The organism is Coleofasciculus sp. B1-GNL1-01, from assembly GCF_040220235.1.
Lineage (GTDB): Bacteria > Cyanobacteriota > Cyanobacteriia > Cyanobacteriales > Coleofasciculaceae > Coleofasciculus.
The window spans coordinates 1-45,744 of record NZ_JAVJTO010000091.1 but is presented as its reverse complement, the minus strand read 5'-3'; the positions used below and the strand labels follow the sequence as shown (position 1 = coordinate 45,744).

At 43.8% G+C, this 45,744-nt stretch carries 48 protein-coding genes; 21 read left to right on the top strand and 27 right to left on the bottom strand.

The features are described from left to right. Window positions 1-423: 423 nt before the first annotated feature. The 3 genes from RID53_RS22510 to RID53_RS22500 all read right to left on the bottom strand — a co-directional run bounded on the left by RID53_RS22510 (window position 424) and on the right by RID53_RS22500 (window position 2,571). Entirely contained in the window at window positions 424-1,365 is a 942-nt protein-coding gene (locus tag RID53_RS22510; RefSeq protein ID WP_446390226.1) for an SPFH domain-containing protein, read from the bottom strand. A gap of 101 nt (window positions 1,366-1,466) precedes the next feature. After that, entirely contained in the window at window positions 1,467-2,042 is a 576-nt protein-coding gene (locus RID53_RS22505) for an NfeD family protein (protein WP_446390225.1), read from the bottom strand. A 16-nt stretch (window positions 2,043-2,058) separates the two neighbouring features. Continuing rightward, window positions 2,059-2,571, bottom strand: a complete 513-nt coding sequence (locus RID53_RS22500) for an NfeD family protein (protein WP_446390224.1) — start codon at window positions 2,569-2,571, stop codon at window positions 2,059-2,061. A gap of 351 nt (window positions 2,572-2,922) precedes the next feature. Between RID53_RS22500 and RID53_RS22495 the strand changes: the two genes are divergently transcribed. Further along, on the top strand, window positions 2,923-3,507 hold the full coding sequence (locus RID53_RS22495) for a Uma2 family endonuclease (protein WP_446390228.1): 585 nt from the start codon (window positions 2,923-2,925) through the stop codon (window positions 3,505-3,507). 258 nt (window positions 3,508-3,765) lie between these two features. On the opposite strand, the gene bioF is transcribed toward RID53_RS22495, so the two are convergent. The 7 genes from bioF to sufB form a co-directional block, all read right to left on the bottom strand. Beyond that, entirely contained in the window at window positions 3,766-4,935 is a 1,170-nt protein-coding gene (gene bioF / locus RID53_RS22490) for an 8-amino-7-oxononanoate synthase (RefSeq protein ID WP_446390223.1), read from the bottom strand. A gap of 170 nt (window positions 4,936-5,105) precedes the next feature. After that, on the bottom strand, window positions 5,106-5,321 hold the full coding sequence (locus RID53_RS22485; RefSeq protein WP_446390222.1) for a hypothetical protein: 216 nt from the start codon (window positions 5,319-5,321) through the stop codon (window positions 5,106-5,108). A 160-nt stretch (window positions 5,322-5,481) separates the two neighbouring features. Next, a complete protein-coding gene (locus RID53_RS22480) occupies window positions 5,482-6,111 on the bottom strand; it encodes a Uma2 family endonuclease (protein WP_446390221.1) in 630 nt (209 codons plus the stop codon). Between the two features lie 208 nt (window positions 6,112-6,319). Then, a complete protein-coding gene (locus tag RID53_RS22475) occupies window positions 6,320-7,582 on the bottom strand; it encodes a SufS family cysteine desulfurase (protein ID WP_446390220.1) in 1,263 nt (420 codons plus the stop codon). 120 nt (window positions 7,583-7,702) lie between these two features. Next, window positions 7,703-9,061, bottom strand: a complete 1,359-nt coding sequence (gene sufD / locus RID53_RS22470) for a Fe-S cluster assembly protein SufD (protein WP_446390219.1) — start codon at window positions 9,059-9,061, stop codon at window positions 7,703-7,705. Beyond that, window positions 9,061-9,849, bottom strand: a complete 789-nt coding sequence (sufC, locus tag RID53_RS22465; protein WP_446390218.1) for a Fe-S cluster assembly ATPase SufC — start codon at window positions 9,847-9,849, stop codon at window positions 9,061-9,063. Before sufC ends, sufD begins: the two co-directional genes overlap by 1 nt. Before the next feature lie 216 nt (window positions 9,850-10,065). After that, a complete protein-coding gene (sufB, locus tag RID53_RS22460; protein WP_446390217.1) occupies window positions 10,066-11,505 on the bottom strand; it encodes a Fe-S cluster assembly protein SufB in 1,440 nt (479 codons plus the stop codon). A 226-nt stretch (window positions 11,506-11,731) separates the two neighbouring features. Here sufB and sufR point away from each other — a divergent pair, with 226 nt between their 5' ends. The 3 genes from sufR to RID53_RS22445 all read left to right on the top strand — a co-directional run bounded on the left by sufR (window position 11,732) and on the right by RID53_RS22445 (window position 14,007). Further along, window positions 11,732-12,388 (top strand): iron-sulfur cluster biosynthesis transcriptional regulator SufR, encoded by a 657-nt coding sequence (gene sufR, locus RID53_RS22455; RefSeq protein WP_446390216.1) that lies wholly within the window; start codon window positions 11,732-11,734, stop codon window positions 12,386-12,388. Window positions 12,389-12,557: 169 nt separating this feature from the next. Beyond that, on the top strand, window positions 12,558-12,809 hold the full coding sequence (locus tag RID53_RS22450) for a hypothetical protein (RefSeq protein ID WP_446390215.1): 252 nt from the start codon (window positions 12,558-12,560) through the stop codon (window positions 12,807-12,809). Window positions 12,810-13,158: 349 nt separating this feature from the next. Then, window positions 13,159-14,007 carry a hypothetical protein gene (locus tag RID53_RS22445; RefSeq protein WP_446390214.1) on the top strand — a complete coding sequence of 283 codons (849 nt, stop codon included), beginning with the start codon at window positions 13,159-13,161 and terminating at the stop codon, window positions 14,005-14,007. A 97-nt stretch (window positions 14,008-14,104) separates the two neighbouring features. Here RID53_RS22445 and RID53_RS22440 read toward each other — a convergent pair whose 3' ends face one another. Then, entirely contained in the window at window positions 14,105-14,896 is a 792-nt protein-coding gene (locus RID53_RS22440) for a DUF4058 family protein (RefSeq protein WP_446390213.1), read from the bottom strand. Between the two features lie 747 nt (window positions 14,897-15,643). Between RID53_RS22440 and RID53_RS22435 the strand changes: the two genes are divergently transcribed. The 4 genes from RID53_RS22435 to RID53_RS22420 all read left to right on the top strand — a co-directional run bounded on the left by RID53_RS22435 (window position 15,644) and on the right by RID53_RS22420 (window position 17,847). Beyond that, window positions 15,644-15,853 (top strand): hypothetical protein, encoded by a 210-nt coding sequence (locus RID53_RS22435; RefSeq protein ID WP_446390212.1) that lies wholly within the window; start codon window positions 15,644-15,646, stop codon window positions 15,851-15,853. After that, window positions 15,850-16,122 (top strand): hypothetical protein, encoded by a 273-nt coding sequence (locus tag RID53_RS22430; RefSeq protein WP_446390211.1) that lies wholly within the window; start codon window positions 15,850-15,852, stop codon window positions 16,120-16,122. Before RID53_RS22435 ends, RID53_RS22430 begins: the two co-directional genes overlap by 4 nt. A gap of 141 nt (window positions 16,123-16,263) precedes the next feature. Continuing rightward, the gene (locus tag RID53_RS22425) at window positions 16,264-16,506 is read left to right on the top strand and encodes a hypothetical protein (RefSeq protein WP_446390210.1); all 243 of its coding nucleotides are present in this window, start codon (window positions 16,264-16,266) and stop codon (window positions 16,504-16,506) included. Window positions 16,507-16,599: 93 nt separating this feature from the next. Continuing rightward, window positions 16,600-17,847, top strand: coding sequence for a hypothetical protein (locus tag RID53_RS22420; protein WP_446390209.1), 1,248 nt, complete (start codon window positions 16,600-16,602; stop codon window positions 17,845-17,847). Between the two features lie 725 nt (window positions 17,848-18,572). Here RID53_RS22420 and asnS read toward each other — a convergent pair. Next, window positions 18,573-19,964, bottom strand: a complete 1,392-nt coding sequence (gene asnS / locus RID53_RS22415; RefSeq protein ID WP_446390208.1) for an asparagine--tRNA ligase — start codon at window positions 19,962-19,964, stop codon at window positions 18,573-18,575. A gap of 864 nt (window positions 19,965-20,828) precedes the next feature. Beyond that, complete coding sequence (locus RID53_RS22410; protein WP_446390207.1) at window positions 20,829-21,197, bottom strand: DUF2203 domain-containing protein; 369 nt, start codon at window positions 21,195-21,197, stop codon at window positions 20,829-20,831. Between the two features lie 105 nt (window positions 21,198-21,302). On the opposite strand from RID53_RS22410, the gene RID53_RS22405 reads away from it, so the two are divergent. Next, on the top strand, window positions 21,303-21,575 hold the full coding sequence (locus RID53_RS22405) for a DUF6439 family protein (protein ID WP_446390206.1): 273 nt from the start codon (window positions 21,303-21,305) through the stop codon (window positions 21,573-21,575). Here RID53_RS22405 and RID53_RS22400 read toward each other — a convergent pair. Beyond that, window positions 21,572-22,018, bottom strand: a complete 447-nt coding sequence (locus RID53_RS22400) for an ATP-binding protein (protein ID WP_157453202.1) — start codon at window positions 22,016-22,018, stop codon at window positions 21,572-21,574. The genes RID53_RS22405 and RID53_RS22400 overlap by 4 nt on opposite strands. A gap of 609 nt (window positions 22,019-22,627) precedes the next feature. Next, window positions 22,628-24,034 (bottom strand): 23S rRNA (uracil(1939)-C(5))-methyltransferase RlmD, encoded by a 1,407-nt coding sequence (gene rlmD, locus RID53_RS22395; RefSeq protein WP_446390205.1) that lies wholly within the window; start codon window positions 24,032-24,034, stop codon window positions 22,628-22,630. A 311-nt stretch (window positions 24,035-24,345) separates the two neighbouring features. Between rlmD and RID53_RS22390 the strand changes: the two genes are divergently transcribed. Then, on the top strand, window positions 24,346-24,831 hold the full coding sequence (locus RID53_RS22390) for an allophycocyanin subunit alpha-B (RefSeq protein ID WP_044207711.1): 486 nt from the start codon (window positions 24,346-24,348) through the stop codon (window positions 24,829-24,831). Between the two features lie 369 nt (window positions 24,832-25,200). Next, complete coding sequence (locus RID53_RS22385; RefSeq protein WP_446390204.1) at window positions 25,201-25,656, top strand: hypothetical protein; 456 nt, start codon at window positions 25,201-25,203, stop codon at window positions 25,654-25,656. On the opposite strand, the gene RID53_RS22380 is transcribed toward RID53_RS22385, so the two are convergent. Then, window positions 25,653-26,453, bottom strand: a complete 801-nt coding sequence (locus RID53_RS22380; protein WP_446390203.1) for a hypothetical protein — start codon at window positions 26,451-26,453, stop codon at window positions 25,653-25,655. The two genes, RID53_RS22385 and RID53_RS22380, sit on opposite strands and share 4 nt — an antisense overlap. Before the next feature lie 184 nt (window positions 26,454-26,637). Between RID53_RS22380 and RID53_RS22375 the strand changes: the two genes are divergently transcribed. Then, window positions 26,638-26,916 carry a hypothetical protein gene (locus RID53_RS22375; RefSeq protein ID WP_446390202.1) on the top strand — a complete coding sequence of 93 codons (279 nt, stop codon included), beginning with the start codon at window positions 26,638-26,640 and terminating at the stop codon, window positions 26,914-26,916. On the opposite strand, the gene RID53_RS22370 is transcribed toward RID53_RS22375, so the two are convergent. The 3 genes from RID53_RS22370 to RID53_RS22360 form a co-directional block, all read right to left on the bottom strand. Then, complete coding sequence (locus tag RID53_RS22370; RefSeq protein WP_446390201.1) at window positions 26,910-27,344, bottom strand: HNH endonuclease; 435 nt, start codon at window positions 27,342-27,344, stop codon at window positions 26,910-26,912. The genes RID53_RS22375 and RID53_RS22370 overlap by 7 nt on opposite strands. Continuing rightward, a complete protein-coding gene (locus RID53_RS22365) occupies window positions 27,334-27,729 on the bottom strand; it encodes a hypothetical protein (RefSeq protein WP_446390200.1) in 396 nt (131 codons plus the stop codon). Before RID53_RS22365 ends, RID53_RS22370 begins: the two co-directional genes overlap by 11 nt. Before the next feature lie 289 nt (window positions 27,730-28,018). Then, complete coding sequence (locus RID53_RS22360) at window positions 28,019-29,026, bottom strand: flagellar assembly protein H (RefSeq protein WP_446390199.1); 1,008 nt, start codon at window positions 29,024-29,026, stop codon at window positions 28,019-28,021. 10 nt (window positions 29,027-29,036) lie between these two features. On the opposite strand from RID53_RS22360, the gene RID53_RS22355 reads away from it, so the two are divergent. The 6 genes from RID53_RS22355 to RID53_RS22330 all read left to right on the top strand — a co-directional run bounded on the left by RID53_RS22355 (window position 29,037) and on the right by RID53_RS22330 (window position 36,463). Beyond that, the gene (locus tag RID53_RS22355) at window positions 29,037-29,348 is read left to right on the top strand and encodes a hypothetical protein (protein WP_446390198.1); all 312 of its coding nucleotides are present in this window, start codon (window positions 29,037-29,039) and stop codon (window positions 29,346-29,348) included. Window positions 29,349-29,653: 305 nt separating this feature from the next. Further along, on the top strand, window positions 29,654-29,884 hold the full coding sequence (locus RID53_RS22350; protein WP_446390197.1) for an antitoxin: 231 nt from the start codon (window positions 29,654-29,656) through the stop codon (window positions 29,882-29,884). Then, the gene (vapC, locus tag RID53_RS22345) at window positions 29,881-30,282 is read left to right on the top strand and encodes a type II toxin-antitoxin system tRNA(fMet)-specific endonuclease VapC (RefSeq protein WP_446390227.1); all 402 of its coding nucleotides are present in this window, start codon (window positions 29,881-29,883) and stop codon (window positions 30,280-30,282) included. Before RID53_RS22350 ends, vapC begins: the two co-directional genes overlap by 4 nt. Window positions 30,283-30,784: 502 nt before the next feature. After that, window positions 30,785-31,189: a tetratricopeptide repeat protein gene (locus tag RID53_RS22340; RefSeq protein ID WP_446390196.1), complete on the top strand. Its 405-nt coding sequence runs from the start codon at window positions 30,785-30,787 to the stop codon at window positions 31,187-31,189. Between the two features lie 57 nt (window positions 31,190-31,246). Then, window positions 31,247-34,507, top strand: coding sequence for an FkbM family methyltransferase (locus RID53_RS22335; protein ID WP_446390195.1), 3,261 nt, complete (start codon window positions 31,247-31,249; stop codon window positions 34,505-34,507). Window positions 34,508-34,528: 21 nt separating this feature from the next. Further along, on the top strand, window positions 34,529-36,463 hold the full coding sequence (locus RID53_RS22330; protein WP_446390194.1) for a glycosyltransferase family protein: 1,935 nt from the start codon (window positions 34,529-34,531) through the stop codon (window positions 36,461-36,463). A gap of 73 nt (window positions 36,464-36,536) precedes the next feature. Here RID53_RS22330 and RID53_RS22325 read toward each other — a convergent pair whose 3' ends face one another. The 5 genes from RID53_RS22325 to RID53_RS22305 form a co-directional block, all read right to left on the bottom strand. Then, entirely contained in the window at window positions 36,537-38,774 is a 2,238-nt protein-coding gene (locus RID53_RS22325; protein WP_446390193.1) for an O-linked N-acetylglucosamine transferase, SPINDLY family protein, read from the bottom strand. A gap of 360 nt (window positions 38,775-39,134) precedes the next feature. Then, window positions 39,135-39,731 carry a type IV pilin-like G/H family protein gene (locus tag RID53_RS22320; RefSeq protein ID WP_446390192.1) on the bottom strand — a complete coding sequence of 199 codons (597 nt, stop codon included), beginning with the start codon at window positions 39,729-39,731 and terminating at the stop codon, window positions 39,135-39,137. A gap of 119 nt (window positions 39,732-39,850) precedes the next feature. Next, a complete protein-coding gene (locus RID53_RS22315) occupies window positions 39,851-41,182 on the bottom strand; it encodes a methyltransferase domain-containing protein (RefSeq protein WP_446390191.1) in 1,332 nt (443 codons plus the stop codon). A gap of 578 nt (window positions 41,183-41,760) precedes the next feature. After that, window positions 41,761-42,021, bottom strand: a complete 261-nt coding sequence (locus RID53_RS22310) for a ParE family toxin-like protein (protein WP_446390190.1) — start codon at window positions 42,019-42,021, stop codon at window positions 41,761-41,763. Continuing rightward, window positions 42,022-42,222, bottom strand: coding sequence for a hypothetical protein (locus tag RID53_RS22305; protein WP_446390189.1), 201 nt, complete (start codon window positions 42,220-42,222; stop codon window positions 42,022-42,024). It lies immediately after the preceding gene. A gap of 12 nt (window positions 42,223-42,234) precedes the next feature. Here RID53_RS22305 and RID53_RS22300 point away from each other — a divergent pair, with 12 nt between their 5' ends. Further along, on the top strand, window positions 42,235-42,387 hold the full coding sequence (locus RID53_RS22300) for a hypothetical protein (RefSeq protein WP_446390188.1): 153 nt from the start codon (window positions 42,235-42,237) through the stop codon (window positions 42,385-42,387). Between the two features lie 286 nt (window positions 42,388-42,673). On the opposite strand, the gene RID53_RS22295 is transcribed toward RID53_RS22300, so the two are convergent. Together RID53_RS22295 and RID53_RS22290 are read right to left on the bottom strand one after the other, a co-directional pair. After that, window positions 42,674-43,093: a PIN domain-containing protein gene (locus tag RID53_RS22295; protein ID WP_446390187.1), complete on the bottom strand. Its 420-nt coding sequence runs from the start codon at window positions 43,091-43,093 to the stop codon at window positions 42,674-42,676. Beyond that, window positions 43,090-43,332 (bottom strand): hypothetical protein, encoded by a 243-nt coding sequence (locus RID53_RS22290; protein ID WP_446390186.1) that lies wholly within the window; start codon window positions 43,330-43,332, stop codon window positions 43,090-43,092. Before RID53_RS22290 ends, RID53_RS22295 begins: the two co-directional genes overlap by 4 nt. Window positions 43,333-43,957: 625 nt before the next feature. Between RID53_RS22290 and RID53_RS22285 the strand changes: the two genes are divergently transcribed. Both RID53_RS22285 and RID53_RS22280 read left to right on the top strand, forming a co-directional pair. Further along, window positions 43,958-44,176: a hypothetical protein gene (locus RID53_RS22285; RefSeq protein WP_446390185.1), complete on the top strand. Its 219-nt coding sequence runs from the start codon at window positions 43,958-43,960 to the stop codon at window positions 44,174-44,176. Continuing rightward, the gene (locus tag RID53_RS22280; RefSeq protein ID WP_446390184.1) at window positions 44,163-44,597 is read left to right on the top strand and encodes a PIN domain-containing protein; all 435 of its coding nucleotides are present in this window, start codon (window positions 44,163-44,165) and stop codon (window positions 44,595-44,597) included. The genes RID53_RS22285 and RID53_RS22280 overlap by 14 nt, the downstream gene beginning before the upstream one ends. Before the next feature lie 414 nt (window positions 44,598-45,011). On the opposite strand, the gene RID53_RS22275 is transcribed toward RID53_RS22280, so the two are convergent. After that, a partial coding sequence (locus RID53_RS22275) for an Rpn family recombination-promoting nuclease/putative transposase (RefSeq protein ID WP_446390183.1) occupies window positions 45,012-45,744 on the bottom strand: 733 nt, incomplete at its 5' end.

Sequence of the window (45,744 nt, the reverse complement as noted above, 5' to 3'; positions counted from 1 at the left end):
CAAAGCCCTCTTAATTTCTTTGGACTCTTTTGTCTGATTGATAAAATTAGCTAATTCATCTATAATGTTCATTTTGTGTCCTTTTCCTAGGGATGTATTATTACTATTATATCTGTTGCGACCTATTTAGGGCTGCTATAGTTCCTCATCTTAATAGCGCGTAGTTTAATTCAAAAAAATTATATCTGTAAAAGCCATGAAGATAGAATCTCTTAAACTTAGCCGACACAAGCGACAAGCAACAAACAGAAAATTTGAGTGGCTTTCTACATCCAGCAATACGCGATCGCATACATTGAAAACTGACTAAACTCCGTACTTTACACCGATCAGATTCCCAGAACCCCGGTTTCTGGTAAGGACGACAACAAATCAGCATTTTAGGTGCGTTACGCTTCGCTAACGCACCCGATGAAATTAATTCTAAGCCAACTTACTTAACTCTCCATTACTCTCCTCTGTGATTATCGAACCAATCCCATCTAACGTCGCTGGAATCGTGCGCGGGTCCATAAACATGATCTTGCTGCTGTTACTACTACCAATTTTTATTCCCATATCCAAATAGTTTTGTGCCAATAAAAACTGTAGTGCTTGGGCTGATGAGGGAGCAGCGTTTAACTTTTTGCCAAGAATATCCATCGCGGCGGCTGTCCCTTGCGCCTTGAGAACTTGCTGCTTTTGTTGCGCTTCCGCCTCTAAAATAGCGGCTCGTTGACGGGCTTCTGCCTCAATGATTTGTGCCTCTGCTTCCCCTCTGGCACTATTAACGACGGCTTCTCGTTCTCCTTCTGATGTCAGAATTGCCGCCTGTTTTTTCCGTTCCGCTGACATCTGTAATTCCATCGCCCCTTGCACGGTTTTAGATGGAACAATATCCCGCAATTCTACCCGCGTTACCTTGACTCCCCACGGTGCTGTGGCAATATCTAATTCCCGCAATAGCATTTCATTCACTTCAGTGCGGGCGGTAAAGGTTTGGTTCAATTCAAGTTTCCCCATTTCTGAGCGAATTTGGGTTAATACTAAATTCACCATGGCGGCTTGCAGATTCTGAACTTTGTAATAGGATTTTTCCAAATTAATGACCCGCCAATAGACAACAGCATCTACACTAATTGATACATTGTCACGAGTAATGCAATTTTGAGGCGGAATCTCTAAAACTTGTTCCCGAATCGTTTCCATACAAGCAATCTGATCTAAAAACGGAATGACGAAGTTTAAACCAGGTTCTAATTTTTTACCATCATATCGACCCAGAGTTTCAACTAACGCCTCTTCCCCTTGCTTAATAATTTTGACACTCCCGGCTAAAGTCGTCCCGGTTAATGCGATAAATGCCATAAACAACCACTGATACATTTTAATTCTCCTCTTGAGATTCAATTTGCTTGAATGTGAACCGATTAGCCATTAAATGGTACAGGCTTGATGGTTTGTGAATACCACGGACAAGGAACCCATTACGCTCGAAATAAATGTTCCGGCAAAACAATTAATGTGTTATCATCTTGTCCGACAACATAAACGGTTTGATTTGCAGGAATACTCATTTGCCGTTCTTGACAACGCCCTGCCCAAGAACTGCCTTCATAGAGAACTCGTCCGGTTTCTCCTGGTGAAATTTCCGTTAATGTTTTGGCTTCCGTTGCTTCTGGAACTTTAAATTTTTTCCGCTTGAGCAACATCGGACGTATCCAGATAACCGAGGCTGTAGACAGTACCATCCAGTAAGTTACCTGCCAGCGAAATGCGATAAATCTTGTCATTCTAAACAAGCTAAACGCTATGATTAGGGAAATAATTCCCATCGACAGAGGCACAAGTCTGAACTTTTTGCTGAAGGCGTTTGGCAGAAACAACTCCAGTAGGCAAAGTACAACACCACTACCTAACCAGAACAAGGATGGATGAGGAATAAATGCTGACTTCGTAGTCGCTTGTGCCAGAATTGTTTGGGCATCAATGCGATTCACTTCTGTCTGCATTAACAGCAATGTGAACATCTGACTATTTTCAAATAGAAGGACGAATGACATAAGACGAAGGACTAACTCATGGCATGACAATCAAGGTATTATCCTCTCGCCGCACCACATAAACCGTTTGGTTAGGTGCGATCGCAAGCTGGGGATCGGCACAACAGGCTTGCCAAGAGGAACCCTCATACATCACTCGTCCCGTTTCTCCGGGTAATATCTCGGTTAACACCTGGGCTTGAGTCGCCTCTGGGATAGTATATTTAGGACGCCGAATCAATATAGGGCGCAACCAGATGGCAAACGCAAAGGATAATCCCATCCAATACATCACCTGTAAGCTAAACCCGTCATACATTAGGAATTGCCACTCAAACCCCAGTGCGATCGCGCCCTGCCATACAATAAATGAGACAAGTAGCGCACCTACACCCATCATCAGGGCAATAAACCGGAATCGCTTCGCCCAAGATTTGGGAATAAGGAATTCAACTAGGCAAAGTAGAACACCTACAATCAGCCAAAATATAGGTGGAGTAATCCGAAACGTTGATTGAGTTGTCGCCTGTGCCAAAACTTGGGATAACACATGAATGTCCTCGTGAACTCGGTTAATAGCAAGGGTTTTCTCTTGCTAATTGCTATTAAACCTGGTGGTGATTTGAGTTCGCGATGGAGTTCTTTGAGTTCTTATCGAGTTCTCATCGACTTTCCAGTAAGTCTGTCATTCGTCATTCGTCATTTGTCATTTGTCATTTGTCATTCGTCATTATTTAACCGTTAAGGAGGTAAAGACTCGTAGGGTGCGTTAGCGTAGCGTAACGCACCTTTACCCCCTGAACAGCGATACTATAGCACTACGCATTAAGGTTAGGACAATACAATTGGGTGAAAAGGCAACAGGCAACAGGCAATAGGCAACAGGGGAATGTCCTAACGTATCCCCGTAGGGCTATACACTCCAGAGGAATACCTAATCCTGGAGGAAGCAGCCGACTATAAAAGCGAGTACATTGACGGTCAAATTTATGCCATGGCAGGTGGATCTACCAATCACAATCGGATAGCTGGCAATCTTTATGCGGCACGGAATTTTGCGTTTAAAACCCAAGAGTATGACGTTTTCATGAGTGATGTGCGTCTGTGGATACCGAAAAGACGGATCTACACCTATCCCGATGTCATGGTTATTTCAGGAGAACCCGACTATTATAATAACCGCACCGACACAATCACGAATCCTCAGGTTATTATCGAGATTTTATCAAAATCAACCCAAGGGTATGACTGTAGTGACAACTTTCAGGCTTACCGCACAATTCCCAGTTTTCAGGAATATTTACTCCTGGATCAAACTCAACGATATGTAGAACATTTTTCTAAGATAGACGCTAAACAATGGTCATTGCGCGAATATGACGAATCCGATCAGGCGATCGCGTTCTCCTCAATCGATTTTGAAATTTCCTTAACTGATGCGTACAACAAGGTTAAATTTGAACCAGAAAATGCTGAGTCTGAGTAATATAGCACTACACATTAAGGTTAAGATAATAAAATTCTGTAGGGGAGGATGCGAGAGCTTTTGTTGCACGGGAGAAGGGGGCTCTGATTCTCTTACTCCCCTCTTACTCCCCTCTCCCAAACTTGGGAGAGGGGCTGGGGGTGAGGGGTTGAGCTTAAATTGACACGGATGTTTCACGACCATCTTTTGGGTTACACCCAGATGTGACTAAACCCGCCCCGAATCAGGGTTCTAGACTTCCCGTGAAATGTTATATCATTAAACCAACCCCCGCAGCAGTGATGTCACCAATAACTGCAAGTGAGTCGGTTCATGAGTTGCCATGACAGAAATGCGAATTCGACTTGTGGGGACAGTAGGCGGACGAATAGCTGGGGCAAAAATACCTGCCGTTTTTAGCTGTTGTGCCATATTCAAAACATCTTCGACATTAGGACATTGAAGGCACAGAATTGGAGATTCAGATGGTAATATATTCAGCCCAGATAACGTTTGCTGAATCAAAGACTTGAGCATTTCGACATTCTGCCAAAGTCTAGCGCGACGTTGCGGTTCTTTTTGGATAATTTCAATCGCCGTTAACGCCGCCGCCGTATCAGCCGGAGATAATCCAGTAGTATAAATCCAGCTAGGGGCGCGATTTCTCAAGAAATCAATTAGAGTCGCTGAACCTGCAATATATCCCCCCAAACTCCCCAATGCTTTACTCAATGTTCCCATTTGAATTAAGGGGTATTCCGTACAGCCAAAATGTTCCAAACAACCTGCACCAGTGACGCCTAAAACCCCCGTCGCATGGGCTTCATCAACGAGTACCATGCTGTTAAATTGATCCGCTAGTGAGAGAATATCTGGCAACGGACATAAATCCCCATCCATACTAAAAACGCTATCAGTCGCAATGAGACAACGGCGGTAATTGTGGCGATGGTGAACCAATTGATGCTTTAAATCTTCCATATCCCTGTGGCTATAGTTGATTACCGTCGCACCACTTAAAATTGCCCCATTCTTGAGGCTAGAGTGATTATACTGATCTGCCAGAATCAAATCTCGCTTTCCCACTAAAGCCACGATCGCACCTAAATTCGCCAGGTAGCCCGAACTAAACACTAATGCATCTTCGGTTTGTTTCAGGGATGCGATCGCACATTCTAATTCTCGATGCAATTCCCGATGTCCACTGAGTAACCGAGAACCGGTGCTACCTGTACCATAATGCTGAGTTGCTTTAATCGCCGCTTCAATTAAACGTTCATCTCCCGCCAATCCTAAATAATCATTACTGGCAAAATTAATCACTTCTTGCCCTTCCAGTTTTACCATCGCACCGGGGCGATTTTGCAGCGTTTGCACTGAACGATACCAGTTGGCTTTGTGGATAGTAGAAAGAGAGTCTTCTAACCAAGCATAAGGATTGGTTGTCATAAGTAGAAAGTTAATAGTTTAGATTAAGGAACAAATAACAGAAAATAAGCTGTTCGGTATTTCAACCTTAATGTCAAGACTTGGGAAATCCTTGTAGTACGTTTAGCGAAGCCATGCCGCAGGCTTTGCATCTTGCTCGTTACCCCTTCCCAATTTAAATGCGTCTTAGCTTACTCGTTTTCAGCCGCCGGATCAACTTTATCCTGTTCAGTTTCCCCATTTTTCACACTCTCAACTAAACCCATTTCAAAGGCAATTTCCGGTAAATCTTCAGCCTTATATTTTCCCGGTTGAAACATCTGTCCGGGGGTTAGACACATCTGTTTGAGTTCAACAACTTCAGTGGGAGCAAATAATCCTTTCCATCTTCTATTCTCAATGCCCATCGCTGATGACTCCTAAGGTGATAAGGACGAAATCCTTGTAGTGCGTTTAGCGAAGCCATGCCGCAGGCTTTGTATCTTGCTCGCTACTCATACCCAATTTAAATGCGTGAAAGCTTCTTCCACTATTTTAGCGGTACCACACCAGGAATTCAGGCTTGATTTATAAATTTTCTCTCACCCAAGCGCGAAACGCTTTCAACAGCGCAATTTCTCCCATTGTCTTACTCTGCTGAATAAATCGGCTCATTGCACTCACGGATACTAAAGGAAAAGCTAAACTAGATTCACACTCAACATAGTATCCTTCTACCCATTGATAAAATCGCAAAACTTGCCCATTATACCGCCACAGTTCAGGGACACCTAGCGCCGAGTAAATCCCCAACTTATCTACAGAACTGCTGGTAATATCAATTTCAATCGCTAAGTCAGGCGGCGGATCAATTTCTAAATCAATATCTTGCCGACCTCGAACAGCAGGTTCATTTTGGATATAATAACAATTATCTGGTTCTATCCCTCGCTTAACTATTTCTCGTTTCAGCGTTGTCGAACCAGCGCTTTTAATCTCAATGTCTAACTCTTCAGCTAATGCAACAATAAAATTACCCAAATTAGCCTTAGGATTCTCATGGTCAAAACGAGGCGTCATAATTTCCAACGTGCCGCCATCATAAGCAAACCGATACCCCCTGTCTTCACCCGTTTCTGCTAATAATGTTTCAAAGGTTTGCCAGCTAATATTTTGCAGGACAGTTCGTTGTTCAGCTAGAGTTGAGATTGTCAGCATATCTATAATCTCAGTTGAATGGCACGCTCCTTAATGTTACTGACTCATATAGCTAGGAAATAAATTTATTATTTTTAACCTCAATTAAGCTTTAGCCTACGGGGTAAGTTTTTGAACCCGTTTTAACGGGTTTAAGCTTTTAGCCCCAACTTTAGTTGAGGGCTGATTGGAGCATGACTTTAGGGTAGGCATTGCCCACCCCACAACTCTACTCCATGACACTCTTAAAAAAGTCAATCGTCTCTTTCAACACCTGAACAAACACGTCAATCTCTTCCCGCGTATTGTAGAAATACAAACTCGCCCGCGCTGAACCCGCTACCTCTAAAATGCGGTGCAACGGTTGAGTACAGTGATGACCTGAACGAATCGCTACTCCTTCATGGTCTAATAAGGTAGACACATCACTCGATGCCAATCCCTTGACATTAAACGATGCCAAAGCCGCCCGTCCTTTCCCCTCTGCTGTGGGTTGGGGACCATACAGGGTCAAATCAGGAACATCCCGTAACTGCTGGAATAGATACGCCGTCAATTCCTCCTCATAGGCATGGATTTTATCCATACCAATCCCCATTAAATAGTCTACCGCCGCACCCAGCGCGATCGCTTCCCCAATTGCAGGGGTTCCGGCTTCAAATTTGTGGGGCAATTCGGCGTAGGTGGAATAGTCGAGAAAGACTTCCGAAATCATCTCACCCCCACCCATAAATGGCGGCATTTCCAGCAACAAATCTAACTTGCCATACAAAAAACCAATCCCTGTAGGCGCACACATCTTGTGACCCGACGCCACTAACCAGTCACAATCCATCCCCTGAACATCAATGGGTGTATGGGGGACAGATTGGCAAGCATCAATCAATACCTTAGCGCCATACTCATGTGCGATCGCACAAATCTCTTCAACCGGGTTAATACATCCCAACGTATTCGAGACATGCACCACACTAACTAACTTCGTCTTCTCAGAAATCAGAGACTTAAACTGCTCTAAATCAAACTCCTGAGTTTCCGTCAGTTCCACATACTTCAACACCGCCCCCGTCTTCTGGGCAATGATTTGCCAAGGAACCATGTTGCTGTGATGTTCCATCACCGAGAGAATAATCTCATCCCCTGGCTGCAACGTATTTAATCCCCAGCTATACGCCACCAAGTTAATCGCTTCTGAGGCATTCCGGGTAAACACAATCTCATTCCGCGACGCCGCATTCACAAACGCCGCCACCTTATCCCGCGCTGACTCATACGCTTCTGTGGCGCGGACACTTAGCGCATGGGCGCCTCGGTGGACATTGGCGTTATCCCTTTCATAGTAATTTTGCAGCGCATTAATCACCGCCAATGGCTTCTGAGAGGTGGCAGCACTATCCAGATAAATTAACGGTTTATCGTGAACTTTCTCCTGCAAAATGGGAAAGTCAGAACGGACGATAGCAGCTAGGGTTTTTTCTTGGGTGATGGTCATTGGTTATTGGTCGAGGGAACAGGGAACAGGGAACAGGGAACAGAGGGAAAGGAATACAGCCTTTTTTCTGTGTTGAAAAAACATCTACCCTTTTTCACGACTCATTTCCGTTCCCTATCACTAAATTGTTCTACACATCGCACATTGGGCAAGTCTTTGCCGCAGGGAGTCCACCGGGATTCGCTGGAGAATCTCCGCGACAAAGGCATCAATTAACAGATTCCGGGCATTGGTTTCATTTAGTCCCCGACTTTGTAAATAGAACACATCCTCTGGGTCTAACTGACTCACCGTAGCACCGTGAGAACATTTTACTTGGTCAGCCGTAATTTCCAGTTGGGGTTTGGTATTCACACGGGCTTTAGCTGAAAGCAATAAATTGCGATTCAACTGAGCCGCATTGGTAAATTGAGCCGCTTGCGGCACGAAAACCTTACCATTGAATACTCCGTGCGCCCGGTCATCTATGATACATTTGTGCAACTGGTCAGTCATGCCATGAGGATGATTTAACAGTAAAGCACTGTGGGTATCGGCTACCTGTTCCCCACCAATCATGGTTAAACCATTCAGGGTGGTTTCTGTCGCCTCCCCCGTTTGTACGATTTCTAGATTATGTCGGGAGAGTCTCGCCCCTAAACTAATCGCATTACAGGTATAACGGCTATTTCGGGCTTGGGTGACGGCTGTTTTGCCAATATGGAACCCATCCATCGCTTCTCGCTGATTCCGGGTATGGATAACTTGGGCGTCGTCCTCAATCCAAATCTCCGTCACTTGGTTATTAAAATAAGGACGATTGACCGGAATATCGGGACATCCTTCCACATTCGCCGCGTAATGTTCAATCAGATTCACCACCGAACCCGCTTCAGCAACCACCAGACAGCGCGGTTGGCAAATGACAGGTACATCATCAGTGGTGGAAATAAACAGTAGATGAATCGGTGTCTCAACTATTTTAGCTTTAGGTATCCACACCACCGCCGCATCCGTGAGTCCCGATGTATTCAGGGCGGTGAAAACATCAGACGCAGCTTGTTGCTTGCCTAAATAATTGGGGATTCGTCCCTGATACGCATTGGGTAAACCTGCCAAATTCCCCACATATACGCCTTCGGGTAATCCCCTCACCGACGATAAATCCGGCGCATACACCCCATTGACAAAAACTAACCGACTATCCGGGGTTTCGGGTAGGGTGAGGGAGGTTAAGTCTAGGTGTTGCAGGAATTGTTCAAAAAACGCCTCAACTCCTTGAAAATTCACCGCCAATAACGGCGACAAATCTGTAAACCGCCATTCTTCATCCCGACGGGTAGGAATGGCTAATTCTTCCACAATCGCCGCCGCTTGATCCCGTAGTTGCTGGAGAGTGGCATTTAATTCTCCCCCGATGATGGGTTCATCTTGGCGACATTGGTCTAATAACGCCTTTAAATAGGAAAGTTCCGGTTTTGCAGATAGTTGTATACTCATTAGGCAATTACCTCAGCCGCTGCTTCTTCTATTACCCAGTCATAACCACGGGATTCTAATTCTAATGCCAATTCCTTGCCACCCGTTTTGAGGATGCGTCCTCCCGCCATGACATGAACATAATCGGGTTCAATATAATTGAGCATCCGTTGGTAGTGGGTAATCAAAATCATGGCATTGTCGGGAGTTGCCAACTGATTCACCCCATTGGCGACAATCTTTAGCGCGTCAATATCCAAACCGGAATCCGTCTCATCCAGAATCGCCATTTTTGGTTCTAACAGCGCCATCTGTAGAATCTCATTTCGCTTCTTCTCACCGCCAGAGAAGCCTTCATTTAAACTCCGTTCAAGGAAGCTGGGATTCATCTTGACAATTTCCAGCTTTTCTTCTATGAGATCCTCAAAGTCAAACGTATCAATTTCCTCTAATCCCTGATGTTTGCGGCGGGAATTATAGGCGACGCGCAAGAAGTCTAAATTACTGACACCCGGAATTTCTAAGGGATACTGAAACGCTAGAAATATGCCAGCCAATGCCCGTTCTTCGGGTTCGAGTTCCAGCAGATTTTGCCCCAGAAAGGTGATCTCGCCACCTGTAACTTCGTAGGCGGGGTGTCCCGCTAAAAGCTTAGAAAAGGTGCTTTTACCGGAGCCATTTTGCCCCATGATGGCGTGAATTTCTCCCGCCTTCACCTCCAGGTTTAATCCCTTGAGAATTTGTTGTCCTTCAACGTTTGCCGTCAAATTGCGGACGGATAAAATTACGTCGCTATTTTCTCTAATCATTGCTCGTTACTACAAGGTTTTGCTAATTCTGATAGATGGGATGGGATGTTCCAGACGTAGCATACTACGTCTCTACAATCGGGGCGGGTGTAGGGTGCGTAGGGTGCGTAGGGTGCGTTAGCGAAGCGTAACGCACCATTTCAAGCGTAACGCACCATTTCAAACGATAGTCGTGCCACCCGCCCCTACAGACGCGCCATGGTAATTTCCCAATCCCTAACCCACAGTTCCTTCTAATTTCAGACTCAACAATTTATCGGCTTCAGCGGCAAATTCCATCGGTAGTTCGTTGAAAACATCCTGACAGAACCCACTGACTATCATAGAAACCGCATCTTCTTCTGAGATTCCCCGCTGGGTAAAGTAGAAAAGCTGATCCTCGCCAATTTTCGAGGTTGAGGCTTCGTGTTCCACCTTCGCCGTATTGTTTTCGACTTGAATATAAGGGAACGTATTTGCCTCAGCGGTATCGCCAATCAACATGGAATCGCACTGGGAATAATTCCGCGATCCTTTTGCTTTCGGACTAACTTTCACTAAACCCCGATAGCTATTCTTAGAATTGCCAGCGGAAATCCCTTTAGAAATAATCGTGCTACGGGTATTTTTGCCAATATGCACCATTTTGGTTCCGGTGTCGGCTTGCTGCATATTATTGGTTAACGCCACGGAGTAAAACTCACCCACAGAGTTATCTCCAACCAGAACACAACTGGGATATTTCCAGGTAATCGCTGAACCCGTTTCTACCTGTGTCCAGGAAATCTTGGAGTTAACCCCTTTGCACAAACCGCGCTTGGTGACAAAGTTATAGATTCCACCTTTACCTTTTTCGTCACCTGCAAACCAATTTTGCACGGTGGAGTATTTAATTTCGGCGTTATCTAGGGTGACGAGTTCGACAACAGCGGCGTGGAGTTGGTTGGTGTCGTACATCGGTGCGGTACACCCTTCTAAGTAACTCACCGAACTCCCTTCTTCGGCGACAATCAAGGTGCGTTCAAACTGTCCCGTTTCCCCGGTATTAATCCGGAAATAGGTGGACAATTCCATGGGACATTCCACGCCTTTGGGGATAAACACAAAGGAACCGTCACTAAATACCGCCGAGTTCAAAGCAGCAAAGTAATTATCACCGACAGGAACCACACTCCCCAGATATTTCTGCACCAATTCTGGGTGTTCTTGTAGCGCTTCGGAGATGGAACAGAAGATAACCCCAGCTTCGGCTAACTTTTCTTTAAATGTGGTGGCGACGGAAACGCTATCGAAAATCGCATCTACAGCCACGTTAGACAGTCGCTTCTGTTCAGATAGGGGAATCCCCAGTTTTTCAAAGGTTTCCAGGAGGGCGGGATCAACGTCCTCTAGGCTGTTCAGCTTTTCCGTCTTCTTCTTCGGGGCGGAGTAGTAAATGATATCCTGATAGTTGATCGGCGGATAGTGAACGTGGGGCCACGTCGGTTCCTCCATCTTCAACCATTGGCGATAGGCTTTGAGACGAAACTCCAGCATGAACTCCGGTTCGTTCTTCTTAGCGGAGATCAGGCGGACTACGTCTTCACTCAAGCCACGGGGAATGGTATCGGCTTCGATGTCGGTGACAAAGCCGTACTTGTAGGGCTGGTTAACTAATTTTTTAACGGTAGCAGTCATTCGCTTCAGTGTTCTCTCTTCGATTAAGGATGGGAAGTGGTTCGTCTGTGGTTACCAGTTTGACAGGGTTCGGGCTGATTGCGGTAACGTTGCACTAGCTCTAGACTAAAACAACACCTTTGTTGTTTAACTCTATTGTAGGTTATATTAACAACTAAGATGTTGTCAAAGTCAACTAAATTTCTTCTCTTGCCCTAACACAAGTGTGATTTCACCCCAAAAGCCGATGACCACCACTCAGCAATCTTCTACCAAGCAAGACATTTTGCAGTATTTACTCAAACAGGAGCAAGCGATCGCCCATGCATTAGCGGAAGCTCTGGATATTAGTCCCCAAGCCATTCGGCGTCACCTGAAGGATTTAGAAGCCGAGGGACTGATTGAGTATGAGTCAGTATCGATGGGAATGGGGCGTCCTCAACATGTTTACCGCCTGAGCAAAAAAGGACGCGATCGCTTCCCTAACCATTATGGCGAGTTTGCCGTGTCCTTGCTAGACACCCTGGAAGAAACCGTGGGTCGGGATCAGGTGAGTACCATCCTCCAGAAACAGTGGGAACGCAAAGCCATGGAATACCGCCAGCTTTTGGGTCAAGGTTCATTAGCCGAACGAGTCGCCAAATTGGTAGAACTGCGCCAAAGTGAAGGATACATGGCGGAATGGTATCCGGTCGAATCCAGCGATGCTAGCGAGCAGACCCATAACCAGTTTATTTTCAGAGAACACAACTGTGCAATTTCCAACGTCGCTGAATCCTTTCCCAGCGTCTGTGGACATGAGTTAGAAATGTTTGCCGCCATTCTACCCGATTGTCAAGTCGAGCGCACCCACTGGATTAATCAAGGAGAACATCAGTGTGGCTATTTGATTCAGGCGAAATAGTTTGTTATTGGACATTGGTCATTGGTCATTCGTCATTTGTCAGGGAATAGGGAATGGGGAATAGGCAATAGGTAAGGTAGATTTTTGTGTTAACTTCCTCATCTCCCTAATCTCCCCCATCTTCCTCATCTTCCTCATCTCTCTCATCTTCCCACACCCCTGCTTTTCTATGTCCCAACAACCGACAACACAATTTTTAAGTCCAGAGGAATCTGCTGCGGTAGATAAAGCGTTACTCGCATCCCATGAGAAGTTTTTAACCCGATTAACCATTTCATCCCTGCGCCTTTTAACCCATATTGCCCAAGATACAGGAGTGGCTGTTGAAGAGTTAACGCCTCAGCAGGTGATTGATTGGTTTGAACAAGACAGCAAGATTCGCCGCGAACAAGGATCGGATGCCGCATTTTTGAAGTGGTGATTGGGTACTGCCACGCTGCTAATACCAAGTTGCAGTCAAGGAGGTAATCTGTCATGCATCGGTACACAGACAGATCCCCGACTTCTTGGAGAAGTCGGGGATCTTGCTTAGATTAACCTAAACGACTAACTGATTAAAATTTGTTCAGAAAAAAATAGAACATTTCATCGTGAAGATCACGCTTCAAAAATTTACATAAATTAATAAAAATAAAATTATTCAAATAAATAAAATAAGTTTGCCAAGAATTTATAGATTGAGCAGGTAATTTTATGCGGATTTTACCTATTCGCTAGTGAAGATTAATTATGATGGCGAGTATACAAAACTCGTGCGTAGAGGTAATTCCGTGAAACTTAAATTAACATTTTTACTATCAGTCGCCTTCGTCGCTGGTGTAGCAGCAAAAGCGCAAGCGGCGAATTTTTTTACCTATAATCCGAATGAACAAGAAATTTATCACACTACATTTGATAACGCCGAAGATTGGCAGCTAAACAATACTACGGTTGATCAGGGTGAACTTCAGGCTAATCCTGAAACCAACTGGGCATCAGCCTACTACGATCTCTCATCGTTGAATCAATTAGATTTAGATGAGGGTGATGTCGCTCTTTACTGGAGCGCTCGCACAGATCGAAGTAAGCCAGAACTGGGTAAGTTCTTTATGGAACTGAATGTTGTAGCAACAGATACTCAGGAACCGCGCCAAATTAACTGGAATATCCGTCCTATTTCTCCCCGTGATGGCAATTTCCGCAATTTACCCTATTTACTTTACGTTGATCCCGGCTTTCAGATTCCCCATGAAGTCGAGCAAGAATTGGTTGTTCCGGATCAATTTCCTGATACTGAAACTTACGAGAGTTTCCGGCTCACTCTCAGTAAAACGGGAGTGGATACGGTTGAAGTCACGCCCTATTATTGGCTGAATGATAATTGGCAAGCCTTTTCAGCTAAAGATGGTTCAACCCTACCCATGAGCGTCAGTATTCAAGATAATTTGGAAGGTCAAGACTATTTTGAATCCCTCAGTTTTCGGTTCCGCCAAAATCGATCCTATCTTGATGCGGTTGCTATTACTCGGATTCCCACCGATTCAGAACCCGTTGATATTCCAGAAGCCTCTACAGCATTAGGTTTATTCGCTATGGGTGCTTGGGGAATCCGTAAATTGATTCAAAAGCTGAATCGATAGAAGGATTACATGTAGGGGCAATTCATGAATTGCCCTCATTAGTCCAGCAACCACAGTTAGTCATAAAAATAAGTCAGAATTGCGACAGCTTTCCCTGCTAGTGCGATCGCAGTTGTTGCTCGGTTAACAATGTATTAACCCAAACCCGATCATCTGCCAACAATGGCGGTACGGGTTCTTGAGTATAATCGATTGCCAAATCATAACTTGCCTGGTCGTACACATTACTCAACAATACCTGTAAATCGACTAAAGGTTCCTGATCTCCAGACTTCAAGGGTAAGGGAAATGAGGGAATCGTATCTGGTAGATTAAAGGCATACAAATCAGCTTGAGGACGGCGATCTCCTCGACTGACTAAAATTCGATAATGAGTTTGACCATTGCTATGATAAACTGGCATAGGTTGACCCTTCCGCAGTAAATCAATTTCTACTAAATGAGTTGAACTGCCGAAGATTTTATTTCGTTTAGTTTCATATTTATCGCGACCTTCTCCCGAACGTTTATTAATCAGAGAGAGTATCTCAATGACGGTGACAACTTCACCCGTTGCGACTTCTCGGACTTCTAAATACCCTTGTTTAATTGTTTCCGGTAAAGGAACTTGTACCGTCTGAGGTTGAGTTGGAGATGGGGCGACAGCAACATTACTCATCGGCTGTTTCGTTGTCGCCTGTGAACGTTTGACCGTTAAATCAGGAATACCCACGAGTAGGGATTTTTCGCCAGCAGTTTCATACAGACGCACCTCAACCGCCACTCTGTATTTAGGACGCAATTGAGGAGACAGGCACTTAGTCAGTTCGCTAATCAGTAACAAATGTATTCCGGGCCAGATTTCAGGATGTTCTAGGTAAGGGTTCATCCCCGGAAACGGGTTTGGCATAAATTTCCCTCCTTGGCATTCGATTCTCATTCCTTAAATTTTATCGTCGTTTTGCCCTAGCGTTGGGAATTGGCGGCATCAGACAGATTAATTAAATCCGTCTTCGCTTAATACGGATGAGTTTGCAACCAAGTGGTAATTTGAACAGGTAGAGATATCTGAGTCATTAGGTATCCCTCCCCAGAAAAAGGATAGTGTGTATCAGGCATTAGGACGATTGTTCAAACGGGGACTGATTACCAAGCGTCCATCAGCTACAGAAAAACGAAATAAGGTCTATGGCATATCTAATCCTTATGATTATGCACCAACAGAATCCTGTGACAACAAGCCGGAAATTGAGTCTATCAAGATAGAGGGAAGTCCCCCCCTATACCTGATAAAGTGTCAGTTAGAAAGTCTGAAATCATTGAAATAACTGAATCACAAGAAACTGACAGTTTAGCTGAGAGCAAAATTAATAAGCTGTCATGCATTTAAATTGGGTATTAGTAGCGAGCAAGATGCAAAGCCTGCGGCATGGCTTCGCTTAACGCACTACAAGGATTTCACCATTATTGACATTAAGGTTTAAATGCCGAACAGCTTACTTTACTGACAACCTCAAACGAACAAGAAAAGGTAAATACTCCAATCCCTTGTGTAGAGGAGATTTCGGTAAAACTGACAGACTCAGACAATCAGGAGGATGAGTCCCAAGCTGATGCTTCACAACTGGTACAAGAGGAAATCACCAGCGGGGCAGAATTGGCACAGTCAGATGATGAAGATCAAAAGGATATGGGGGAAATTGGTAAAACTTACTTGGTCTATCGAGAAACAGGTTGGGTGGAAGCGGTATTAATTGATGCTCCCGATCCGCCTTTATCGACGGGCTGGCTCTTTATGCGTGATGATACCGGAGTACAATTCCCAGTTTTCGATCGCGATAGTTTTAGGGAGGTAAGCAGCGATTGAATCAACCAATCGACACCACTCACCAAATAGCTGAAACTCTATATTTCTCGTTGAGTGGTGTCGATGCCATACAGGGAAAGGGTTTTAGGCGTGTGTTTGGCGCAATTTTTGGGAGGACAGGTTATAATTTCAGCAGTGGTGTCGATTTGGCGGCTGAATCCCAGTCTGGGCAAGGCGTCCTGAAGGAACAGTCCCCACTCGCTGGGGAAATGAAATTTAACATGATTTTCACTGAATCAAGCACGGATAAGAGCGTGAAACTCTTGTGAAATCATAGTTTAGTATACCAATTTATTCCTTATGTCAGTGCCATTCAAATTGACACTGTTAACTCAATTCATGTTCAACTACTTACAGCCTAGCTGACAAGACAACGAAATACTCTCAAAATTTCTCTCTCAAATAAAATCATGACTCAAAAAGAGCCTAACAAACAAATTACAACACAAAAGGCAGAAGCTGGTAGAAATGCTACGCAAATTGCTGGAGATTATAGGAGCCATAATAGTTACAATATTTTGCTTCCCCTCATTGGGATTTTAGCTCTTGGAGGGATAGCCGGAGCTGTAGTTTTTGGAATGAATCATGGTGGACAAACTCCCCAGTTGGAGCCGCCACAGTCATCTCCCCAGTTGGAGTCGCCGCAGCCATAACAAACTCCCTGACTTGAATTTCAGTAGCTCCCACAGTATTGGAGAATTTAGGGAATATGAAAGCTTGATCTATCGATAGGTTAACTAATAAAAATGTCTCATCAAGAAGATAGAGAAACTAACAATATTTCTCAAACTGGAAGCGCTGGTAAAGACTTATTCCAAATTGGTCGTGACTACATTAAATATATAAGGGTACATATTGCTGCTGGTGATTGGGGGATTGTAATCTTCAATTTAATCTTAATTTCTATATTTATTTATGGTCTAGGGCATGGTACTAAGTTGATTAGTGAAAAAGTCATAAGTAAAATCAACTCGGCAACACAAAAGTATTCTGAGCCTGATATCAAACCATCAAGTAAAGATTCTTCGATGTCTACCACCGATCCGGCTGCTGTGCCAGCATCCCCCTCAGTGTCTTCAAACCCCTTTGAAAGTGCTTTATTTCCGCAGGATTCTTGCGGTGATCAGCAACCGGATAACCCAAACGATTATCCTGTCAGTTTTTACCCTGTATATGTTGATTATAGTGAAAATCTACTTAATACAGTGAGGAGTAATTTTTGTGAAGATTCTCGAAAAGTGTTTCGAGAAAAAGTTAATAAAGACATGATCATAGTGGCATCATTCACTGATCTTAAACGCGCCCAGCAGTTTAAAAATTTTATGATTAGTAAATTGGGGAGTGGCGACATTGGTGAACCATCTCTAATTAGGGAGCTGTTGAACTCTTCTTCTAAATCTGGAAGTAATTCAGATAGTACAACAAGCTCAGAAAAATCAATTTCGGGTTTTGACGAAGTTTCGTTTGATTGTTCAAATTATTCAAAAGATTTGGTGGTTAACTATGTTGATTTGGAGTTAACTTTAAGATGTATTAGTCATATTTTAGGTCATAAACATAATATTTCGGGTGTTAGTCTTGGTATTTTGGCGAATAATTATAGTAATGATTGGTATGAAGTTATATCTGAGAAAGGCTCTATAGAGCTGATTAATCCTGGTGGTTCAATTGAAATTTCTGGTGCTAAGCAAGAAGATAAAAAAATTTTTGCAAAAAAATATTCAACTTCCCCGACTAGGAAGGTGACGATAAATTGTAATGATCAGCCCTTAAATATTTGGAAATTAGAGATGACACCAAGATGTACTTCTAGTGGTACTTATGTTGATTTGCAGATTAATAATTCAATTTTGTCCACTCTTCCTTATGAAATAGTTATAGAACTACCTAACGGTAAAAGAGGTTTTTATCGTGATAATATAGGTGGCAATTCTAGTAGTAGTTTAATGTCCAGTAATCGTCAAATTAGTTTTACTATGTGGGTTCGATACTAATGCTATTTATGGGGAGGCGTCACCTGTCAACAAGCTCAACTTTCACTGTGAGCAGTTAGGAACTACTATCAAGTAATTTTTCCGGTGAGGTGGAAAATAGGAGCGGGAAAATTTTCTATTACGATTCCAATATATGACGTAGTGTAATAAAAAAAATTCGCTCTTTGCCGAGCCAATTCCGGCGGAATGACCAGAATTTCACCCAACTGCCGATCGCCTTTTAAAAACTGGTTTTAAAAAACTAAAAAGCAGTAAGTAGACAAAGTATCGGTCTGACTGACACCAGCATAATTGTTGTCACAGTGACATAAGAACTGATTATCGAGAATAACCGCGATCGCGGGAATTACACCCAAGCAAAACTTATAAATCTAAATAATCTCAAAGCGATAAACCAAGGGACGCGGTTCCCTGGTATGAAGCTGGTCTGAAAAGGCTGAAAATGTTGTTATTGCGTTGTTTCGTCGCGTCTAGACTGCTGTCACCGGGGAATATTACTGCAAAGCGATAATCGATGAAAAATCCGAGGGCGATCGCGAATTCAATCACTGAATTGTTTTTCAGTAAAACACCCAACTGGCAAGGATTATAATCGCGCTAGGGCTTTAAACTATCGCTTGTAAGTTATCAAATATCAGGTCAAGTCGCGATCGCGGCTTGACCCTCATCGATGGTCGTTAGGAAGTGTATGTTATCGGCGCAAGATCTAGGAGATGTCACTCAACTTAAAATTCGGCACTCAAGGGTGTGCGGGGGAAGGGAATCACGTCTCGTATATTTCCCATCCCCGTCATAAACTGCACCAATCGCTCAAATCCTAAACCAAACCCTGCATGGGCAACAGTACCATAGCGCCGCAAGTCTAGATACCACCAAAACTCCTCTGGATTCATTCCCTGATTCTGGATGCGCTGCTGGAGAACATCGAGGCGTTCCTCCCGTTGGGAACCGCCGATAATTTCCCCAATCTTCGGCGCTAGTACATCCATGGCGGCAACAGTTTTGCCGTCCTCGTTCAAACGCATATAGAATGCCTTGATCCCTATGGGGTAATCGCTGACTATAACCGGTTTCTGAAATAGTTCCTCTGCCAAATAGCGTTCATGTTCCGACTGTAAATCTGCCCCCCACTCAACGGGATACTCAAATTTTCGATCAGCTTTTTCTAATTGCGCGATCGCATCAGTATAGGTAATCCGCTCAAACTGATTGTTGATAATATTTTCCGCCGTTGCCAGAACGCTATTATCAATCCGCTTATTGAAAAATTCCATGTCTTCAGGACAGTTCTCAAGTACCGAGGAGAATACATACTTGAGAAACTCTTCCGCCAAGTCCATATCGCCCTGTAAATCGCAGAACGCCATTTCCGGTTCCACCATCCAAAACTCGGCTAAATGGCGGGATGTATTGGAATTTTCCGCCCGGAATGTCGGACCAAAGGTATACACATTGCCAAATGTCATCGCCATCACCTCGGCTTGCAGTTGCCCACTGACGGTGAGGTAGGCTTGGCGTCCAAAGAAGTCTTGACTAAAGTCCACCAATTGATCTTCGGTTTTGGGAATCTCGTTGAGGTTGAGATTGGTTACCGTAAACAGTTCTCCCGCCCCTTCACAATCGCTGGCGGTGATAATCGGGCTGTGAATCCACAAAAACCCCCGTTCCTGAAAGAATTGGTGGATAGCATTAGCACAAGCATTACGCACCCGTAACACAGCACCGATTGTATTGGTACGCGATCGCAGATGCCCAATGGTTCGCAAAAACTCAAAGGAATGGCGTTTTTTCTGGAGCGGATAAGTGGCGGGATCGGCTTCCCCATACACCTGCACCGAATTTGCCCTCAACTCAATCCGTTGTCCTTTTCCCGGAGACGGCACCAATACGCCAGCAACTTCTACAGACGCCCCAGTGTTGACCTGTTGGAGAATCGTTTGATAATCGGGTACGTCGGGATTCAGGATGACTTGCAAATTTGCCAAGCAGGAGCCATCATTCACCTCCATAAAGGCAAACTCTTTAAGTTCTCGTTTCGTGCGTACCCAGCCCTGAATGGTTACGGTTTCATCCGGCTGACCCGTGCGTAAAAGTTGTGCGATCGGTTTCTTTTGCATAATTTTGACAGTTTACCCAAATCAGTCCTACCTCATCTGCCCATTTCTGGACAATTGATTCAGCTTTTTTTATTGTCAGTTGAATAGGAAATCAAGTTAGGGATCAATTTAAAACACTATAGAATCAATTATTTTCGCGAATAAGCGGGGAATTTGTCATGAGCTGGAGATAGATGGTTTCACCGCCTTGGCGTGGATCAATCTTTCAGGCTCGGCGACTAGAAATCCGGGTAGAAAAGGGATGGACAGATTCGGCGGTTCATTAACTATTGTGAAGGGTTGGGTCATCACTTGGCAAGGAGCTTACTTTTGGTCGGGATCTGGAAAACCTCTCTCCAAACCTCTCTCCTACAAGGAGAGAGGCTTTGAATTCTCCCCCTGCCGTGCAACAAAAGCTCTCGCATCCCCTGGCTTCCCCCATATAGCGCTACGCGCTAGGCAATAGGCAATAGGCAATAGGCAATAGTGAAGACAAAAGCTTACCTGAAAAGGGATTGAGCGATTTTAATTTTTCTTGATTTTGTCCTAACGTGTGTGCGTAGTGCTATAGAACAAAATGCGAAGCATCCTTTGGTCTCCCCCATGGAACAAAAAGCGAAGCGACATCTGGCTTCCCCCTTTTGAAGGGGGACGGGAGGGGGATCTATAAGGGGGACGGGAGGGGGATCTATAAGGGGGACGGAAGGGGGATCTATAAGGGAAGGGGGCTGGGGGGTTAGGTTTGATATCGATTTTTCTAGATGGCGTGAAAAGTCAGTGCAAGGAGAAGGGAGTGAGAGTTGGAGTGTAGGAGATTATGTAGGGGCGGGTTTGACTACTATCTCTTTGATTGTACCCAGATGAGACTAAACCCGCCCCGACTCCTCACCCAGCACAAGATTTGAGCAACCAGCCGATCGCAATCCCCAGTCCGCCAAAGCGAACGGCTTGCCAAAAGGGTTCTTTAAACGCACTCCAAGAAAAAAGGCGACTCTCTAGATTGAGTTCAATAGTTTCAAGCTGCTCTTTAATTTGCCGGAGTTCAGCTTTTAAAGCGGGTTGGTTACGGATTTGACGTGGGGATTGTCTAATTTGCTCGCGACGGTGCTGAAGCTGGGCTTGTCGCTGCTGATCCCGTTGGACTTGTGCATAGCGCTCTTTGAGAGCCAAAAGCGATCGCTCGACCTCAGATAACGCTTGCTCAAATTCGTCAGCATCTGGATTTTGCTGATTGGGATCAGAATCAGCACTCATAAAGGAATAGGGAACAGTCGATGGGCGAAAAAAGAGATACAATCGAACACGAAACCCCAGGGGCTTCAGCCGTGGGATTAGCTTAGCAAATTTATATCTAGACCGATGCAATTGACAAAAACTGATAGTCTCAAAGAAGCCAGTACCCTGGAACTTGCCCAAGCCTTGGCAGAACGCTTAGCGATTACGCCCCAAGATTGGCATCGATTCAAGTCAAATCGCCCAGCTAGAGCCAAGGAACAAACAGCGGCGGCTTTAGTCTTTCTGCTCAAAGAACAGCCAGATGAAGCGCTAGCTCGGTTACGTCAGGCGTCAGGATGGCTGGATCACTCGATCTCAGCCCCCCCTTGCCCAACCCATGGAAATCGCGATCGCTAGGGAATCAAGGGTAATCTTGATCTACTCTTCATGTGTTTACACACTCGCAGTTCAGTCCCTTGGGGATTCCAGTGAACTTGATCGAAAATTTGGTAGAGGAGGCATAACCCTCTACCATTTTCGGATTCATCATGGGGCAAACCGTCGTCCGAATTGCCTTGACGACAAGGCGGAGAAAAGCCAGGACCTTGATCTGAGATTATCCACCAATATTCGTCATTGATGACACAAAAGTGAACCATTACGGTCTTACTCGGGTCTAAATTATTGCCGTGCTTTGCCGCATTGACCAATGCCTCTTGGAGTCCTAGTCGGATCTCCGGTCGCCACTTGCGCGGAATTTGCTCGACAAGTAGGTCGAGAATTGGGCATAGGTAAAGGGTAGAAGCAAAGCTAATTGTTCCCCAGTTGCGTTCAACTGGGCGCAAAGATGATACAGCAATCACTTAAAAAACCCCTAACTTTTCGTTGGTGGACTGGATGCATGACACGGGCTATTGCCGTGTTTTTTGATCTCATTTTTCTCAAACCAGACTTTCCACACTCAGGTATGAGTTATCATAAAGGTTTGTCCAGATTTTGTATACTAGCACCCTAATCTTTGAATGCGCTGATCGAATTTTGTAGAATCCTCATGTTCAATCTTGAGTTTCTCTGAACATCAGCAGCTTGGTGAGCTTCTTATGGTTGTGGTGAATACTTTCAACTACTGCCCATTGATTGGTAGATTGTGGTATGATAAGTCAAATTTGCCTCTAGGGGGTAGTTTTTCTCTGAATTCGTTAAAGAATGGACTTTATCTACTATTGTATCGAAATTCTCCTTTAAACACCAGAGCTTTGTTTGAAATGAGGTGAGGGTAAATTGGGGATTCGTCATTCGTTAGGGAACAGGGAACAGGGAACAGTGAACAGTGAACAGTGAACAGTGAACAGTGAACAGGTAAGGTAGAATTTCGAGTCAACTTCCCCAGCTTCCCCAGCTCCCCCAGCTCCCCCAGCTCCCCCAGCTCCCCCAGCTCCTGAACTGATAACTGATAACTGATAACTCCCTCATCCCTCCTGTTTTTCCAAGAAAGCCGCGCACTCAACATGGGGTGTTTGGCTAAAGAAGTCTGCTGGCTGAACGTGGGTTAATTGATAGCCACCTGGATGACAAAGGCATTTAAGATCCCGTGCTAGGGTGGCTGGCTTGCAGCTAATGTAGACAAGGCGTTGAGGCATAACTGACAAAAGGGTTTCAATCACTTGGGGGTTGCAGCCCTGGCGTGGCGGGTCAAGTAATACGATATCTGGCGTGATCCCCAGTTGCGGCAGTACGGTTTCCACAGTTCCTGTTTCAAACTTGACATTGGTAATCCCATTAATATAGGCATTGATTTGGGCTTGCTCCACGGCTGTCCCTTGCACTTCGATCCCCAATGCCTGATGTACCTGTTTAGCTAAGGGTAGGGTGAATGTACCAATACCACAATAGGCATCGACGAGATATTCAGTTCCTTGGAGTGCCAGCTTTTGCCGCATGACATTGAACAAGGCTTCTGCGGCTTCGGTGTTGACTTGGAAAAAGGTATCGGGTCTTAATTGAAACTCTAAATCCGCGAATATTTCCCGCAGATAGGGTTGACCCAGGACACAATGGGTTTGATCACCAAAAATAACATTAGTCCGGTTGGGATTCACATTCACACAAACACCCACCAGGTTAGGATAGCGATCAAGCCAGGTCTGGGCTTGCGTTTCCAGATTGGTTAAATTGGCATCCGTTGTGACTAAGGTTAAAAGCATTTCCCCGGTTCGGCGTCCAATCCGCAGTGACAGGTGACGCAATCGCCCTTGATGACGGCGTTCGTTGTAGATTGACCAACCTTGTTGCTGAATATCCTGCTTGATTTGGGCTAACAGGGGATTTAAGCGATCATCTTGAACGGGACATTGATTCAGGTTAATTAGCTGATGCGTCCCTTTCTGGTAATACCCACCTTGAACTTGACCCGTTGCCGATCGCCGCATCGGATAGGTAGCTTTGTTCCGGTAAGCTAGGGGAGACTCAGCGCTTAAAATCGGGGCGATTTCGATTGAAGTGAAGCCGCCGATACGAGTTAAGGCTTGCTTTAGCAGATTTTCTTTGACTGATCGCTGATACTGGGGATCAACGTGCTGCCACTGACAACCGCCACATTTATCTGCCACGATGCAGTGGGGACGAATGCGATGGGGAGAGGATTCGAGAAGTTGATCCAGTTTCGCGATCGCGTAATTGGGTTTGACACGCACCAGCCTGACGCGGACGTGATCCCCGGTTACCGTATTGGGGACAAAAACGACGCGATTCCCCAACCGTCCGACACCATCACCACTATCATTCAGGTCTGCGATTGTCAGTTCCACCAGTTGACCTTGTTGCCACTGATCAGGGAGAACGGTGGGACGAGGGGACGAGGAGACAGAGTGATCCATAAAAATAAAATGTAGATGTGGGAATAGTGACCAAAGGGATTGCCAAATTGTTACAAAAGGGTTATCGACTCTTAAGCCAGGGCGGGTTTTGTTGCTCAGTTATTGGTCTTAATAGCATTAGTCCCTAAACCCGCCCCTACACTTGGCTTTTTACTTCTTGCGACTGCTAACTTTGGTTACTGCACCTGGAGTACCTCCGCACCCCTACACCTCCGCACTGCGTCTCAACCGAAAACTTTTCGCTCGACTGACTTTATTTGTGGGGTCTAGAGTCGCTAAACTACAAATGTTATCTAAGTTAACCCAATAAGATGAGCGTAGTTAGCCAAGTTATCCTCCAAGCCGACGACGAGCTGCGGTATCCCAGCTCCGGTGAACTGATGGGTATTAAAGCCTTTTTGCAGACGGGTGAGCAACGGATGCGTATCGCTTCCACCCTAGCAGAAAATGAAAAGAAGATTGTCCAGGAAGCCAGTAAGCAGCTATGGCAAAAGCGTCCTGACTTTATCTCACCAGGAGGCAATGCTTATGGGGAACGCCAGCGATCGCTATGCCTACGGGACTATGGCTGGTATTTGCGATTGATTACCTATGGTGTTCTGGCTGGAGGCAAGGAACCGATTGAAAAAATTGGTTTGATTGGGGTCAAGGAGATGTATAACTCTCTTGGCGTCCCCGTCGCCGGAATGGTTGAATCGATTCGTTGCCTCAAAAATGCCTCCTTGGAGTTGCTGAGTCAGGAAGATGCCATGGAAGCGGCTCCTTATTTTGATTACATCATTCAATCGATGTCCTGACTTGAGACACCATTACTTGGTCATCAGGTCACCTTTGGATTGGTGATTCGGGATTCGGGATGGGGAAGCATTTTGCTCATAAGAGAGATTCTCAATTTTCCCAATCACCGCCTCATCTCACCAATCCTCAATGAGTTATTGACAAATCCTTGATGATCAAGTATAAAAAACCGACAGTCTCTATGGGGAGAATCTGTCGGCTATTTGTGTGTTCCCTATTGATGACTCGGCTAGAGTTCAGTCATTAGCTAGTATGCAAAATTAATCCGCCTGAGGATTGCGATCTCGATCAGTGATTGGTTGTGAACTTGATCGTAGCCATTTGTGATGTTTGCTTGTGAGGCGAGATGTATTACACCAACCTAGGCTATGTTGTTTGTCAAAAAACTGCCTTGGACTTCCTTATCGATCTTGTTCGCCACCCATTGCGTTTTTGGCTGGTTGATCGCGGCTTCTGAGTTAATCGCAGATGCGGATAGACCTTGGCTGTTGTGGCTGATGGGGGCAATATATATCGTGTTTATCGATCTATCCCTAACTGCCCCGCTGACGCTGATTCAGAGCGTTTATAGCAGTTGGCTCAAGTCAGATACTCGTGCCTTTATTTCCGTAATTGTGGGCGCTTTTTTAGCCGTGCTGATTCTCTGCTGGATACACGTTTTTGTCCGGATTCTGGTGCTGCTATCAGCCGGGGCGTTAGTGCGGTTAGATTTGCAAGTTGCCAACTTCGGCGAATGGAAAGCTTTCAGTGTTTTGGTCGTCTTCTCCCTGATGGGCTATGGGTTAGGCATAATCGCACAACAGATCGTCAGCAGTTTTTTTTAATCGCTCTGTGGGAGTTGAATTTTCACAGCACCTTCTGGGGTGATGACTACTTTGCCGCCGAGTGCTTCAATCTGATTAATGGCACGTTGACGAGTGCGATCGTCCATGGCGTTTTGTAGCACCATTGACCAAGCACTGACTTGGGCTGATTTGCTTGAGGGATTGCGGGCAAGAAACTGGGCGGTTTGGCGGGAAATTGAGGCAATATATTGACTTTCTTCATCTTCATAAGTGCTTGCCCATTCTGCGGCTTTCTCAAAGGATTGGCGGGCGGCTTGGGCGTCACCCAGGAATAACAGTTCGTCAATTGCCTTATAGCGCCAGATGTAATAGGATTTGGAGGGAACTTGGGGGGAAAGCTGCTGGAGTCCCTCTTCCATTAGTTCTACCGACCGATCTGGCATGCCCGCATAGAGGGACGTGCTACCTGAAAGGAAAAAATAGGCGTCTAAAAAGCGGGGGTCACGGGCTAGAATCACTTCAAAATATTCGGGACTCAGTTGATAGCCGGTGACATCACGAGCTTGATCATCACCAAAGTATTGCAGGAAATTGAGAAAAACCCAATCGGCTAGTAGGTTATCAAATCCGAATGTTGGTACTTTCTGGAGGAGATTTAGGCGTACCTTTTCGGCTTCGATTTGGCGTTGCAGTTCTATGGAAGAAGGAGTTTCGCCTTTGCCTTGGAGTTGATTGAGTTGGGGAATTTGCAACCCCCCCACGGCGACGATACAGAGGAGGGCAATTAGGGAAAGAATGAGATATTGGCGTAGGGGTTGAGAAGATTGGGTCAGCATTTTGGGTAAATGTATTGATTATTCGTTAGGACGGTCTGTAGGGGCGACCCGCCTACATCAATTACAGCGTTTTCAAACTCGATGTGATACACCTAAATAAGAACAGAACAGAGCTGTCCTAGAGTTACTGTACTACACCGTGTTAGAAAGTGCTGTAGAAGGGAGCGATCGCCCGATCTGGGTTATGGCGATCACTCCCTTTAAGAACTGGCTTCAGAAAAATAAAGTACCAGTGAGGAAAGCTGTATTCATCAACTCAGCCAAGCTTGATTGGTATATTCTTAAACCGCAAGTCCCTAATTTGCGCCCAATCAAATTGACGGGAATCGGAATAAGAGAGCGATCGCATGATGGAATTGACCAGAAGGGAACAGGCGATCTTGGTAGGGGCGAGATGCACCTCATCAATGAATCATTACAATCCATTCAAATAGTCAGCTTTTGGATTCTTTCTGTTCACTGATTCGGTGGATGCAGTCCGGCTAAGATAAGTAGACGTCGAAGATTTACGACTCCCGGACGGTTGAGTGCAAGTGCTGCGATGGTGGCACGACCGCAGGGGGTTCGACCGAGTAGTTGAGTTAAATCTTCAGTCCAATCAAAATGCTCTGTCCAATTCTGCTGACGAGGATTGAATAGGGCAATCTCTTGTCCCGTCTTTGGGTCAGGATAAACAGTGCGGGTGTATTTACGACCATTACAGCCGAAACACGCCCAGGCTAGATTTTCAGTAGTGGTTGCTCCGCCTAGTTGTCGAGGCTTAATATGATCAACGGTAAAGCTGTCAGGAGAGAATTCATCTGGGCAACGGCAGTATTCGCATCGATGCTTCGCCCGTTGAGCGATTTCCTGTCTCAGTGCTGTGGGGATTCGTTCATAGTCAGACGGCATGGGAAGGTTGGGATGTCAACTGAATTTGTTGGTTTAAGCGGATTAGGTCAATATTCCTAATCTGCGCGAGTTGGATCAGGGCTTCTAATCGTTTTACTCGCTTCTCCTCTAGCAAGTCTTCGTAACCAATAAGTTCCTGATATTCCGCTTCGCTCAGTTCACCCCATTCACAGCGATCGCGTAATGTGTTTAGATGGATTTGTTCCTCTTCAGAGATATGGCTCTCTATCACCTCAAGCAATCGGGCTTCCTGAGGATTCGCTGTACTCGACTGAGGCGGCTGCGCTAAAAATTCCAATAGCTGCACAACTGCTATCAGTTTGTCCTGAGGTAGCTGTCCAATCAGCGCGATCGCTTTTTGGTGAATATCAGTAGCCGGAGCCATTGTCCATCCCTAAGTCATGGTTAATTCATAGTTTAGCAAATCTTAGGATTGGTTAAGGCTACCCGTAACATTTAATTGACCAGACGAGAACAGGCGATCGCATGATTCAATTGACCGGAAGGAAACAGGCGATCTTGGTAGGGGCGACCCGCCTGCATCAATGAACAACCCCAATCCATTCAATTGGATCGGGTCGCCCTTTACTTAATCAACAATAGCAATACCTTGATCTGACCCCTCCCTAACCGGACCCTTCAAGGGGAGGGAACGACAGGGGCACGTTTCACGTTTAAGGACTGGCTAAAGAAAATCGAGTTAGGAGTTGCTCACGGGATAGCTGAGGTAGTTGTGAGAGGTATTGACTTAACTGTTGGGGGGGTAATGCTAATAAAGCAGAGACTAGTGTTGTCAGTTGAGCATCTAACTCTCCAAATCGAATTTGAAGCAAATTTTCGACAATGAAATGCTGTACTTGTTGGATTGCTGATTCGCTGTTTTCGAGTTGAGATAAATGTAAGAGAAATGGGGTTAATTGCTGAGGGGGTAATGCCGATAACGGAGTGATTAAAGCCGTCAGGGTGGGAGTCAATTGTCCCAGACGAGTCTGGAGGAGGTTTTCGATAATCAGTCGTTGTCCTTGTTGTCTGCCTTGCTGTATGCCTTGTTGTATGCCTTGTTCCATGCCTCGTTGCAGCGCGGCGTCGAGTTGTTGCCGAAATAGGGGTGCTAATGCCATAATTAACTCCCTCTCCTGTTTACCTAAGTTTTGATGGGTTTGTAAGTTCATTTGCAAGTTATACAATAAATCTAGCGCAGATTGACGCAATGGATGGTCTTCTGGTAATGCGCTGATTTCCTCAATCGCTTGCTGTTGGACTCTACCTTTTCCGAGAAGTCTTAACCATAGGGTTTCTGCGGTACGGGGGAGTTGGTGGATGACGACGATGGCTGTTTTGAATGATTCTCCCATGAAGTAGATTCCTTCCAGCCAATTAGGTTCATCGTTTATGGCTCTAAATCCGGCTAATAATCGGCTTGAAGCGGTGGGAGTGAAAATCCACAACTGGGGGAGTTCACTATCGTTAATGGAGGTATTTTCCCGTCGGGCGCCTCGTTCTAATTCTGAATGTAGGTCAAACAGTTTAGACAGACAACTGCGGATTTGACTGGGGGTAACGGCGTTACGAAAGGGTTCAAATACGGCAGGTTTTGTGGCTAGGCGTCCCAACAGTCCCAGGGTGGTTTGGTAGTCACTTGAGACACAAGTGGGGGTGAAGTAAACGTCAACCTCTCGCACTTCCCCAGCAATGTCTCGACTCGTCTCAACAGTTCCGATGGGGGATAAGAGTTGGTCGAGAAAGTATGCAAGCGAATTGGTCGTGAGGGAATCGAGTCATTGGGGAATGGGGATAGTCTACGAATGTAGCTGTCTATCTTACCGGAGTTGGAGAAATTTCGCGATCGCACTAAGAGAGTGTGATTCAACCCATCGCATTGTAGGGGCTATTGACCTGCGCCCTGTAAAATTGACGGAAATGGTCTTAACCTGCGATCGCACAATTCAATTGACTGGAACCGAACAGGCGATCTTGGTAGGGGCGACCCGCCTGCATCAATGAACAACCCCAATCCATTTAATTGGATCGGGTCGCCCTTTACTTAATCAACAAAGCAATACCTTGATCTGACCCCTCCCTAACCCTCCCCTCGAAGGGGAGGGAACAAGATTGACGCTTGCTGGGAATCAGGCTGCGATCGCACGATTCCATTGACCTAAACAGAACAGGCGATCGCACAATTGAATTGACCGCAAGGAAATCGGCGAGATCAGTTAAATGCTTGTGTTATTGTTGTCATTATTAGGAGGCGCGGCTTTCCTCTCCCCATAAGAAACATAGAGGAGGTATCCAGCCGCGAAACATAGATGAAGACAGCAAAATTAGTAATTAATGATGATAATCAGACGGTTATCTTACCCCAAGAGTTCCATTTTCAGGACAACGAAGTTTACATTAAAAAACTTGGCAATGTTTTAATTTTAATTCCTAAAGCTAATCCTTGGCAGACTTTAAGAGAAAGTTTAAACCTTTTTTCGGATGACTTTATGGAGCATCGGGAACAGCCTACCCTGGAAATTAGAGAACTATGGCAATAAGATTTTTGCTGGATACCAATATTTGCATCTACATTATCAGACAAAAACCCGCCAACGTACTCGCCAAGTTTCAAAGCCTCAGTCCATCTGATATTGGCGTATCATCTATTACAGTGGCTGAACTGGAGTATGGAGCTTACAAAAGTCAGCGCCAAGAGCAAAACAGGGCGGCGTTGAGTCAGTTTCTAATGATGCTGGAAATTTTACCTTTTGATGCTAAAGCAACACAGACTTATGGTAAAATGCGAGCCGAATTAGAAAAAATGGGTATTGTAATTGGTGCAATGGATTTACTGATTGCATCCCAAGCACTTGATCGTGGCATCACTTTAGTTACCAATAACGTGAGAGAATTTTCCCGCATTCCCGGCTTGACTTGGGAAAACTGGGTAGTATGACTGGCTGATAAGCTTGGCGCGATCGCATGATGGAATTGACCGGAACCGAACAGGCGATCGCACGATTGAATTGACCGGAAGGGAACAGGCGATCCCCGTAGGGGCGACCCGCCTGCATCAATGAACAACTCCAATCCATTTAATTGGATCGGGTCGCCCTTTACTTAATCAACAAAGCCATACCTTAACGCGACCCCTCCCTAACCCTCCCCTCGAAAGGGAGGGAACAAGATTGGCGCTTGTTGGGAATCAGGCTGCGATCGCACGATTGAATTAACCCAAATAGAACAGGCGATCGCACGATTCAATTGAGGCATTATAAGGTTAGGTGATCGCTCTGGTTAGAGATGTGGGTAGGTTAAGGATAGAGCGAAGCTGTGAACTCAGGTTCACTGCTCAATGCTCAAGCTGGTTAAATTCGGTCGTTCTGGCTAGCTCTTGCTGATTTGAGCGATTAGCCGAGACTTGATTGATTGGCAGATTCTTTTACCTGTAGGTCGGTATGTCGGATAAGAAACCCAAGGAAAATCCCCTCAAACGAATTCTGGTTTTATGCTCAATGGTAGCCTTTCTGGGTTCTACGGGCTATGGGCTATTTGGTCTATATAGTAATGCCCTACAGCAACCGCAGACGACGGCTACCTCGGAAGAGGCGTCGGTTGATCAACAGCTAGCGGCGAAGGAACGGGGGTATGAGTTGGTTTTAGAACGGGAACCGGAGAATCGGGTGGCGTTGGAAGGCTTGGTGGAGATACGGTTACAGATGCAGGATACTCAAAGTGCGATCGCGCCTTTGAAAAGGTTGGTTGAGTTGCATCCTCAGGAGGCAGGGTATAAGGTACAGTTGGAGCAGTTGCAGCAGCAGGTGGGAGAAAAGAGTGAGGAAAGTGGAGAGCGCGATCGCTAAGGGTGGTCTCAGCTAAAAATCACAGACATTTTGAGTAAAAGTTAGGAAACATCGAAAATGCATGTTGAAGAATGTTGTCAAGCATTGTTAGCTCACCTTCTGCCTATTATAGATGAAAAACGAGAAGGAATTTGCATTGATGTTGGTGTAGGAACATTTACATTTTATTGTGAATTGTTTGCCGATCTGGGATTCAAAACATTTGCTGTTGAACCTCTCCCTTGCAATACATTACAGCAGATGTGTCAATTTTATGGCATTACTTTGTTTGAAAATTGTCTGGCAGATATCAACGGAGTTCAGACTCTACATATTGGAACTTTTCAAGGAAATGATAATCTGAATTTGTGTTCTTTAGAAAAAGATTGGTGGGGAGCTTCTACAAAAACTGTACAGGTAGAATGCTTAACTTTAAATAAACTCTTATCGGATATAAATACACAAAAAAGTACACAAAAAATTACCTGTTTAAAACTAGATATTGAGGGAGCAGAGTTAACTGTTATTCGTCAGCTTTTGGAATTACCAGAGTCTTTGTTGCCAAGTGTGGTAATGTTTGAGTACGGAGGAGGTGACAACAGGGAGACTGGTGAAAAAGGATGGTCTCAAAAGTTTTTGGATGCCACATTAGAGTGCCTGGAGATATTAAAGCTTTGTGGATACAGTTTCAGCTTGATAATCGAAGCGTCAAAAGAGGCAACAGAATCTATATTCGATTTACAGAAACATAATTTAGATCCTGACCAAATTTTTAATTCACAGGCAATTTGGGGAAATATTATCAGCTTCCGGAATTTCAGCTATCCATCTCAGCAAATACAAGAGCTTTGCCTTCCTTTTGTCGAAAAAAATGATTCTCATAGCAATGGCATAAATTTAATTAAAAATAGTGGTGAAATTCAAATCATAGAAAAATTTATTTCATCAGGAAGTATTGTTTTCGATATTGGAGCAAATAGGGGAGATTGGACAAAGGAAGTTTTAAATAAGTATTCTGATGTTCACATACATTTGTTTGAGCCTGTGGTTAAGACTTATCACATCCTGCTACAGAATTTAGCTGATTCTATCAAGTTTGGTCAAGTTATCCCTAATAATTTTGCCGTATCGTACAAGGAAAAAGCTGCAACTTTTTTCTATTATGAAAATCATTCGTCTTTGAGTACATTCCATCGACGATTAAGTGTAGAAAAACCATTAAATTTGGAAGAGCCAAAATGTTTTACTACTTTAACAACAACGATTGATGAGTACTGCAAGCATTTGAATGTCAAGCAGATTAATTTTTTAAAAATTGATACTGAAGGAGGAGAACTAGATGTTCTTAAGGGTGCAAAACAATTTTTAAAACGAGGGAAAATTGATTATCTACAATTTGAGTATGGAGGCACTTTCTTAGATGCTGGAATAACTTTAGAAGAGATAGTCGATTTTTTACATAATTACCGCTACTCGATATTTAAAATTTTATCAAATGGGCTAGAGTATCAACCCCAATATTTACCAGAACATGAAAACTTTGAGTACAGTAATTTTCTTGCCGTCAATGAAAGATTCATTTCAACGCTCTTGGGTCATGCACCAACAATGCTTGATTTACAAGAACTCTGTGTTCAGCATTCAGTCGTACCACGAGGCGTTATTTACATCGGAGGATATGAGGGTAAAGAAATCGAATGTTATCAAAAAATGGGTGTGCAAAATATATTTTTTATTGAAGCTAATCCAGATATTTGGCTACAAAAACTGGAACTTGATACCGCCGAATTTAATATCCTCAATATGGATATTCAGGGGGCAGAGCTTTTAGCCTTACAAGGAACAAGCAACTTACTGAAGTATGTTGATGCAATTAATACAAAAGTGAATTATGAAGAACTGTATCAAGACTGTGCCTTAATCGACCAAGTTGATGATTTTTTAGAAAACCATGGTTTTGAGCGCGTAGCAACAACAAGCCCCTACCATCCATCTTGGGGAGATGCTTTTTATGTGAGAATGCCTGTCATTACAATGTCAACATTGGGAAAAAATGGGCGTTTTGCTAATCAAATTTTTCAGTATGCATTTTTGAAAATTTATGCCAAAGAACATAATTTGCGTGTTGAGACACCAACCTGGATAGGACAGTATTTATTTGGGCATAGTGAACCGCCCATTTCTAAGCAGTTTCCTTTAGTTATAGAAGAAACTAATGAGCTTTCCGAAGCTTGTATACCTGCTTATAAAGAAGGATTTCACAATGTAGATTTCTGGGGTTACTTTCAGTACAACACAAAGTACTACGCGCCCCACAAAGAGTACTTTCGCTCACTGTTCAAACCTGTTCCTGAATTAGAACGTAAAATGACAGCCGCGCTTGAACGCTTGCGTTCCAGAGGGAAAACTGTTGTTGGATTGCATCTGCGACGGGGTGATTATGGCTATGAATATTTTTTTGTTGCACCAAATGAATGGTATATAGACTGGTTAAAGGGTTTGTGGGAAACTCTGGAGGAGCCAGTCTTATTCATCGCTAGTGATGAACCCGAAACAGTCATTGGAGATTTCGTCGAGTATAATCCGATAACATCACAAGATTTAGGTATAGGGTTATCGGAAGCCCAGTTTTATCCTGATTTTTACTTATTAAGTCAATGTGATATTGTGGCGATTTCCAATAGCTCATTTTCGTTTGTTGCCTGTATGTTAAATGAGCAGGGTAAATTCTTCTTCCGACCACACCTGCAATCCGAAAAACTGATTCCTTTTGATCCATGGAATAGTGAGACTATTTTAAGAAATGTAAAACCGATAGACTATCCGCTTACTAGCCCTATCAAGTCTGAAGTTGAAGAGAGAGAAGCTAAGCGTTTTGCCTTGCTTAAAGCTAACCTCCTACCTCTAAAACTTAGAAGTGTTAATTTAATTATTTTTCCCGACTGGTCTCAACCAGAGGAATTACTTTTTTCAGAATTGGGAAAAGTTATAGAAACTATTCTGAGTCACCCGGATAAAATTTACATGACTTTGCTTGTCGAATCCAGTAGCCTTTCTGAAGAAGAGGCTGAGTTAGTGTTATCGAGTATCGTGATGAATCTTTTTTGGCAAGAGGATTTGGACGTTACCAATGAGCCGGAAATTGCTTTGATACCAAAGCTACGCCGAATGCAATGGGAAGCTTTATTACCCAGTCTTCATGGTCGAATTATTCTGGAAAACGAAAATAAGCAGATGATCGCACAGGTACTCACCGGAGGAAATTTCCCCTCTTTTGAAATAGACAGTATCAACAGTCAGAGAGCGACCCGATTTAAAAATTTTCGTGACGAATCATGACAAAAAAACGGTAACTGTTGTATGAAAAGTATCAGAAAAAGCCGAGTCCTGTTATCCCATCACTGGTCATTCTTCAATCAACGCCAGCCAATTTTTTCTCATGACCTGATTTACCTAACTAGCTCAAATGATAATCACCCTCAAGTGGTTAATTTACCCGTTGGGTCATGTTTTGATGTTGAAGAGTTGCTAAAACAAGTTTCGCCGAACTGGTATCCAGAACTTTTCATTGCTAAGGTAGATTCATTCTTTAATCTTGTTCCCTTGAACGTAGAGGCACTGAAATGCCCAAAAGTTCTAATACTGGGAGACACCCAGCATGGACTAGATCCCTTGAACCGGATGATTGAGTACGCGAAATCAGAAAAGTATGACCTGTATATTACTGATCATAAGCGTCATCATCTTTGGTATTACTGGTTAGCTGGACTCAAAAACCTTTTCTGGTTACCTGGCTTATTTCTCAATCCTCCCGCGCCAGGTTTTGAACACCAACCGTTTGACGATTATCAAATTAATAAGCATATATTTCAAGGAAAAGCTGTATTTATTGGTCAAGTCGGGAAATATCATCCTAGACGTAAAAAACTTATTGAATATGCAGCCAATTATGTACCTAATTTTATATCCGGTCAATTGAGTCAACAGGATTCATTAAAGGCATTTGCAGCAGCAGATATCTCTTTGAACATAAGCCTCAACGGTGATATTAATCTTCGGAATTTTGAAGTGATTGCATCAAAGGGGTTTCTTTTGACAGATCAATTGACAGATGAGTCTGGTATGGATCTGATCCTAGAAGCTGGTACTGATTATGAAAGCTTTAGTAATCCCGATGATATGGTCAATAAATTATTGTTTTTTTTAAAGAATAAAAGCATTAGGAATAGATATCGTGAGCGCAGCTATACCCGCTATTGCTATGACTATACACCTCAACGCATGGAGCAACGCCTTAACCAGTTACTCCAAGGGGTTTCAATTGAGAAGCGTTTTACAATTCAATCCATTAAGCGCATTCAATACTGTAAGGATATAGAATTCAGCCGTGCTAGAATTAGTTTATATCAGGTGATTCAAGATATTCATCGCGATTGGGAATTTATATCGATATTATTAGATGCCAGGATTAAGTTTACTTCTGCTGCTGATTTTCTCGATTTGCCACGGGTAAAGATTACCATGACAAATTATGAGGATATCTATGCGGAAAGTTTATGTTATTATTTGGAACAATCGGGTAACACTCACCGAATATCTTTTGCCAAAGATATTCAAGATATTCATGGATTTAATGTCATTGTTACCTCAATCTGCGAACCGCGTTTGCTATCGCAAATTCCCAACGCTGATATGATCATCATATCAAATGATTACGATGGATTGGAAAGAGTCTTGCAGTACAGCGAGTTCCAAAGGATTTTATCTAGTCAAGTAAATAATTTTGCAGGTGATTTTTTTGTTATTAGCAGAAAACATCTACAGTCTTGTGAGTTTCAGTCTAATTCGCCTAATGTCGGCTGGAAATATCTAGATATTGGACAAAATAGGCAGTTAAATGACCTTATTAATGAGTTTAATCTAAGAGATATTAATATAATTATATTTCCCGATTGGAGCCAATCAGAAGAATTATTATTTCAGGATGTATCAAGGGTACTCCAAGAACTCGCAACTCTTCCTCATAAAAGTCAGATTGCGTTACTGATAGACACCAGCAACATTTCTGAGCAGGATGCAAATCTATTTTTATCGGGTGTTACCATGAACCTGCTTATGCAAGAAGATTTAGATGTGACTGAAGGACTAGAACTATCTTTAGTGGGAAACCTAGATAAAATGGAGTGGGAACTTTTATTGCCACGCATTCAGGGACGGATTGCTCTTGAGAATGAAAATCAACAGGCGATCTTACAATTAGGGGCTCAAATGGTTCCCCTTCTGGGAATTCGATAGCTTTAGCAGCAGTAGGCAAGCCATTCAGCTAGAAATTGAAAGCTGGAATTTCATCTCCCTTTTTCCCTGCCAGTTACCTCAAATTATTGCTTGCAACATACCTTTGCCACATTTGCTCATAAGCTTTCTCCATCTCGCGGGTAAACTGCTGAGCATTCCATAAAGGTGCTGTATGTCTTGATTTCCTTAGTTTCCAAGCAATTTTTTGCCGTAACGTCTCGTCTTTCCCCAAGCGGATACCCCACTCTACATACTCTTCATCAGTCCAAGCGATTCCCTCAGTTAAACCTGCATTCATCATCATCGTATAGCTATTACGCGCCGCAAATTGTTGTCCAACTCGCGTTACTAAGGGAATGCACATCCAGAGTGTTTCTAAAGTTGTCGTTGCCCCGTTATAAGGATAGGTATCAAGTACAACATCAGCAATGCTTAAGTTGGCTCGGTGAGTTACTTCTAAACTAACGTCTGGTAAAAACCGCAGGCGATCACAATCCACTCCTTCTTCTTCAGCAATCTGCTTAAAGAAGTTTTTAATGGATTCCTTATCACCATAACCTTTAACCACAAAGTAACTATTCGACACCTCTTTAATAATTCTCATTTGTAGTCGTGCTGTATCTGGATGCCGTTTGAAGCCCCTCTGACTACTAAGATACACCACTGCATCACTGGGAATATCTAACTGATCGCGCCGGATGTCTGGTACAGCTACCTCAAACCCATCAATGGCTATATAAGTTTGGGGCAAGCGCCAGATTTTCTCTGTGTAGTAATCCTGAGCTGAATCTGGCAATATATAGGGATCGGCAATGAAATAATCAATTGAGGGAAGTCCCGATGCATCCCAACCCAACCAAGTGACTTGAACGGGTGCAGGTTTAAGCGCCATTGCTTCACAACTAATATCTAGCGTGATACTATCAAGATCGATCAAGATATCAATTTCATCTTTATAAATTTGGTCAGCAATTTCTTTGCTGTTTACTCCAAATTTGTAGGCTTTTAATGTGTTGTTGATATACCATTGCTCTATCGGATCATTATTTTGACTGTTATTGATCATATAGGCATGGACTTGAAACTTGTCGCGGTCATGATACTTAAATACCCATCGAGCTAACCAGCCTACAGAATGCATTTTAAAGCAATGCGACAAGTAGCCAATCTTGAGCGGTTGAGTAGAAGGAATAACAACGGGTTTTGGGACAGATCGTTGGCGGTATCGCTCTACATATTCCTTGGCATAAACTTCAATGTTAGCTTGAGCAAGCTGAGTAACTTGATTCTGAATTAAGCGATTATTTTTGGGTTCATCTTTAAAGTAGGGCAAGAAAAAGATTGAACTAAACAAACCCAAAGTATCACCAAAAGGAACAGACAGGGGTTTTTCCTCAATCAACAGCGACAGGAGCGATTTATGCTGCTGGAAAAGCAAAACGGCTTCTTGCCAACGTCCGCCCGAACTCATCAAACCTCGGAGAATTAGATGACTTGAATAAATCTGCTGGGGCAAGGTTTTGGCGAGAGAAAAGCACAATTTCCCGGTCTCTATCCCCTTATCATATTGATTAGCGTTCTGATAAAATGAAGCCAGATGTGCTAAAACATCTATTCTGTGAGCATCTAAACGCAGACATAACTCAGCTAGGCGGGCTGCCAGATCAGGTATCTTGACAAAATAAGCGATTCTCACCGCGACAGGCAGAACTACCTGAATAAACTCACTAGGCTCATTGATATAAGCCAGACAAGCTTCTGCTAGTTCAGACACTGAAGGAGCCAGCGGATCGTAGTTTAATGTATTTTGCAATACCTGTAACAATAAATCATGTTTAACCTCCACGCCTTGTTTCGATTGGAGGAGCTGAATTATTCCTAGGGAAGTCAAGGCTTCTCCAGTAAATGTCTCAAGCTTGATAGACAGTTGAATAATCTGCAACAGATTATTAATATCACTAGGGCTAATTTCCCGTATATGCTGACGGATTGCCCAAGCCATCCCATAGTCTGTAAGCTCCTCCCGTCGTTCGGCTTCTGTTTGTAGAACCTGAATCAGTTCAATTGTCCACAAATCGACTTGTTCTGCCTCCCCCTCCCCTAGGGCTAATAGCCAAGTGATCTGGGCTTCTGCTTCTTGCCCTTGCAACAGCAACATCAAACCCAAATTCCAGTAATGAGATTGGATGTCTGGTTCTGCTTCAATAAGCTGTTCGTACAGACTTTCTGCCTTATTGTAGTCTCCTTTAATTAGACTTTGCTCTGCTTGCTGCTGCCAGTTAGCCAGAACTGTTGAAGAAGATTCAGTCATTATTGTTGTGTCGTACTCAGTCTTTCAGTGGCAAGTACCAATTACAGCACTTTTCAGGTTTATGGAATACAAAATTGTATCCACTTGCTTTTCAGCTAAAACATGGTCTATAGTCAACTAACTTGAAAACCGCTGTAAAAAATTATAGCACTACGCAGACACGTTAGGACATCAGTTAATCCCAGTAATGACCTGATAACAGGCAAAAGGGAAATGTAAGAATGTCCTAACCTGCCTTGGTAAGGCTATACAAGTAAATCTTTGAATTACATCAAGCAAAGCGGGTAGAAGACTCTACCCACTCCCTAAGGGGATTTTACCTAATCAGGCAAAAATCACCATCACTAAGAGATTTCTGTCTTACGACTCTAAATTCGCATAATTACTAGTGCATGTTGGCGCACCCGCCGTTCCTGACGCTATAAAACCAATTGCACCAACTGTTCCTGTTACATCCGCAGGAGTACTAGCAGCCACTGGCGCTTTGTTAGCTTGGCACAACACGGCTAATGTAGTCGCTTCCCCTGTACCCTGTTGGGTTCCAACTTGTACGCCTCCTACAAATGCTCTAACCGTGGCATCTACTCCCTTTATTGGTGCGCCAATATTAGCAACTTTAGTATTGTCGCTTGCACCGGTATTACCTTCAATGATGTACCGATAGTTTGTGGTTTCGGTTGCAATACCAAGACCTAATTTACTGATATCAGTCGTTACACCGACAAAGTCACCTTTCTCCAGGTAGTAGGCTTGCTGGGCGCGATTCATAGAACCTGTGTACTGCTTCGCTTCCGACTCCTTCGCTTTGTTAGCCTGGTTCAAGAAGGATGGCAACGCAATAGCAGAGAGAATACCGATAATGATAATAACAACGAGCAGTTCAATCAGCGTGAAGCCCTGATCCTGCTTCTTTTGATTGAGGTGTTGTATAAACTTAGCTTTCAGTTCAGTCTTCATGAATAGTTCCTCTCTAGGGTGGGGGTGTCCGACTTTAACTCCTGAACCTAACTTACCCATCTACGATCCATTTCTTATCACCCTCGCCGAAAAATTTTGCTCAACGCTGGAAATATCTCTCAAACCGATCGCTCCAACATCACATATAGAAAGACTTCCAGCTTCCTTAAGAGTTGTTTAACCTCCTCAAACGCCGTCTGTTCACTCACAGGTGCCAACGTCACTAGATCCAACGGTCTAATTTTCAGCCAGCGTTCCACAATAGCTTTAACCAGCACAGATCCATCCCACAGAGGTAGCAGACAAGCTGCCACTGTACTATCTAACTCCACAGGAGCCAAGGCTGGCAGTGTCACATAATTACTGATCACAAACGGCTTCTGCTCAGTAATACACTTAAGCAAGTCTTCCCGCACCTTAGCACCCTTCAACTGAGGATGCAGATGAACCCAGGCTTTTTCCCAATCCGACTGCTCCCACTGCTCAACAGGAACAAACAAGTCGGCTTGACTGGGATGAGCGCACCAGAAATCCAACAACCGATGTATAGGATGGAGAAGTTCATAAAGATGCAACCGTTCTTCTAACGAAATTCCTGGTAAACTCATCGCCCATAAAGCGGGTAAGTTATCCGGTTCTTGAAACAAGTCCGTGACATCCCAATATCGCCAGTACACCATACTGACAAATTCCAAATCTGCCTCTCTCAAAGCGGCAAACATTTCCGGAATCGTATATCCCTTATCACCCACCAGCAGATGATTAGACAAGAGTGCTGCTCTTCCTTCTGGGGTTTCATAACTTGGATTCCAAGCCCTGGCTTTGAGTTCAACACCATTCTTCAGTGCTTTCATCGTTTCGATGGCAACCTCTATTTCCATATCTTCTGGGTTGCCATCCATCAAACCCATCGTTTTAAAGAGTTCTTGAGCGCGAAAATAGCCAGATCTCTGGATAGCACTGTGTAGATTGGTGCGAATAATTCCCTGGGGCTTTAGAACTGACTTCATCGCCTTGAGAGCCGCAAATATATCCGGAATCAGATAAAGCACCTCATCATTGTTAATATAGTCAAATTCCTGCCCCAGACTAGCTAAGTCATAAATTGACAGGACATGGAACTCGACATTCTCAAATCCATGATGCTGTAACCGTTTCCGCGCTAGCTTAACCGATTCTTCAGAAATATCAATCCCAACAATTTTAGCGCCAGGATTGGCTTCAGCCAACATCAAAGCCTTGTAACCACTGCCACAGCCAGCATCCAGAATAACTTTTCCTTGGGTATCGATAACTTTTTGGTGTCTTAAATAATAAGACGTAACTAGATTATGAATATAGAGAGCATTCAAGTCATCTTTCGGAGACTGATCGAGGGGAACTCTCGGATAAGGTGCCTTTTCAAACTGCTGGCGAATTTTTTCAATAATTTCAGGCGATAGATTGTCCATATTTGAATTTCCATATCAAACGTAAGTTTGGCATAGTAAGCTTTGCGTGTAAGGGCGCAAGGATGGTGCCCCTACGGGATTAATCTATCACATTCGGTCTGCCACTCCAGTCCAGGGGATTTTTCCGGTAGCCACAGCACGAAACACTGATTACACGGATTTATCGAAACGGTAGGGGTGGAGATGTGAGAGGTTAGCCCCACTGATGTCACAGACAGATACAGGTGTGAGAACATAATTAAATTATTCGATTGAGACAGATATGAAACGGTTTTCTGTGTCAATCTGTGCCATGTAAGCGTGAGTCTACAGCAGAATGTGATTCAATCTGTGTTTTATTTGTTATCACAAAGAGTCTAGAGCAACTCCTAGCGCTGACAATCTTTCCTCTAAGCTATTAGAGATACCAATAGGAAGCGAAGCGAGCGCTCACTACGAACGGCGCGATCGCTCTTTTTGTCTCCCCGTCTGCCACATTATGGATCGAGTTTATAGGCAGGCACATTTTCCCACGATGAAAAGTATACCATGAATAAACACGCGATCGCGCTTCTACCTTAAAGCTACAAGCCAAATATCTAATTACGATGAATCAGTCTGTCATACTGATCATGATCTCCTATCCATACCCAAATAAAGTCAGAACCATCTTCTACGGCTAAAGCTCTACAACTTAATCCAATCCTTGCTGACCAATACTTTCCCACCTTTTTGAAGTTTAAAGATGGATGATTAGGATCAGCTTTAAGTAAATCATAGCTTTTTCTTGCCTGACGCTGAACCGTCTCTGGTAAGGCGTAAAAACGTTGCCAGAATTTCGGGGTTGTTCGATGATGCACTTACAAGTTTCCTAGTTTTCCTTGAGACTTGGCTGTCATTGCCTCTTCCAGCAAAAAATCCAGTTTACCATTAGCACTATCCGCCTCAATTTGCTGATCCCAGATTTCCCAATCTTTTTGAGCAAACCACTCTCTCAATCGCCGGAAATCCTCCTGGGAGAGCGCTTCAATTTCCGATTGAATCTGTTCGACTTGTTTCATTTAACGTCACGCTTGAGCAATCCACCTCTATCATTTTATCGCGTCGATGCGATCGCACTCCTCAATCCACCCGAGTTGAAACTCCCTGATCACCCAATTTTCCCCATGAGCAGCTCAATCCTACCCGATATCGCAACAATGCGAGTCTTGGGTGCGATCGCTTGAACGTCTTTGTGTGTCAATCTGTGTCATTTAATCATGAGTCTACAGCAGAGTGTGATTAAATCGGTGTCCTCTGTGTTATCACGAAGAATCTGGATCAACACCGAGCGATCGCAATCTTTCCTCTAACCGATTCAAGATGCCCAGCCAGGATGTGCGATCGCTCTTTTCCTATCCCCGTCTGCCACCTTATGTATCGAATTTATAGGTATGCACATTTTCCCACGATAAAAATTATACCATGAATAAACACGCGATCGCAGGTCAGCAGGAAAAAATTAACCAGGCTTTATAAATACCAATTTTCAATTGGCAAGTCATTAAAATTAGCATAATCAGATACATTATTAGTCACTAAAATTAACTGATTCACCTTAGCAATTGCCGCAATTTGACTATCTGCAAACGAGGGGGTTTTGCCCAGTTTAACCAAACGCGATCTCTCGTGGGCGTGCCATTCGGCGGCGGCTTCGTTGTAAGGTAAAAAAGGTAATTTCGCTTTGACTTCTTCCTGAAGATATTGTTCTAACGCTTGACGCTTTCTTGATGGTGGCAATCGATTCAAACCGAATAACAGTTCGTGCCAGACTATCGTTGCTGTTGACATCTCTCCAGTATAACGGGATAAATTTGCCATAACCCTGGCATTAGGCTTTGGCTTCATCGGTTCAGATATTATATTACTATCTAGCAAAAATCGAAGCGTCACAAATTCACCTCGCGTCCAGGAGATTTATCGCGCACATCGCCAAAAATAGCATCAACATCAATATCTAGTTCAGCGATACTATACCTGAGCCTAAATTCCTCTAACTTGTCACCAAACTTGCCTTTATCCTGATTGATTAGAGTATCAATAATTTCAATTCTCACGACTTGACCTTCAGGAATATCCAGACGTTCTGAAAATTCTAACGTTTGACCGCGTTTAATCGCTGTGATTTGCATAATGGACTCTCCCGATTTGGAAAAATTATAACAGAAACAGATAACCGAGTTTAGACTCACTGAGAACCCAATTTTCCCCATGAGCAGCTCAATCCTACCCGATATCGCAACAATTGTGTCTTGGGTGCGATGACTTGAAACATCTTTATGTGTCAAGAAAGCGTCATTTAACCGTGAGTCTACCACAGAATGCGATTCAGTCGGTGTCTTATGTGTTACAGCAAAGAATCTGGATCAACAAAAGAGCGATCGCAATCTTTCCTCTAACCGATTAGAAATGCCCAGCTAGGATGTACGGTGCACAAGCGAAACGAGCGCTCACTACGAACGGTGCGATCGCTCTTTTTGTCTCTTCGTCTGCCACCTTATGTGTCGAGTTTCGAGTTTATAGGCAGGCACATTTTCCCATGGTGAAAAGTATACCATGAATTAACTACGCGATCGCCGTCAATCTGTGTCATTTAACCGTGAGTCGTCTGGAGAGTGTGATTGAATCGGCGTCTTATGTGTTGTAACAAAGTTTCCAGAGCAACTCCAAGCCCTCTCGGTATATTCAATAGTCTGTCCACTTTTACTTTGTGCTGTACCATTAAGGATAAGATATCCGTTAAATTAGCAGCCAACAATGTCAACCCTTGAATTTACCGCCAAGGTACAGGATGGTAAGATAGAAGTCCCCGAAGCCTATCGGCGACTCCTGCAAAATATTGACTGTGTAAAGATTACCATAATCTCAAACAGCCGAACTACTGAAGTCGGCATGATTGCCCACCTAATCCATAACCCAATTCCACTTAAGACTTTTGTTCCTTTAACCCGAGAGGAGGCGCATGAACGAGGCTAGCGGCACGTATTTTATTGATACAAATATCTGGCTGTATGCGTTCTTCCAGACTGAATCCGGAACAAATAAGCAAAAAATTGCTCGTTCTCTCATTGAGAATAAAAACGTCGTTGTTAGCACTCAAGTTATTAATGAAGTTTGCGTCAATTTAATTAAGAAAGCGTTAATGAGCGAGACAGAAATTCAGCCGCTCATCCAAGATTTTTATACCCAGTGTCAAGTTATCGAGTTTAATTGCCAGATTTTGATGAATGCCTCTCGGCTTCGCCAAAGTTACAATTTATCCTTCTGGGATAGTTTAATTGTTGCTTGTGCTTTAGAAGCCGGAGTAGAAACGCTTTACTCGGAAGATATGCACAATGGGTTGATTGTGTCTGAACACCTGAGGATTGTCAATCCTTTTGAGCCGAGTGAAGGTTGACTCTCAGATACACGAGGAATGCCTAAGAGAGAATCGTGCGATCGCTGAAAACATCAATCTGTGTCATTTATGTTATCACAAATAATCTGGATCAACGCCTAGCGATCGCATGAGCTTGCTGCATCCGTCAGGTGCATTTGATAATGTAGGTAATGTAAGGGCTCCTCGCTGCACTATTGTTAGGGTACATCCTTTAATGTAATCGAAAAAGCCCGAATCTTTTGTTCACTGGTTAGAAACGATAACTTGGTGGGTTACGGCTCCTAGATAATTAAATGATTTGTTCTCTTAATTGAATACCGCCTAACCCACCCTACGGCTTACGGTTGATGGGGGTCTATAGGTAGGCACATTTTCCCACGATGAAAAGTATACCATGAATAAACACGCGATCGCATTCACTAATGACAATTTCTATCTCAACCGTCGTACCTCTTCTAAACTCAAGCCTGTGATTTGACTAATTGTCTGTTCATCTAAAACCCCAATCATTTTCCTAGCCATTTCTACTTTAGATTCCTGAATCCCCTGTTCTCGTCCCACTTGAATTCCCCTTTCCATTCCCTGTTCAACTCCTTGTCTCAAGGCTAATTTTATCGCATTCCGTTGGTCATGAATATACATTTCCCTCTGTTCTAGTGCTTCTAACTCTTCACGAGTCAGATTCGCTTGATTTGCCACTTCAAACGCCTTGCAAATTTCCGGGACTTGTGCCATTGTTTCCGGTATCGTCTCTAATCCTCTAGCACATTTGATAAAGTATATCCATTTATCGGCTAAGGTTTCTAATTCATCTAACTCTTTGGTAAATTTAGGTAATTCAACAAAGACTAACTCCAAATCATTAATCAGGTAATCCGTTAACACCTTCTTTTCTTTGAGAACAAAATTAGAAATCACCTGAGGTAAATCCTCAAACATTTCAAAATCAGTCAGCGTCAAGGCTATCACCGGATTCAATAAGGTATAATCCTCTCCGGGTTGCAATTGAATTGAATAGGCTTTGGCGGCGTTATATAAGATCCGCTTCTCAAACCCTGCTAAATTCAGGACTTGCATCTCAATAATCACCGTTGTCTCATCGGTGAGTTTGGCTTTAACATCCAGGAACGTATCTTTAATCCCCTGAATCTTCGGAGCCAGATAA

Coding starts and splice junctions, on each gene's coding strand:
- RID53_RS22510 (WP_446390226.1), bottom strand. CDS start 1,365: ATGTATCAGTGGTTGTTTATGGCATTTATCGCATTAACCGGGACGACT.
- RID53_RS22505 (WP_446390225.1), bottom strand. CDS start 2,042: ATGTCATTCGTCCTTCTATTTGAAAATAGTCAGATGTTCACATTGCTG.
- bioF (WP_446390223.1), bottom strand. CDS start 4,935: ATGACAACCAATCCTTATGCTTGGTTAGAAGACTCTCTTTCTACTATC.
- RID53_RS22485 (WP_446390222.1), bottom strand. CDS start 5,321: ATGGGCATTGAGAATAGAAGATGGAAAGGATTATTTGCTCCCACTGAA.
- RID53_RS22480 (WP_446390221.1), bottom strand. CDS start 6,111: ATGCTGACAATCTCAACTCTAGCTGAACAACGAACTGTCCTGCAAAAT.
- RID53_RS22475 (WP_446390220.1), bottom strand. CDS start 7,582: ATGACCATCACCCAAGAAAAAACCCTAGCTGCTATCGTCCGTTCTGAC.
- sufD (WP_446390219.1), bottom strand. CDS start 9,061: ATGAGTATACAACTATCTGCAAAACCGGAACTTTCCTATTTAAAGGCG.
- sufC (WP_446390218.1), bottom strand. CDS start 9,849: ATGATTAGAGAAAATAGCGACGTAATTTTATCCGTCCGCAATTTGACG.
- sufB (WP_446390217.1), bottom strand. CDS start 11,505: ATGACTGCTACCGTTAAAAAATTAGTTAACCAGCCCTACAAGTACGGC.
- sufR (WP_446390216.1), top strand. CDS start 11,732: ATGACCACCACTCAGCAATCTTCTACCAAGCAAGACATTTTGCAGTAT.
- RID53_RS22450 (WP_446390215.1), top strand. CDS start 12,558: ATGTCCCAACAACCGACAACACAATTTTTAAGTCCAGAGGAATCTGCT.
- RID53_RS22440 (WP_446390213.1), bottom strand. CDS start 14,896: ATGCCAAACCCGTTTCCGGGGATGAACCCTTACCTAGAACATCCTGAA.
- RID53_RS22425 (WP_446390210.1), top strand. CDS start 16,264: ATGACTCAAAAAGAGCCTAACAAACAAATTACAACACAAAAGGCAGAA.
- RID53_RS22420 (WP_446390209.1), top strand. CDS start 16,600: ATGTCTCATCAAGAAGATAGAGAAACTAACAATATTTCTCAAACTGGA.
- asnS (WP_446390208.1), bottom strand. CDS start 19,964: ATGCAAAAGAAACCGATCGCACAACTTTTACGCACGGGTCAGCCGGAT.
- RID53_RS22410 (WP_446390207.1), bottom strand. CDS start 21,197: ATGAGTGCTGATTCTGATCCCAATCAGCAAAATCCAGATGCTGACGAA.
- RID53_RS22405 (WP_446390206.1), top strand. CDS start 21,303: ATGCAATTGACAAAAACTGATAGTCTCAAAGAAGCCAGTACCCTGGAA.
- rlmD (WP_446390205.1), bottom strand. CDS start 24,034: ATGGATCACTCTGTCTCCTCGTCCCCTCGTCCCACCGTTCTCCCTGAT.
- RID53_RS22390 (WP_044207711.1), top strand. CDS start 24,346: ATGAGCGTAGTTAGCCAAGTTATCCTCCAAGCCGACGACGAGCTGCGG.
- RID53_RS22385 (WP_446390204.1), top strand. CDS start 25,201: ATGTTGTTTGTCAAAAAACTGCCTTGGACTTCCTTATCGATCTTGTTC.
- RID53_RS22380 (WP_446390203.1), bottom strand. CDS start 26,453: ATGCTGACCCAATCTTCTCAACCCCTACGCCAATATCTCATTCTTTCC.
- RID53_RS22375 (WP_446390202.1), top strand. CDS start 26,638: ATGGCGATCACTCCCTTTAAGAACTGGCTTCAGAAAAATAAAGTACCA.
- RID53_RS22370 (WP_446390201.1), bottom strand. CDS start 27,344: ATGCCGTCTGACTATGAACGAATCCCCACAGCACTGAGACAGGAAATC.
- RID53_RS22365 (WP_446390200.1), bottom strand. CDS start 27,729: ATGGCTCCGGCTACTGATATTCACCAAAAAGCGATCGCGCTGATTGGA.
- RID53_RS22355 (WP_446390198.1), top strand. CDS start 29,037: ATGTCTCGACTCGTCTCAACAGTTCCGATGGGGGATAAGAGTTGGTCG.
- RID53_RS22350 (WP_446390197.1), top strand. CDS start 29,654: ATGAAGACAGCAAAATTAGTAATTAATGATGATAATCAGACGGTTATC.
- RID53_RS22340 (WP_446390196.1), top strand. CDS start 30,785: ATGTCGGATAAGAAACCCAAGGAAAATCCCCTCAAACGAATTCTGGTT.
- RID53_RS22335 (WP_446390195.1), top strand. CDS start 31,247: ATGCATGTTGAAGAATGTTGTCAAGCATTGTTAGCTCACCTTCTGCCT.
- RID53_RS22330 (WP_446390194.1), top strand. CDS start 34,529: ATGAAAAGTATCAGAAAAAGCCGAGTCCTGTTATCCCATCACTGGTCA.
- RID53_RS22325 (WP_446390193.1), bottom strand. CDS start 38,774: ATGACTGAATCTTCTTCAACAGTTCTGGCTAACTGGCAGCAGCAAGCA.
- RID53_RS22320 (WP_446390192.1), bottom strand. CDS start 39,731: ATGAAGACTGAACTGAAAGCTAAGTTTATACAACACCTCAATCAAAAG.
- RID53_RS22315 (WP_446390191.1), bottom strand. CDS start 41,182: ATGGACAATCTATCGCCTGAAATTATTGAAAAAATTCGCCAGCAGTTT.
- RID53_RS22305 (WP_446390189.1), bottom strand. CDS start 42,222: ATGAAACAAGTCGAACAGATTCAATCGGAAATTGAAGCGCTCTCCCAG.
- RID53_RS22290 (WP_446390186.1), bottom strand. CDS start 43,332: ATGCAAATCACAGCGATTAAACGCGGTCAAACGTTAGAATTTTCAGAA.
- RID53_RS22285 (WP_446390185.1), top strand. CDS start 43,958: ATGTCAACCCTTGAATTTACCGCCAAGGTACAGGATGGTAAGATAGAA.
- RID53_RS22280 (WP_446390184.1), top strand. CDS start 44,163: ATGAACGAGGCTAGCGGCACGTATTTTATTGATACAAATATCTGGCTG.